We start from the raw sequence: 57,507 nt of genomic DNA on the forward strand, positions 1-57,507 counted from the left end.
TGGGATATAACCTCTATAAGGTTCTGAGTGTTGAGAACTCATAAGACTAATCGCTTCATCGTGAGAAGTGTATTCCTCTTGGGGAGAAGATTTGGTATGAGAAGATTTTTCAGCAGCCCATTTACGAATTTCAGTGCGAAACCACTCATCCGCTTTTGTGGTAAATTGAAAATTCTCACGGACATATTCTATCGTTTTCTTTTCGATATCAGTATAAGTATTGTTATCCTTTACGGCGTTGAGAAGTTTCTTTGCATCCGCGATTGAAATACGACCATCTTTTTTACCTGATGTAGCCTTCTCGGCTAATTCAATTAGGCCTCGGTCATATTTTTTGCCTTTTATAGTGACGTAATAATTCTGCTTCTTAGTCATATTCTCCGTCCGCAGTAAAGGCCAGCGATCGTTTCATTCGAAAAACCCTTTCTGGGGTAAATCAAATCTTAAGTTAAATTGATAGACGATCCGTGCAACAAAAGTTTTGCGAGGCCTGTATTCATTATCGAACCATCTATGACGCTTTCTTAATTCTAAATGAAGTCTGAGGAGAATAAAATCCGCAGTTTTCAAATTTCTCGCCAATATGGGCTAATTTCTGAGAGGGAGTTCCTTCCTAAAAGTACCATTAGAAGACGATCCAGTCCGATCGAAATTCCGGAACATTCTGGGATACCTCTCTCTAAAGCCTGAAGGAACTCCTCGTGAATAGGAAATACTTCCTTGCCTAACTTTCTTCGCAGCTCTTGCTCTTTTTCAAAACGAGCTCTCTGTTCTATCGGGTCCAAAAGTTCGTAAAATGCATTAGCTAATTCTATTTTTCCGAAATATAATTCGAATCTTTTTGCTACTCCGTTTTCAATTCTAGAAAGAGCAGCCAATTCCGGAGGATAATCATATACGAATTGAAATTCCGAACTGAAGTTTGGCTCTAATACATTTAAGAATATTAGAAAGAAGCAGTCTTCATATTCCATGGAATCGAAAGGAAGATTCGTTAGAGACAAATCCGCTATTTTTCTCTCCAATGAGTCCCTATCCCAGTCTATATTAGCCCAATTGGAAAGGAGTTCCTTCACTGACTTTCTTTGAAAGGGCTTCTCCGGGAGAGGAAGGCCGAGCATATGAGCGACCCATCGAATTAATTCCTCTAAAAGGTCCATTGCTTGTTGTAAATCAGTACCTATTTGATAAAATTCCAACATGAGGAATTCAGCTGTATGGTAGGAACTCCCCTTCTCTCCTGAACGAAATGTATGTGCAATCTCGTATACCTTTTCAGCTCCTAAAGATAAAGCTTGCTTGAGAGAATATTCAGGGGAAGTGATCAGATATCCCTTTTCCGTCCCAGAAGGAGATCCTACTATAAACGGATCCAAATAAGGCTCCATCCCCGGAATTTTTTTCAAAGACGGCGTATCAATCTCGAGGAATCCTTTTTCATGAAAAAAAGTTCTCGTAGCATGCAAAAATCTGGATCGAAATGACAATACTTCTAAGTTATTCAGCTTCATCTTTGAATACGAAATTGCTCAAAACGGCAAATTAATCCTTTAGAAAGGAAATTATTGTGGAGTACATCCGAAAATACAATCACTTCGAAATAAGAAAAAAGCCAAAAGCTGTAGAGATTGAACCCCTTCTTTCTGAAGTGAATGATCAAGTACTTAATGAATTAAACTCAGTTTTAGCAATGGCCTTTTATGAAACAAATCGCCATGTAAAATTAGAAATATCAAAATTCGAGACTTTACCGTTCCCAGTAATTGAAAAATTGATCAAATATGCCTTAGATCTGCGAGAAAAGAATCGAGTATTAATTCTTTCCAAACCAAGACCTCCGATCCGAAAATACATTAAAACTTTTTCTTTAGAAGAATTAATTCTGATCCTCTGACCTTCTCCTTTTTTCCGGAACATTCCAAGCATGAAAAGACAATTTCAACCCAAGATTTCCTATGAGCAAGAGTGTTCGAGAACTTAGGGAAGTTTCTTCCAAGCTACCATTATTAAATTCAACAGAACAATAAAGTACGACATTATGTTTTTCGCAAAAACTTTGAAATTCTTTCCGATGAGGGGCTATTTTTTCCAGTAGCTCTTGGATATGATCTTCTAACGGTGAACTCGCATCTCTTTTTGAGTGAATTTGCCATAAGGAAGAAGTAATCGATTTTCCAGAAATGGCAGGAACTCCCTTATTCACTGATAAATCTGGTCGGATACCCAGGGTTCTGGTTACTTCATGAACATCCAAACCAGGTTCCGAAACTGCGATAAGAGCCCAGCTCCGAGGGAAGGAAGGATTACTATATTTCATAAACTGTTAGAAACCAGACTTTTTACATTAAGAAATAAGAATTCTCCAGAAATGCCACTAAAGATAAACAGCAAACCCTTCAAAAACGCTAAACATATAGCATTTTTCGAATTTTTGTTTTTCAATCAATACATTTAAAATCTCATTTTTTGCTATGTTACAATTTTGGTGGGAATAATATGTTGTAATGAGGTTAAATTTAACATCCAATACACCTGAGGCGCTTATGAAGAATATTCTGGTAATTGAAGATGATCCGGACATCGGGAATTTAATACGAAAGTCATTAGATTCAGCTCATTACCGGACCACTATTCAAACTTCTGGCGAAGAGGGCCTTAAATATTATAAGGCCAACCACCCTGACCTCTTGATTTTAGATCTTTCCTTACCTGATATTGACGGAATGGATGTATGTCGGACCGTCCGAAGATCTGATGAGAACACTCCCATTTTTATTGTTACTGCCAGAAATGAAGAAATAGATAGAATAATGGGGCTCGAATTAGGTGCAGATGATTATATCACAAAGCCTTTCTCTGTGAGAGAATTAAAAACCAGAGTAGATGTATTCTTCCGTCGATGGGACAAAAAAGCCGGTATTAAACCCAATATTGGAAGTGGCGGAGAAATTATCAGAGGATCTTTGAAAATTGACCCTGTTCGACGCAGGGTTACATTAAAAGACCAAGTGATAAACATCTCTAGAAAAGAATTTGATATTTTGCAACTAATGGCAACTTCACCAGGCAAAGTTTTTTCGAGAGAAATGATTCTAGAAGCTGTTTGGGGAATGGAATGGGATGGGTTTGAAAGAATGATCGACTCTCACATCAAGAGAATTCGGTCCAAGTTGGAAAAAAATTCCGCACAACCTGAATGGATAGAGACAATTTGGGGAATTGGTTATAGATTTACCGATAATTACGAAGGTATTGTAATTGTAGATTAGATCTTTAATCTTCAGATAGCTGAGAATCCGTTCTTAGAAAAATTTAAGAACGGATTTGAAAGGAGTTCCTTCCCAAAGAAAATCCCTAAATTTCCTATAGTTCATAATTTTTATAAAAAAATTCACTCTCTTTGATCAATTAAAGACCTGTTTCCGATATGGAAACATCAAAAAATACCCTTCACCGTTTCTTCTCTCAGAATATATCTTTAGAAAATGTAATTAGGAAGAAACGTAAAGTCTCTACACTTCTTATACCTCCACACCTCGAGAAATATGTTCGTAAGCAAGGAATCAACCATCTACTAAGAAATGCACTTGCAAACCAACGAAGAAGTTTTCATTCGAATAAACGTATTAATTCTAATTCTATAAATACCAAATATCAGAATATCCGAGGAAGATCAAAAGAAAGGAGATATATAAAATTCAACTTCAGACCAAGACCAGAAGATTGGACTCAACTTAGAAGTCTCGCCATCAGCCACGGAGTCTCTATGTGTTATTTATTTGTGGCACTACTAGAAGAATATAAATTGAAAGGCATTTCAAAAGCAGAAAAGATTATTTGGCAAGTAAAAGCTGCAATACATGCAAACTTTGATTCGAAGGTCTTTTTCAGAGAGCTATGGATCTTTGAATGTCAATCAGCAAATTCCAACTTTAGATTTCTCGGCAAAGATGTCTCCGCGAACCAAAAATCACTTAAAAATATAGAATAGTTGCAACCAAATCAAAGACTACTTAAAAGATTTTCAGCAGTTGTCGCAAATCGCAAATCAAAGCTGGACAATCCATTTAAACTATGAGTGTATAATTCGACTCGAACAGAATTATATGAAAAAAGCAATTCCGGATGGTGGTCCATATCATTGGCAAGATTTGCTAAAATTGTTAAGACTTTAATTCCATCCAGATATTGAGGTAATTTGTATATTCTAATAATCCTTGGAACTGAATCTAACGTAGACACTTCCCAGGTTGTTGGGAGTTCCTTCCGAATTTGATCAATTGACAGCGAAACTGGAGAATTGCTCACGAAATTCTATAATTAAAGCACTTTTTTCAAGGCTTGCTTAATCTTCTCTGCATCATCAATCGCTCCGTTTGAAAGAGATCCCGCGCGGGCCATTAAATTAACAGCACCATCCATTCTCGCTTTTAGCTCTTCGATTTTGTGTAGTTGATCGTTCAAAAAGGCAAGCTTTGATTCTATTTCCATTTCCTTTCTTTCAAGAAGAAGTTTATAATTTTCTAACTCTTGAATTTTCTTACGGGTCTTTTTCGCTTCACTATCTACATCTTTTCGATAATATTTCTCTAATTCTTTCTCTGCTTGAGCATGACGATCGGCTTCCGCCTTAAATTCTCGCTTCAAATGTTTTAGAGCTTGGCGATATGCTCTATTGTATATCCTCTGTCTTTGAGTTCTTCTTATCTTAGCAATTTTAGATAATAAGTTCATGTGCCATCCCCTTTTTTACTTTGCATCGACCGGAATGGTTTTCGCTTTGATTTTCTATCCGTTTCACGGTTAGACCTAATATATCGACTTAATTATCCCTACGGTCAAATTTAAAGTCCTTAATTTTTACGATTGAATGATTTCAAGATGTAAAATTCTTGAAATTGATCAGCTATACTAACATAAAAGTATCTGGAGGGCGTTCTTATGTCTAAAGGTGATAATCTAAGCGAAGAACTCCAAATCTTAAAGGATAAGGCCAAAAAAATTACAGGTAAGGCCCGGGAGGAATACTTGGAACACGTATCTGATTTAAAGGAAAAGTTAAAGCAAGTCACTGGTGAAACGAGTGAAAAAGCCAAGCAAATCATCGATCAAACAGGAACTTATATTAAAGAAAATCCACAGAAAGCAACTTTGATCGGATTAGGAGTTGGAGTTGGGATAGGCGTTATTGTCGGAATGCTTATCGGTCGAAGAAAATAATACGGAACATCCATTGACCGCTAAAAAAACGGATTCAGAAGAAATTCCTTACGAAAAGAACGAGAAGCAGGATGGAACTTCATTTTCGAGTTTCGAACTGAAGGAACACCTGCTTGCTTTCATCAACTCAATCGCAGAATATTTCGAAACCCTTCTCCTATACGCAAAAAAAGTTGCGGTGGAAAAGATTATATTAGGCATCCAAGCTTATATATTCTTTCGAATTGCCCTTTTCTTCATAAGCTTAAGCGTATTATTCTTTCTTGCAGCCTTTTTCCTCTGTCTACAAAGACAATTTGCAGGAGATCCGTTACCTGCGGCTATGGGAACTGGAGGGCTTTGCCTTTTTATTTCTTTGCTTGGTGTTTTCGCTCTCATTCGGAAACTTAAAGCGTGAAAGTGGAAGGAACTCCCGCCCGTGAGTAAGACCAAAAACAAAGAAAATCGTATCTTCTCCCTGAATCCACTTTCCGGAGAAGACTACACCCCCTGGAAAGATCCCTCAGATATGAGCAAGGAAGAACTCCAGCTTTATTTACAGATCAAAAAACTGCAGGTTCGACTAAGTTTTGAAAGATTACAATCTTCCATTAGCTATACTGGGATGATAATTGAGGCCTTTCAAAGCCTTGGGCTTCAGGATTGGGTCCTAAAATTACTAAACCAAGAGATCGAGGATACATCCGAGTAGACTGGAGTTCCTACCACCTACTTCACCTCTCGGATCTGGATCGTCTCTACCCGGTCCGCACCAGCAATAATATCCGACAAGATTACCACTTGATCTCCATCCTTTACTCGTCCACTTGACTTCAAAGTCTCAATAGCCAGTTTAATAGTCTTCTCAGGGTCACTGGAAAAATCGATCCGATAAGGAATCACACTCCTTGTCAGCCAGAGTTTACGTCTGACCGTGGTCATATTAGTAAAAGCATAGATAAGCGGAAACCTAGGATGGAAGGAAGCTACATTCAGAGCAGTAGTTCCTCTTCTGGTAATTACAATAATTGCAGGAGACTTGATAGAATCGGAAAGCATAGCCGCAGATTTAGCCATCTCTTCCTTCTTGTTGGAAGGAACTCTTTCCAAAACGTAACCTAACCCCGGCGCCTTCTCTACCCTTTCAGAAATCTTATGAAGCATATCCACACAGCGAACTGGAAATTTTCCAGCAGCAGTCTCTCCGGATAACATGATCGCATCTGCTTCTTCAAAAACTGCGTTGGCAACATCAGTCACTTCTGCACGAGTAGGAGAAGGATTATTGATCATGGATTCTAAGAGGTGTGTTGCAACAATCACCCTTTTGCCTTTGATCGCACATTCTCGAATAATAGCACGTTGGATCAGAGGAAGCTCCTCGATCGGAAGCTCCACGCCCAGATCCCCCCGAGCAACCATCACACCATCAGCAGCTTCCACGATCTCTACCATGTTTTTCACTGCTTCTTGGTCTTCTATCTTAGCGATGATATCCGTATGACCATTATTTTCTTCTATGATCTTACGAAGCTGATGAATATCTTCAGCGGAACGAACGAATGATAGTGCGATAAAATCCACATCTTCTTCCAAACCAAAAAGAATATCCTTTTGGTCTTTCTGAGTAATAGAAGGTAAGTTTACGCGGATCCCTGGAAGATTGATATGTTTACGAGAACCTAATTTACCACCATCAACTACTTTACATTTTAAAGCAGTTTCTTGGATCTCTTCTACCACAAGGTTGATGAGGCCATTATCTACAGTGACCCTATCCCCTATCTTAAGATCTTTTACGATATCACGATAATTAACGAAAACAGATTGTTCCTCGGATTCTTCCCCAGGAATAATGTGGAATGTAAAAGATTCTCCCACTTTCAGATCCAAATGATCCACTTGCAGATCTCCAGTGCGGATCTCTGGACCTTGGGTATCCAATAAAATTGCAATTGGATGTTTTAATACATCCTTGTTCAAAGACTTAATAGCCCGGATCACTGATCTATGAAAGTCGTGATTCCCATGGGACATGTTCAATCTTGCGATATTCATCCCAGCTTCTGCAAGGGACTGGATCATTTTTTTGTCGGCGGTTGCGGGCCCGATCGTGCAGATAATTTTAGTTTTTCTGAAATTAACTAATTCATTCTTCATGTATATTCGGTTTTATTAAAATTGCTCTAATGATCCGAGCTCAGATTTTGGGAAGGGTTCTGTTTAGAAAATCTTCGAAAGAAATATAAAAATCGAACTTTTCCTGTTCAGGCATGCCCGCATTTTTCTGCTCGTCTACGATCCTCTTTGCCTTATCCAGCAATGCTTTTCCGTTCTTTTTCATGAACCTTCTGCTAATAAGGATCGGAAAAGAATACTGCTCTTCCTGATTTCTAACCATAAAGGAATGGATTTCCTTTTTTGCATTCTTTTTCAGGAAGTTGATGAGAGTATTTTCGTCCATATCTCCGCCTAAAGCCTGCAAAAGATATTCTCTATCCGGAAGTTCATCCTGACTCCATGCGTGATCTATAACATCTAGAATCGCAGAAAGATTTCTTTTTATTTCTGCCTCTTGCTCCGAGCTGAGTCCGGAACTTCTTGCAGGAGCACCCGACTCTGAATTGGCGACTACCGCTGCCGCTCTCGCCTTTGCAGTAGCCTCTGCGGTTTCTCTGTCTTTTACCCTTCTTTCTGCGAGTTTTACTTTTTCTTCCTGGGCTGCTTTCGTTCGAGCCTCTAACACTTTTTTATTCTGCTCTGAAGCAAGCCTTGCTCTGATCTCTTCCGCTTCGAATCTATGAACGACATTGTTCCCGAAAAGAGATCTGAAAAATCTGGTGATAAATGGAAGATATTTAAATAGAGAAGAATATTCCAATTTCTCAAATTGAGAACTCGCCTCTCGAGACTCCATCATGTCTCGGATATTCATTTTAGCTAAAACACGGATTTCACTGTCATTCCCCGTGGCGGCAAAAACCCTTTTTGCAGTCTCGACCGCACCATTAATACAGTCTTTATGAAGTGCAAAAACATAAAGACCCTTCTTATCTGCAAAATCAGCGCTCAGGATCATATCATGATTGACGATTAAATTTCTAACTTCTTCTTCAATTGGCTCCCCACGAAAACGAAGATAATTCAGATCCACCAATCGATTTGCTGATTTAATGTAGTCGAGTAATTCGGAAAGTTTCGCTTTCTTCTCTTCTTTTTCTTTTTTCTCCTTCTCCTCTTCTTCGAAATGGATCAGAGAGAGAAGTTCCTCAACTGCGGTCTTTTGATCGCCATAAGCTGGACTTAAAAAAGGAAGCACTTGCCCTGCAATTGAGCGAGTGTTCTGAAGATCTTGCTCCGAAAAATTGCCAAGCACCCCAATCCTTTGGAGTTCCGGAATAATTCTTTCAGTCAGATATTTTTTATAAATATCTAATCTTGCGATGATCTCGTCTTGGACATTATAATAAAAAACCGAACGATTCCCCGGACTTAAAGCATTTTCGTTTCTATAAAAGTATAGAATGCGCGAATCCACTAGTTTTTTGAGAACTGGCTTTAAATGGATATTAATCGTGGTTTGCTTCAAAACAGGAGTAACATCAAAATTATCCTGAAACAAATTCCCAATCTCGGAAGAGGCATAGGTCTCGCTTAATTTATTATTATCGATACAATCATAGATCCATTTCTGGAAACCCTCCTTTCCAGGGAACTGCCTCTTCTCCTTTACCCATCTTTGAATAGAACTGTAAGAAGTCTGATTTACTCCGTCCACATATCTGTGGCTAGAGCCTGCATCCGTTTGAGAAGGTCTGGCAAATACTGTGATCAATCTTAGAAAAGAAGCTATCCTTCCGTCAGATGAATCTCCGGTAGGATTATAATCTACCATACAGATCTTTTTTACTATAGGAGGATTATGGCGAGCACTCATCTCTTTTAGATAAGCGCTTACCCTTTCCTTGTCCAAGGTTAACTCCCTGGAAAGCTGTTCTATGCTAGGAAGAATTTTATTCGCAACGAACTTTTCAGTCCAATCGCCAATGATGAGTACAAGTTTATGAATTCCCTTATACTGGAAATCCCCTCTCGCCTCTAAAGCTTGGGTTAACTGTAAGGCCGAGTTATAATCCGCTACCTTGAGTTCCGGAGATTGGGGATCCAGCATGAGTCATCCTCTTCGACTAGAGTAGGTTTTTCCGATACATCAATTCCGCGTTTAAAATCGCGGCACCGGCAGCCCCACGGACCGTATTATGACTTAGGACAACATATTTCCAATCTAAAATCGGATCCGGTCTGAGTCTTCCTACTACGGTGGTCATTCCTCTACCTGTTTCCAGATCTAGGCGAGGCTGAGGCCTGTCTTCTTCTTGACGATAAAGAATCGGAAAATCCGGAGCGAGAGGCAACTTTAATTCTTGAGGCTCGCCTTTAAAAGAAGACCAGGCTTCTAAAATTTCGGATTCACTAGGCTTCTTCTTGAATTTGACGGAAACACAAACTGTATGCCCATCAAAAACAGGAACTCGATTGCAATGAGCGGAAATTTTAAAATCCGCATTCACAATTTTTCCACCTTCAGTCCTTCCAAGGCATTTCAGAGGTTCTATCTCTGCCTTATCTTCTTCTCCGCCGATAAAAGGTACTACGTTCCCCAGAATGTCCATGGTAGGAACTCCTGGATAACCTGCCCCAGAGATTGCCTGCATAGAGAATAACATAACGGACTCTATACCGAACTTTTCGTAGAGAGGTTTAAGAGAGATGGTTACTCCCATGATCGTACAATTTGAGTTAGTCACGATCTTACCTGGAGTTTTTTGGCCTGAGAGCACATCCAAATGGTTTGCATTCACTTCCGCAGAGAGAAGAGGAACATTCTCCACCATTCTATGATTTTTAGAATTCGAAATAATATGGATACCAGATTCAGCAAAAGAAGTTTCCACCTCTCCTGCAACGGAAGCATCCAAACCGGAAAACGCAAGCTTCACGCCTGGCGTGACCTTAGGATCCGGTAATGTGATAATTATGTCACGAGCGTATTTAGGAATATCGCCGGAAATTTTCCAACGCTTCTTCATAACATCCGCATATGTTTTGCCTGCGCTATTTTCAGATGCACATAAATGTGTTACCTGAAAATAAGGATGGTTTTCCAAAAGTTGGATGAACCTTTGCCCGACAGAGCCAGTGGCTCCCAAAACAGCTACGTTAATTTTGCTCATAGAACTTATTTACCGCTCTCAGACTGAAAGTCTGCATTTCATTGTTTTTCTCTATTTTTTTCTAAGACCATGGACTGTCATTCGACAAATTTAGATATGAGCGAAGCATACTTAGAATTCATCTTATGAGTACCTTCAAACGTAAGATGGTGGAAATCCCAAAAATCGGTCGAAGGCAGTTCCCTGCTTAGATCCACAAAATTATCCCCACCGCCGCTAATCTCTTTCAGATAAGACAGATGCTCTTTGTACCATTCCGAATCTCCATACCAAGAAAGACTGATTGGATTTTCCGGATTGTTTATTAAGAGAAATGGCAAATCCTTCTCTTTAAAAAAAGAAAGTAACTTCTTCATATAACGAAAATGAAGAATAGGTCGGAACTTTTCTTTTGCGATCTTCTTCTTAGAGTCCGCCAACACCTGAATGTACTGTAATCCGGGTCTTTTTTTTAGATCTGTAAGTAGTCGAAAGTAAAAATATTCTTCGTATTCCTTATCGGACATCCCTAGAAAGCGTAGGTCTTCGGTCCTTTCCTCACGCACCGGCCTTTTGTCCAAAAGAGAAAGATCATCTTCTTTTCCGAAAATCTGCTGGAGCCGTATTCCGAGAACATCCCGAGCCCAATCTTTATGCTCGGGTCCCGCAAAATAAGGGATCCAAGTATTAGAAACTTCTGCGCGGATCCAGTTCTCCTTCTCTGCTTGTTCCAAAAATTTAGGATCTAAAATAATTTTTTTCCAACCGGGGCTCGTAAACTCTATAGTTTGTTTAATTGAATGAGAAGAATTTTCAAAGTTAAGGATCAGTTTTCCATCCGTAAGAACTTCTTCCACTACCTGGATATAAAAACCTTTTCGAGCCATATAAGGTTTAGGCTGAAACGAAAATACTTTTCCAGTCCATCCTCTAAATGTCACCTTCTCAGGAATGTCCACACCGTTATACTCTCTGAAGCTAGTGTTCCTACCAAATCGATGTTCATAAAGAGAAGAAGAAATTTTCCAATAAATTTCCTTATAACGATAAGAGGCAAAGATAGAAGCAGCTAAATATTCTGCACTTTTCTCCAATCCGATCAAATCCCAAAACTCTAAGAGGCTTTCCCATGGAAAAATGATCTTAGATTGAGGAGCGTCCCTAAAATCCAGAGCATCTAGGATCAGTTTGGATTCTTCTGCAGTTTCGTTCTTACCGTTCTTAGGATCCAAAACATAGGTCCTATACAATCTCCAATCTACGAAGTTCACAGGATATACAACAAGATCCGGAGACAAACTTAAGAATTGGTCCTTCATCAAATACGCATCCATAGGAGGCATACCCGCATAAGACAAAAAGATCACATCCAAATCTTTCCCAGTGATCTTACGAAGCTTTTCTTCTAAGTCTTTAGGATTAATAGAATAACCCGTAACGCTGGAACCAATAACTAAAACGCGGAATTTCTGCTTCGAAACTTTTTCGAAAGTTTTAAACTCATGTAAAAAATTATAAAAATAATCCGCTCCCCAGGAAGATTCGTTAGGCAAGAGCCAAAACGAATATCGGAACAAGAAGAAGTCCAAAAAAAATACTGAGATAACAACTGAAAATAAAATCGTTAACTTGGAACGGGACACAGCTCCATAAACTGAAAGTAATTGTCTCTTTGTCCAGAAATTGTTTCGTTTTCTACTTTACCTAGGATGAGGCATTAGCCAGGATTCCTAAGTGGTTTGGCTCTGGACTTCTATAATTATTTTCCTGGCCTCACTTATATTCTCCCTATTTACTGCTCCTAAAGAAATTTTCTGGAACGTGGAAGCTCTGTATCTTCCTTCCGTGCTAATCGACGTGCTGCGGGATGGGGGTTCACTAAGGACTTGGTCATTCGCTCCCACACCTTATTTTTTTCCGGACCTGCCGATCATTTTTATATTCGGATATCTCACGGAGAATGTTTTCAAGACCTTAACGCTCTACGCGATCTTTCAAAACTCTCTACTCGCATATCTTCTAGGAAAATTTATCCGCGCAATGGAGCCAAAAATGCCCAGGCCCCAAAGTTACGTATTCGGACTACTCACACTTTCTTTCCTATTTCTAATTTCTGAAAAATTTCCATTATTGTACTTTTTATATTTTCCTTCCGTGCACATCAGTGCCTTCCTCACAAGTCTTTGGATCTGGCCTTATTTAAAAAGAGAGAAGGTCCCGAAATATTCAATCTTCCCACTGCTTTCCTTACTCACAGTTTCGGATAGGATCTTAATTCTAGAATTATATCTGCCCACTTTGCTTGCTTGGGCGAGAAGATACGGTCGTTGGGGAATTTCTTTCCCTCTAATCTCCATCCGATTTTTTGCCACAGGCTTAATCGGGCTCGGACTTCATTCATTCATAAAAATATTTTTGGCGATCAACTCACCCAATAAACTTTCCACACTCGAATCGATCTCTCATTGGTGGACAGATTTTCTCACTGCAATATTAACCCTAAATCTTTCAGGGATCTTTCTCGCATTGGCGATCTTGGGCGGAATTTTATGCCTAAGAAAAGGAAAAGAATCCGGGCATAGTTACGGATTTTTAGGATATTTTCAACTTAGTCTTTGTATATTACCGCCCTTACTCGGGCTGTACTCGGGCCAAAATTCACTAAAATACAGCCTACCTGCAATCGTGATGGTTCCTGTATTATTTGGGATTTTACCATCTGTCAAAAATCAAAAATATCTAAGTCATTCTAGAAATTTCGCATTTTTAGGGCTCATACTTGGACTTGGGATATTTGCGACATTTGGAGAAGGAGGGGCACAGTTCAGAGATCCGAGAGAATCCATAAGGCCACCCGAAACCATCTGCGTAGACGAATGGAAAGAAAGAGATTCATTCGTATTCGTACTGTCAGAACCACGCAAAGCCAGACGAATACTCACATATTCCGAAAAAAGAATCCTGGCTTACCCGATAGATTTCAGCACATTAGAGGGATCATATTCAGTTTCCAATAAAGAATGGTTCCTATTCCCGCCAGAAGGCCCGATCGCAATATTGCCGGAAGGACTAGGAGAATCCAGAATCAAATCGTTCTATGGAGAACCATCCAGAGTTTTAGAATGCGGATCAGGAAATGGAAAAATTTGGGTCTACGACGAAACTGAAAAGATAAGAGACTATCTGCAAAGACCGGTTCAAAAAACAAAATAAATAAACGGTTGAGACTCGGAAGAGAGCACCGCACCTAATAAAAGCCCAATACCTACCAAAACTCCGAAGACTACAGGATGTAAGCCTTCATAAAATTTACGAAAAAACCCATCTTTTTCATCACGATTTCCAATCCAGGTTGCTACAAAAAATAGAAAGAATGCGATAAAGAGGATACGCAAAGAAGAAAGCGCGGGATCCGCGCCGTTCGAAAACATAAAAAGTTTTTCGAAAACAATCCCTGTAGTCTTCCAATTCGGAGATCTAAAAAATACCCAACAAAGAACCACGCATAAGATCACAAAGATCCTATAAGAAAACCTTCCTAAAATACCGGATTTTCTTTCCGAGGAGAAGAAACCAGGCCAGAATTTTTTCCCCATTCTCTCCAATCCTAAGAAAATACCGTGAAATCCGCCCCAGACTACGAAATTCCAACTGGCCCCATGCCATAAACCACCCAGAAGCATGGTTAAAAATAAATTCACGTAAGTCCTTAGTTCTGATTTACGATTACCGCCCAAAGGAATGTATAAATAGTTCCTAAGCCAGGAAGAAAGAGAGATATGCCATCTTCTCCAAAAATCGGAAAACCCGGAAGCGAGGTAAGGCATCCTAAAGTTCTCAGTCAGTTTGAAACCTAAAAGAAGAGCACACCCCAAAGCAATATCAGTATAACCGCTAAAATCGCAATAGATCTGAATAGAATATGCAAAAACTGCTGCCCAGGCATAGGCACTCGAAAACTCTAATGGAGAGCGATAAAAAGAATCCGGCAAAATCGAAAGTTGATCCGCAATCACTGCCTTCTTCCATATACCAGTCAGAACAAAAACAAGGCCCTCCCTAAGAGGGAGTTCCTTCCATACAACCCATGTCTTAAGTTGGGGTAAAAAAGTCTTTGCTGGCACGATGGGCCCAGCAACCAGCTGTGGAAAAAAAGAGAGGAAGAGTGCATAGTTCCAAAAATTTTTCTCCGGCAAAATTTCCTTTCGGAACACATCGATTGTATAACTAAGCGACTGAAAAGTGTAAAAAGAGATACCAACAGGGAGCACAATGCGCCATACAGGAAGACTTAAATTTAGCCCAAATGCCGCAAATACGGCATTTCCAGACTGCATAAAGAAAATGAAATATTTGAAAAAAGCCAAAACTCCCAGATTCAAAACAAGAGAGATAGAAAGTAAGATCGCCCGAGATCTACCTTCCTTTTTGTCCATGATTCTACCAATCCAATAATCCAGGATAGTAGTGCCAAAAAGAAGAATCCCAAATTTCGGATTCCAAGACATATAGAAGAAATAGCTTCCAATCAGCAGAAAAGGCCTTGGAATCCATTCAGGAAGGAATTTCAGTCTAGGAAGAACCCATCTCAGCCCAAATATAATCAAAAAAAAGAGAAGAAATAAAGGAGTAGTAAAATTCATTTACCTAATTTTAAGCATAAATAGAAATCAAGAGGGGAGAGTTTATTTATAATCTCTTTTTAGATTATTTTTAATCATTTCTATGAACAATTATAAGCTCTTCAAATAGTCCACTTACAGCGAACCCCGCAATTTGGGCAATCAGCGGTAATTTCCGCCTTAACACGCTTCCCTTTGGGGGTTTCCACCTTCCCGATAGCCACAAATTCGAAGTTCACTCCCTCTGGAACATAGTGTCCGCCACCATATTTCGCGGAACCTTCGATTAAATTTGAGCAGGCATGGCATTTTACCCTTAATTTGATTACTTCGGCCATTGGAAGAGCATCTATGAACCTGCTTCCTTTCGCAAGAATAAAGCAATATACGCCTGCCAAAACCTCATGGGGATGTAAATTTGATACACATGACTTTATGACATATATTTAGCTGCTTTTTAATTCATTCCGATCGTCGAAGGGCGCCCCGTTAGCCCCGTCCTATCAGGCCTCCACTTGTAAGGAAGAATGGCAGGAACTCCTTGGCTATTGCCCAGTGACGGTCATTTTAGCCAAAAGGGGCCACATGCGCGCTCTATGGGAATGCCCCGCCGCTTGTGACTTAATGGAAGTTGGCGAATATTTGACCAAAAATGTAAATCTGCGACCTTTTTAGAGCGGAAGCCCGCGAGATTTCTATACAAACAGGCCCCCAACCCTTACACATTCAGCCCTTCGCTTCCATAATAATTGGACTTAAACGCTCATTTTTGGGCATCATTATCCATGATCGATTGAGCGAACAGGCGCCTATCCAGCAATAAACTGGCGACCATCCGACACCTCTAAAACTGTATTTCGCAGGCAAATCGGACGTTTTCCATAAACAGACTCCTGCCCTGTTTTACGCAATTTCGCCCATGCCGAACGGCGCAAAGGATCCAAATCCTCACCGGCAAATCCAGATTCTTGCTGCTTATGATTAGGCACTTATGTAAAAGCCAAAGAACGGGCGCTGAACGTCGATTTTTGGGCAGAGATCGCCCATTTCCATATGCATGCGCCGGCATTCGGGCATTTAATAGCAAATACTGCCCTTTTATGGAATATGGATTTTGACCCTGTGCTACGCACAGGGAGATTTTTAAAATTTAGGCTCTTTTGCGAGCGGGGGCTTGTTTTTTGGCAGGAGTAGATTTTTTGGGGGCTAGTAACTTCTTCTTATCCTTTTTTGATTCGATAGCACTCGAATCGAAGTTCACATCCAATCCCATTTTCTTATTTCGTTTCACCATATATACGAAATGTCTAACATACTGAGCGTAAGGCTCAGGCACAGATTTAGGATCGAAGTCTAAAGGATTTTCTAGAAGAGAGCGAACGACCGCTTGGTTTAGATCTTCTTTGCTAGTGACCATGAGAGTTTCTAATCTGCGAAGAATTTCGTGATCGTTCACCTCGCTAGTGACTTTCTTCATCGCATTCAGAAGCCTCTGAAAAGAGGTTCGTTTGATCTTCACGGCCATATTTGTTAAGTTAGAATTTCTGGGGTCGGACGACCAGAAGAAAATTTATGCGAGTCTTGTCCGGCCTTAGATGATACCTTTTTGAGTGATGATTGCATTTCTTGGTTTAGGCTCCAGGCTTCCAGTTTCACTGCAGAGAATCCCCCTGCTACCTGATACCCAACACTCGGTCCAGACTTCCCTATTTCTTCCCCTTGGCTTAGGTTAGCTCTGGAGAAGAGCGAGTTTTCATAGAATTTCCCATAAGCCTGGACAAGACCCTGTATTTGGTCGAATTCAGAGCTAAATCCCCCTCTTGCTGCATTCTCAGTAGTTTTCCCTAAAATCCAGCCAATCATGGAAGGAACACCTGCCCCTAAGAGCAGATTTCTTTGATTTTCAGCGGAACAGGCCAACTCTGTAACGGCCCCTTCCCCATTTAAATAGAGAGAAAATACAGGCGCACATACAGTTGAAAAACTAGCGTAAACGACTCCTCTGATCAGAAGGGAATCCTGGCCCCAAGTCTGACTCTTGGTTTCAGCCCTTGGTAGGAACTCCTGACGAATCCCTTGTTCGGTTTTTAAATTCGGTAAAAGAACATTTAGCCCAAGAGGACAGTTTTGTGAGAAGATTGGAGATACTGAAAAAATTCCAGAAGTCGATTTTTGATTTTGGACTCCAAGTTCGGAATTAGAGTCTTTTCTTTTTTCTGCTTTTTGGTCTGCAGAAATTTTTGCAACCCTGGTAGGAATAATATCATCTGTTAGAAGAGAATCTAGATCCGGAAAGTCGGATAATCTTTCTTCCTCGGAATAAGAAATCCCCTCAGCGAGAACTTGATCTACCTCTTCTTGGTAGATTGATTTTAGTTCTTCCGAAATTGACTCTTCTGCCTCGGACATATTTTGAGAAGAAGGATCCAGATCGGAAACCTCTCCTGCAATTGCAGAGCTCGAGCCCAAAGCCAGAGAGGCGATAAGCAAAAACTGTGCCAAAATATTATGTCTCATTCGAAAAAACATGACAGTATAGCCCATTTTTAACCATTTTTGAAGGAAATGGAAGCTTTTTTTACCATTTTTCTAGGAAATTAGGCGGTCTTTCTGAACAGTCTCTTGGCTCGGAGCTTCCATTCCCAAAGCACAATTTCTTGCTCTTTGTTCTCTGCTCGGTCCTGTTCTTTTTCCAAAAGTGCGTAGACCATGCTCGCGATATCTTTTGAGAAACCTTTGTCTAATTCTGCTTCGAATTCTTTTTCTTTTGTTTCTAAAATTAAGCCGGCGAGTCGGAAGCCTTCATCTAAATTTTTTAATTTAGGCGCCCAGCCTTTTAGCTCTTCTTTATTATCATCATTTCGAATCATCACATCTAAGAAGGTTCGGATGAATGCGACCTCTTCAGACTTTAATGTGAATTCCAAAAGTAGCTGTTTTACTTTTTCCAATTCCATTTTTCGGAGATGTATCCTGGCCAAGAAAACTGGGTTCTTGGAGTGCATGTTTAAGTTGCCCTTCTCCAATAAATCCGTGGCTCGGACCTTATTAAAATCCACGACCTTGGATTCTTCTCTTAAACTTTTTTCCAGCTCTTCTTTTCCAGGAGATGGCTTTTCCCCCACTGCCCCGATTTTTTGGGCTACCTTTCTTTTGATGATTAGCATGTTTAAGGATGGGAATCTGATTTTCAGAGCTACCAATTCCTGGCGAGGAAACTCTTCGTCCAAAACCAGATGGTGCATTTCCACTCCCTCTTCTCTCGCCCTGAGCAAGCTGTCGACTCGGTCATAATGATAGATAATTACTGGTAAAATATCGCACTCGCTTCCGCTGTTTAAGAAGATAGTTCGAACTTCATTTCCGGAAGTAGAATGCTGGTAAGGGATCACAAGTTTTCCTTGTTTTACGTTTACGAAACTCAACTCCCCTAGCCTAAAATGGGATAGGTCAAAATCCTCCCCCAAAAATGCGATCCTCGGAACCGGAACCACGATCGATTGGTTTCTGGCTCCTTTCGGGACCTCTGGCCCCCTGGAGGTAAAAACTACATATGACATTTTTCCTAGGCGGACTTTTACCAAATATCCTGCCGGAGTTTTTCTTTCTTCGTATAAGGAATCTAATTCCAAAATTCTAACCCAAACCCAGGTTTTTTAATTTATATTGCAATGAGCCCCTGGAAATTCCCAGTGCCTTTGCCATTCGTATTTGGTTGCCGCCGAACAATTTATCTGCCAAAAGAATTTTTTGGCGTTCCACGGCTTCCACAGCTTTTCGCAAATCAAGATCCTCAGGATCCGGAAGAGAAATCCCTTTTGAAACTTCTTTTTTGAGGTCTGAATTTCGGATCTCTCCCGAGCCGGAATTTAAAACTGCTTCTTCGATCGCATTCCGAAGGTCCTCTAAATTTTGGCAGGAATTTCCTCCTACCAAAGACTCGATCGCTTCCTCAGAAAGCGCCAAATCTGGACGACCATGCAACACGCAGACCTCTTGGAAAATCGGCCGGATAGCCGCTATTTTATCCAATTTTGTCCAGTCTTTCCAGGCAGGTAATTCTAACTTATTTTCGGCCAAAAGAGAACGAAAATATAAAAACTCTTCTATTGATTTTTTGCCTGAGTTTTCTAAAAAAATAAGACGGGATTTTCCTGACTTTCGCTGAGAATATTCGAACAAGATTCTTTGCTGAGCCATAGAATAGTTTTCAGAATTTTCTAAAATTAGAGTCCCAGATTCGGCCATTTTCTCCCAATCAATTAAGGCCTTTTCTAACTTGGACGCTTGTTCTGGGAGGATCGAAACAGTTAAGATTGGCCTGCCAGGGAACTCCCTTTTTTGGATCCATTTTGCTAAGGTTTTTTTCCCGGAAGAAGCTGGACCTGAAATACAAATGTTTCCAGAATCTTTGAATTTTTCGAGCTGGGAATTTTTACCATTTCCCAATCTGAAAATCAATTCCCCCAAGGGATCTGGGCTCACGTCCTCGGAAAGTTTATAAATTAGAGAAGGTTCCGATTCTTTTTTCAAAAGTCGGGCCACTTTCTGGCAGAGCAAATGTAAGATTAAAATTTGTCTTTCTTCCGCTTCGTCTGGAAGTTCTATCAGGAAAAATCCAAACATTTTTCCATCCAACAAAACCGGAGATAATAAGCATCCCCGGGAATCATCTCGGAAAAGCTCCACTTCTTCTGATCTATGCAAAAAGAACGGAGATTTACTTCCTTCCAAACGAGTTCTGATTTGGGAGCCCCTGGTTAAGAAAGGATAGAAGAACCCATCTTCTCCATATCCCCAGGAACCAACCTCTTCCAAAGAAGAAGGGTCCGATTCGGAAATTAAAGTAGCCAGTCCCGCCAAGCCATCGATTAATCTTAAACATTCCGGAAATGCAAGAGGCAATAAAATCCTAAGTTCTTTAGGATTTGGATTCCCCCAAATAAATTCTTCCGGAGCGGATAGCATAGAAGGGAAAATGTTTAAAATTAAGCATGGTGTCAACCATGTACCCGTACTTTGTTTGCAATGTCGGACGTCCGACATTCGAGTCTGATTTTTCTGCAATTTTTTGGAAATTTAAGAATTAGTTTGAATGCATCTCCCCTTCTTCTTACATGGAAATATAGTGTTGGCTTCGGTCCCGAAGTTGACTTTTTAATTTTTATTTTTGTTTAAATTCCCCTCTTTATTCTCTCGATTTCTGACAGAAGATATAAGGACGGGATGTCGGACATCCGACAATTGAGATACAAGGGAACAGAATGATTGTAGTATCCATCGCAAACCAAAAGGGAGGAGAAGGTAAAACCACTACCTCCCTGAATTTAGCTTGGGGTCTCGCCAGGAGAGGTAAAAAAACTCTACTGATCGATATAGATCCTCAGGCAAATTCTACAGGGATTTTTTTGAATCCGGAAGGGTTAGAAAAATCCATGCATAATATTTTCCAATCCAAAGCGAAAATTAGAGAAGTTATGGTTAAGACAGAAGTGGAGAATTTAAACATTGCTCCTTCTCGATTGACCCTCGCAGAAGCGGAAACAATTGCAGCAATTGTGGACGCACCTTATATCTTGAGAGATGCTCTTGCCGATCTAGAAAAGGAAATAGATTTTTGTGTAATCGATTGCCCTCCGAGTCTTTCCATTTTCACAATCAACGCGCTTGTTGCTTCCAACTATGTAATCATTCCTTTGCAGGCGGAAAAATTTTCCGTGGATGGAATCCTTGGTCTTCAGCAAACAATCACTAGCATTAAAAAAAGGATTAACCCTAGCTTGGAAATCATGGGGGCATTGGTTACACAACTAAAGCCTCAGACACTTCTAACTAAAACGATCATCCCTGTTTTAACTAAATATTTCAAAATTTTTGATAATAGCATCTCAGACGGAGTGGCGGTGGGAGAGTCCCACCTGGCAAGAAAGTCCGTCTACGAATATAATAAATCCAGCCGCCAAGCCCAGGAATACGAAGGCTTTATTGAGGAATTTTTGAATGAGCTCAAAAAGTAAAAGACTAGGCTCTCTCGCAGATGTTTTTCAGGCGGAAAAATTAGAAGGCACGATCCGTAAAATTCGCCTAGATAAGATCCGTCCTTCTGAAAGCCAACCCCGACAAGAGAGAAAAAAAGGCGTAGAAGAACTTGCCCAGAGTTTGGACAAAGACGGGCTTCTTCAGCCCATCCTGGTTACCAAAAAAGCGGATGAAGAATTTTATACGATCATCGCCGGAGAGAGAAGATTCCACGCGGCTAGCCTTCTCAAATGGCCAGAAGTTGAGTGTAAAATTTTAGACAAGGACGCAAAAGAAACTTTCCGCCTAGCAATCATAGAGAACCTACAAAGAGAAAATTTATCCCCCTACGAAGAGATAGAGGCAATGACTCATCTCAAATCCTCCTTCTCTTATACTGACTTGGAGTTAGGAAACTTATTCGGGAAAAGTAGAAGTTATATGACCGAACTTTTGGGAATTTCTTCTCTCTCTAAAGAAGACCTGAAGGTATGCAAAGACGCAGGAATAGAATCCAAAAACCTTTTGGTGCAAGCAGCATCTGCAGCTAAAAAAGGGACTCTGAAAGATTTTCTAGAAAAATTCAATTCAGGCGAATTGAAAACAGTAAAAGACGCAAAAACTTTTAACAGAGCAGAAGAAGGCGGATTATTTTCCCCTGCTCAGATTGGAACTAAGGTTGGATCCGAAAAACCTGTAATTTCCCCCTCCCCTTATAAGATCGTAAAAAAAGGGACAAGCGTTATCATCTCCACCGAAGACGAAGATTTTCTTTCGGAGCTTCACAAATTCGTCAAAAAAGAAATTTCCAAAAAATTCGGAAAATAAAACCCCAAGGCCAAACAAAATCAATTAACATCTGTTGTTAAGCGAAATGATGTAGTACAAACATGTACTTAGCAAAAGATTTTATAAGACTTGGGCTGAAAAAAACGGGAATGAGTTGACGGAGCAGAAAAAAGCCCCAATATGTGACATAATATTCTAAACGGAAATGTAGTACTTTCTCCCAACCCGGAAGAGAGAAGGAAGAAACATTGCCGTCGGTCTGAGATAAAAAAACTCCCCTGGTTTGCCCAGGGGCCGGACCTTCCCGAAGGAATGTTGTTGGATGAGACATAAGTAACCTTATGTCGGATAAATGTCAACTACCTTCGAACCTTTTTGCTTAAAATTAATTTTTTTGCCTCCGGGGCAAAAGAGGATCCAAGGTATGGGCGAGCATTTTCCATATATAAAATTCCTCTCGGACATCATCGATTCCGGGGTTTGGGCCACTTTATCCCCAGCCGCCAAGACTCTATATCTCGTCCTGCTTAAATTTAGTGACCAGACCTTTAAGCCAGTCTGGCCTAGCAACGAAAGCTTGATTCGACTCACCGGCTTAAAGACTAAAAAATCTATCAACGAAGGAAAGAAAGACCTAGTAAGAGCGGGTCTTCTACAATTTGTCCCAGGGACCGGGCATAAGAACTCTACTTATTATTTTTGCTTCAACTATCCCGGTTCCAGAATTCCACCCCAGGGGGTTATTTTTGGAAACCCCAGAGGGGTGCCGGAATCGACCCCAGGGGTGTTGGCGGGTAGCCCGGAGGGGGGTCAATCTGGAAACCCAAACAATATAAATATAACCATCCATAATACCCAAAACCAAAAACCTAGTTCTGAAAAGAAAGAATTGAGTTTAGATTCTTTAAGAGAACGCTACGGAGATAGCATTTTGTCCGAATCGATGGAAATTGCGAAGGCACAAGGGTTAGGAGATAATTTAAATTATATTCGAGGAATTTGCAAAAATCTGTCCGGAAACAGACGGCCGAATTTTGAGCATACCTCCCCCGTCCAGTCTCAATCCACAAACCATTCTTTAGGAAAAGAAGCTTCCTGGATTGGATTTCTAGAATGGTGCAAGGGGAATCTTTCTAGAAGCAGCGTTGAAGTATTGGAGAAAATTCAGGTGGAACCGGATGGTAAGACTCTTTTAGTAAAGGATCCGCTTCCTGAGACACTTAGGATGATCATTACAAAGTACTTCACAGACAAAATCCACCCCTCGATACTGGTTATATTTTCTGCCAAAGCCGAAGAAAACCGGGTACATGTTTAAAAGGATCACGTTAAAGCTCTTATGAATGAAGAATCCATCCGGATCAGCCATCCTCGACAAGTTAAAGTAAACGAAATTAAGACCAAAGGTACGTTCGAATTTAAGGAAGGAGGACTTCGTTCTTATTCCGAACAATTGGACCATCCTGGTGTTGGGGTTTTAACCTTAGTTTTAAATCCAGGTTCTAGTTTTAATCAGATCAAATTACATCAGTCGGAACAATCCGGCACATTCTTTCCTGACTCTTTTAAATTCGAAATTTCTCTAGATGGAAAAGTTTGGGAGCCGATTCTGCAAGAAACTGGTTTCAGAAGATTGAATAAAAAAGTGGGACAGTGGAACTTTTCGTTGGTCCGCGCTAACTTTCTAAAATTGGTCAGTAAGGTTTCTGAAAAAGAAGGAGCCAAATTTAAAGTTTCTATCGGTGCCTTAGAAGTTGGTATTTCCGGAGTCACTAAATTGGAAGTGAGTTCCGAAAAAGATAGATTTTGGGTAAAAGAAAATCTAATCGATGAAAGACCTGATTACGGCTGGTCTTCTGTGGAATCCAATCAGCCGAAGGAAGAATTTTTCCTAATGGATCTTGGCTCTATAAGTAGAGTGAATGAGCTAAGAGTTCTTTCGCCGAAGGACGGTCACTTACCTTTCCCGGAAACTTTTACAGTATATTATAGCGAAGATGATCTGACTTGGAACCAGCTTTTAGAAGAGAACCAATTCTTATCCGAATTGGGGACTTGGTACCAATGGAGATTTTTACCTACGAATATTCGCTTTTTGAAATTCGTCTCTCGTCCTCGTAAGATCCAAAATAAAGAAAAATATTCTACGAGCATTGTAGAGGTGGAATTATATGCGGCTCCATACTTGAGCGAGCTGACTCATAAACCTACCGCGGAGCCTCTCCCCTACGCTACTGTTCTTAGATCCGGCTTGGTTCGGCTCGCAATTGACGGAGAAACTTCTGAAGGTGCCGCAGTTCAGGCAAATGATAGAAGGTTGAGGGATGGATCTACCGAATACAAAGGTATCGTAGAGCTTGCTTCCGATGGAGAAGAGAAAGAAGGTGTTGTTGTTCAAGGGAATGACAGAAGATTAAAACATTCTACTGAGGCCTCTTATGGCTTGGTGCGCTTAGCTGCGAACGGCGAAAATCGGGCAGATAGGGTCGTGCAAGGAAATGATGATCGTTTAAAACCTTCTTCTACCCAAAGTTTTGGTATCGTAGAACTTGCGGAGAACGGTGAAACCAAAGAAGGCACTGTTGTTCAAGGAAATGACGATCGTTTGAAACATGCAACGAACCAAAAATTTGGTTTGGTGCAATTGGCTCCACCTGGAGATGCAAGTCCTGGAAAAGTGGTTACTTCCGATGATCCAAGACTTAGGCATGCTACTACAGAGAGTACGGGTATTTTAAGATTTGCTTCCAATGGAGAAGAGTCTGCAGATGCTGCGGTCCAGGGGAATGATAAAAGATTAAAAATTTCTACTCCTCAGTCTTATGGGATCGTGAAGCTTGCTCGTTCAGGAGAAGCAAAAGAAGGCGCAGTTGTCCAGGGTGATGACGAAAGGCTGCGTAACGCTAGCACGGAGTATCCTGGTATCGTAACTGTTGCGCCAAAAGGAAAATCCATCCCTGGCCATGTGGTTTCTTCTGATGATCCTAGATTGTCGGATGCAAGACAACCTCTTCCCCATACTCATGATTACGCTCCTAAAGAGCATGATTTCAGTTCTCATACTGGATATTTAAGATTGAAAGGTTCTGTAGAAGCGCCTTATGCAAACATCTCCCCTCCTCCTGAAAATGCAGGACTTGCGTATGCAAGGAATGAGAGTGAAAAAGGAGCGGGTATCGTAGGATCCGGTAGATTCTCCGGGATCTTAGGCTTCGGAGAAAAATTCGGAGTTCGTGGCGATAGCGCTTCCGGAGAAAAAGAATCCGCAGGTATTTTAGGTCTTGCTAAAAGAGGATTTGGTGGATGGTTCCATTCTAGATCCGGCCATGCTTTGTATGCGAGTGGAAAAGGGATCCCAAGTCTGAACGAAACAGGTTCTGGTAAAGCGATCTTGGCAGAAGGTGATTCTGATTTTCATGGAACAGTATATCTCCAAACCGGAAAAGGTACAGATTGTATCGCTAAATTTTTCCAGGTTCAGTCTTCCGATGTGATTGCGGAAGGAGATCTTCTCGCAATGGGAGAAGATGGAAAACTTCATAAATCCAGACAGCCGAATGCTACGAATATCGTAGGTGTCGCTGTGAAATCAGCGGCTTTAGTTTTGGGAGACAAACCTCAGGCAGAAGGACAATGGCTGGTTGCAATTGCGGGAGTGGTCCTTGCAAATGTAGAAGCTCAATCTTATCCTGTACAACCCGGAGACCTATTATGTTCTGGTCTTACCGGAGGCCATGCGGTCAGAGTTGCTCCTGAAAATTTAAAACCTGGAGCACTCGTAGCGAAATCTCTGGGCTTACAAAGAAACGGCAGAGGACCAATCCAAGTCCTACTCTGCTGTAGTTGAAAGATTCCCTGCATTGTTGCGGGGAAAGGTTAGAATGAAAAAGATATTAGAAATTTATAAAACGGCAAAAACGCCGGTGTACTCTTTCGAGTTTTTCCCTCCAAAAACTCCGGAAGGAGAAGTGAAATTATTCGAAGCTGTGGAAGAATTGTCCAAAGTGGACCCAGGTTATATAACTGTAACCTATGGAGCTGGGGGTTCTACTCGGGACAAGACGATCCGCATTACTTCTGAGTTGGCCAAAAAATTTTCACTTCCTGCGGCAGCTCATTTTACCTGCGTTGGCGGAAATAAAGATGAGATCAAAGTTATTCTAAAGCAGATCCGAGATTCTGGTATTGAAAATCTAATGGCGCTTCGAGGAGATCCCCCGAAGGGAGAAGAGGCTTTTAAAAAGGTAGAAGGTGGATTCGGTTATGCAAGCGAACTGATCTCTTTTATCAAACAAGAAGGTTTCGATTTTTGTATGGGAGCTGCTTGTTATCCTGAAAAACATCCGGAAGCTGCAAGTTTAGAATCTGATGTGGATAATCTGAAACGCAAAGTGGATTCAGGAGCTTCTTATTTGGTTTCTCAATTATTCTTTAAAAATTCAAATTTCGAATCTTTCTTAAATCTGATCCGTAAAAAAGGGATTAATGTACCTGTGATCCCGGGGATCATGCCGATCACTTCTTTCACTCAGATTGAAAGATTTAAGGCAATGGCTGCCTGTGAATTTCCGGAAAAACTAGTTTCCGATTTAGAGGAAGTGAAAGATAATCCGGAAGAATTTTACAAAAGAAGTATCAATTTCTCAGTAAACCAAAGCCGTGAACTGGTCAAAATGGGCGCTCCAGGAATCCATCTTTATACTCTAAACCAATCTCCTGCGAGTTTGGATATAGTTAGAGAACTGAAAAATTAAAGGAATAGATCCTTTTCTTTTTCTGGAGGAAGTAATCCTGTTTCGAGGGCTTTTTGCTGTAATAAGCGGATGGCCCTTTCTCCTTCTTTCCCTAAACTTTTAGAAAATTCATTCACGTACAGATCTATATGTGCATCCGCCACTTCTCTCGTTGTAGTTTGAGAATGTTTTAAAATATAATCGTACATACTTTCTCTATTTTGATAAGCGAGAGAAAGACTTTCCTTAATCGCCGAATCTAAGTCATGTTTTACTTGGGAAGAAAGATCTCTGCGTATCGCGATACATCCGAGTGGAATATGTGCTCCAGTTGTACCTTCCCACCATTCTCCTAAGTCTTCTACCTTTGCAAGACCTCTTGCTTCGTAAGTGAATCTTTCTTCGTGGATGACGATCCCGAAGTCAGCTTCTCCGTTTTTTACTTTGTCCAGGATGAGGTCGTATCTTGTGGGAACTGGAGTAAAATCCCCTTTTAAGTATAGATGTGTAAGTAAGTTGGCAGTGGTCCAAAGCCCTGGCACCAAAATTTTTTTTCCGTTCGGAGTTCCTACCGAGGAGCCTGCTTTTTTTACGATAATTGGGCCGCAGTTCCTGCCAAGTGCGGATCCGCTGTCCAAAAGAGAATATTTGTCTGCCACATGGAATAAAGCTGCGAATGAAATTTTCGTGGCTTGGAATTTTCCTTTGTCTGCGAATTGGTTCAGTTGTTCCACATCGTACAGTTCTTCTTTGATGGAAAATGGTGCTTTGGTTTTTCCTGAGATTAGATGATAGAAGATGAATGTGTCGTTTGGGCAGGGAGAATATGCCAGACTGAGTTCCATTCTTCCAGGCAATCAGTTTTGATTCTTTTGAAAACGAAAAAAGGAGGTGGAAGGAACATCCTCACTTAGTTCTATTGGAAAAGAATCGTAGGCGAACTTGGATATTATTTCTAATTCACACAAATTTCCCAAATTGGACGGGCTTTTGCCCTTTCATACAATTGCTATGGATCTGGATGGAACACTTCTGGATTCCCGCGCTTCTATTTCGAGTTTGAATCATTATGTTTTGCAATCTGCATTGGATCAGGGAGTCGGGCTGATTATTGCTACCGGAAGAAGGTTTTCTTCTGCGCTCCCATATGCTCGGGAATTTCGGGGGAATGTTGCGGTGGTGGCCAATAATGGGCAGGTGCTCCGAAGTTCGCCCGATGGAGAAAGAATTTCGGAAACATATATTTCTGAAAAAGCTACATTTGCAGTTATATCTTTAGGAAAGAAGAAGGGGCACTCTCCCCTTCTCCATGTGGACCGCTTCGAAGAAGGGATTGATATCTTGTTAGAGTCTCCGATCACAGAGGATAAGTATCATAATTATTCGGGCGGAGATATTGCTAGAACCAAGGTAGTGTTGGACCTTCTGGAACATTCTTCCGATCGTGCGCTTGTAGTATGTTATCTTTCTTTAATAAAGGAAGAATTGATTGAATTAGAAAAGGAACTTCTATCCTTACCTGAATCTTCTGAATATAGAACTGTGATCACTAAAATCCCAGGAGTTTCCTATTGTTTGGAAGTTTTGGAGAAGGGAGTCTCCAAGTGGACTGCCATCCAGTCGTATTTAAAAAATTCCGATTTGGATGAAGCGGGAGTTATCTCTTTTGGTGACGAGTTGAATGATAGGGAAATGCTTTTTTCTTCAGGATACGGATTTGCGATGAAGAATGCAGTGCAGAGTCTGAAAGAAGACGCTTCTTATATTACTAAATATTCAAATAATGAAGATGGGATCGCGATGACTCTTTTGGAATTATCCGTGCTTTCGTTTAGATAAGACTTTTTGATTTTTATCAATCTTCACTTCGCAGGACGAGCAAGCAGTCTCGTAACAACCGAAACTTGTCTCTTTGATTTGGGTTTTGCTAAATAAACTTTTAATGGAAGAAGCGAGCGGAAAGCCCAAATAAACCGCTGCAGAGCATACTACGAGATAAACAATTTTATCTTGGAAGGCTATGTCCCAAACCATAAGGTCATTTTGAAATTCGTTCTCAACACATGCAAGAGGAATATTTTTCGGATCTCTCTGACAGTATTTTGACAAATAAGGCCCTGAATTAGGTATGATCGAAGATAGATGTGGTCCACATTACAAGTTTTTCACTCTGAATCTTCCGACAGGGATTTATTAGCTCTGCCTGACGCGTTTTCTTGGAAGACTTGTATGCGCACTGTTCTTGTCTCAGATTCAAGGATCCATCCTCATCCGGAAAATCTTCCTTCTCATTGGGAAAGTAAATCCGGTTATGAAGCGTATAGACTTCTGCTCGAAATTATCTCAGGCCTAAAATCCAAATTATTCGGAGAAACAGAAGTTCTCTCTCAGTTCAAACAAAGATTCCAAGAATTACCTGATCTTGCTTTCGGAGATTATCTGGCAAAACTTAGAGACAATCTGATCGAAGACTGCAGAACTCTTCGCTCCGGATATTTGCAAAATTTAGGTGAACAATCTTACGGCGGTTTGGCTGATAAATATTTATCTGAAGCCTTAAATCCTCCTAAGGAAATTGTACTTTTTGGAACAGGTCAGCTTGCTGAAAAAATCCTACCTTGGCTTTCTCATTCTAATAGAAAAACTAAGATCGTAGGACGTAATCCAAATCGTTTGGAATTTTTATCTTCTGTTTCCGGCGCTTCTTCTCATCTGATGGAAGACTGGACTCCAAATGGAGAGGCTTGGGTGATCGCTGCACCTATGGACTGCTCTGCTTGGATGGACAAATTGGCTCCGGGAAATCTGGTCTTAGATTTTAGAGAAGATCCTTTAGAAGAATCTTGGCCTTCAGATATCGTATATATTTCCTTTGCAGAAATGCTTTCTTCCTTGAAAGAAACAGAAGAGAGAACTAGAAAAGTAAAGGAAGAATTAAAATCCGTTTTAGATGAACTTTTGGAAGAAAGAGAACTGGAAGCTCATCAATTTGTATTCGGTTGGGATGACCTACCTTGTCCGACGTTTTAAGAATCGGTTCCCGAAAAAGTTCCCTCGCAAAATTACAGACCTGCCTCGTACAAGATCGATTGCGTAAATTGTATCCTGAGTTGGAGCTCCAACTTTTTTTCAAGGAAGCAAGCGGCGATCAAGATCTGACTACCCCACTTTGGAAAATGGGGAGTAGAGGTGTATTCACTCAAGACTTAACAAAGGAACTTGTCCAAGGAAATGTGGATGTAGTTGTTCACTCCTTTAAGGATTTGGATATAGAAGGTCATGACGGCACTGAAATTTTAATGGTGCTTCCTCGTGCAGACCAAAGGGATGTTTTACTATTTAAAAGATCTTCTTACGAAAATCCTCCTAAAGAAATCAAGATCCATTCTTCTAGTCCAAGAAGAGAATATAATCTTTCTGCATTTCTTCCGAGCGCACTCCCCTCTCGTCTTCAAAATTTACCGATCAGTTTTCATCCTGTAAGAGGAAATGTGCAGACCAGACTTCGTAAATGGAAGTCCGATCCAGAAGTTTCCGGACTCGTAGTTGCAAAAGCTGCGATAGATCGACTCCTTGCGGAAAACTTTTCTTTTTCTTCGGATGAAGAATATTCAGAAGTTAGAAAAGAAATTAGATCAGCAATTTCGAATGAACTGTTTATGGTCCTTCCTTTATCAAAAAATCCGAATGCTCCAGCACAAGGTGCACTAGCTGCGGAGATCCGAAAAGGTGATGAGAAGACAAAAAAACTTTTGCTTCCACTTGTGAATCAAAAGGAGGAAGCAGCAGTTTTGGAAGAGAGGAAAATTCTCTCTTACTTTGGCGGAGGTTGTCACCAAAAGATCGGAGTTTCCGTGATTCTTGGTGGGCCTGCTGATTTTCTGTTTGTCCGAGGTAAAACTGACTCAGGTTCAGAGTTGGATGCTTTCGACCGTTGGAATGGAGAAGAATTGCCAATCCCTTCTTCTTTAGATCTTATATTCCCAAAACCAAGACAAGGTTTCAGAATGCAACGTTCTTCCGTGCAGGCTTCTGTTCCTAAGGAAAAGTTTTGGTTTGTATCTCGTGCAGATTCTTTGCCAAAGGATTGGGAATTACCGGGACCTGAAACAATCTATATCGTAGCAGGTGCAAAGACCTGGGAAAAATTAGCGTCCAGAGATATTTGGGTGAATGGTTCCACTGACGGCTTGGGCGAAGAAGACGCAAAAGAAATCGTAAGTTTTTATGAATCCAACCCAGACTTTATCAAACTCACTCATGAAGAAAGCGATATCATAGAAGGTGTTTGGAAAAGATTCGTGACCTACAAAGTGGATTTTGATTCAGAACAGCCTGATCTTTCTGAATATTCCCACTTCTTCTGGATGAGTGCTTCACAATTTGATAGAGCTTATAAAAAAAATCCGGAAATAGGATCTCGCATCCATTCTTGCGGGACCGGAGCTACGTATAAATATATTAGAAAAACATTAGGTGATTCTGCAAAAATTTTTGCATTCCCTAATTTTGAATCCTGGGAAAGAGCCTGCAAGGGCGAAGCTCCGGATTTTCTTACAAAAAGAGGTGCTTTATGAGTTCCGAGAGTTTGTTGGGCCTGAGGAGAAATCGACTCAATGCTCCGCTCAGAAATTTGGTGTCTTCGGAGAGTTTGAATCCTAAAAAACTGGTCCAGCCGATCTTTGTGACCGAAAGCCTGAAATCTCCAGAAAAAATGTCTTCCTTACCTGGAGTTTTTCGTGATAGCCAGGATTCCATTTTATCTCAGATCGAATCGGATCTGAAGGATGGGGTGGAACATTTTCTTTTGTTTCTGGTGCCTGAGAAAAAGTCGGATGATTCTATTCCGAGATCATTTTATAAAAACGTAATTGGTAATATTAAATCCAAATTTCCTGAGGCTTTTCTTTGGGTGGATACTTGTCTTTGTTCTTTGACGACTCATGGCCATTGTGGACTTTTGGATCCGAAAGGTAGAATAGATAATATAAGTTCTGTCAAAAGACTTTCGGAGCTAGCTCTTTGTTATGCAGAGTCAGGTGCGGACGGTATCTCTCCTTCTGATATGATGGATGGAAGAATAAGGAGTCACAGAAATATTTTGGACTCTAATGGTTTCCAACATGTTCCGATCATGAGTTATTCTACAAAATTCAAGAGTCATTTTTACGGTCCATTTAGAGAAGCAGCAGAATCTGCCCCAGGTCATGGGGACCGCTCTTCTTACCAAATCGATGTAAGAAACAGAGAGGATTCTATTCTTTCTTCTGTCAGAGACACGGAAGAAGGAGCTGACCTTTTAATGGTCAAGCCGGGTATGACTTCTATTGATCTGATCTTACCAATCAAAGAACAAACTGGATTGCCTGTGGGTGCTTACCAAGTAAGTGGAGAATATGCATCTATTGCAATGCTCGCAGAAAATGGATTTTGCAAATTTGAGGATGCACTTAGGGAAACCTGGCAGGTGTTCTCTAGAGCGGGTGCTTCTTATCTGATCACTTATGCTGCAAGACGAGGAAAGGAGATTTTAGGCTGATGTTTCCAAGTTCTAAGGAACTTTTTGAAAGAGCAAAAAAAGTAGCACCGGGTGGCGTACATTCGCCCGTTAGATCCTTTCGTTCTGTAGGAGGAGATCCTGTATTCTTCCAATCCGGAAAAGGTGCAACACTTACGGATGTTTCCGGAAAAGACTATATAGATTATTGTTTAAGTTTTGGTCCCTTGATCTTGGGTCATAGAGACGAAGATGTCCAAAAAATCGTGAACGAAACTGCAGAACTTGCTTGGAGTTTCGGAGCGGCAGAACCTTATTCATTGGAACTTGCAGAATGGGTTGTGTCAAAAATCCCTTGGGTGGAAAAGATCAGATTCGTGAATAGCGGGACCGAGGCAGTAATGAGCGCATTACGTGTGGCTCGTGCTGCTACAGGCAGGGATAAGATCCTGAAATTCGACGGATGTTATCATGGTCATTTGGATGCATTGCTTGTAAAAGCTGGTTCAGGGCTTGCAGGTGAATCTTCTTCTGATAGCGCCGGAATTGGTTCAGAACTAATTAAGAATACTTTAGTTCTTCCTTTGGATGACGAGAAGGCGGTCGAAGAACTTTTTGCAAAGGAAGGTAAAAATATCGCTGCATTAGTTATAGAACCTTTGCCTGCGAATTACGGTTTATTAATACAAAGAAAAGAATATTTATCCAAGATCGTAGAGATCGCCAGAAAGTACGGAAGCCTTGTGCTCTTTGATGAGGTGATCAGCGGATTTAGAGTCGGATTAACAGGAATGAGCGGAGAGTTAGGAATATCGCCTGATCTTGTTACTTACGGAAAGATTATCGGCGGTGGATTCCCAGTTGGTGCTTATGCCGGGAAAGCTGAACTTTTAGATTTGGTTGCTCCTCAGGGACCTGTTTACCAGGCAGGTACATTAAGCGCTAGTCCTTTTGGAATGAGAGCCGGTCTTGCTACATTAAGAAAATGTGAAAAAGATAATGTGTGGAATGTTTTGGAAAACCGCACCAAGTCTTTTGTTTCCGGAATGGTCTCTATTTTAAGGGAAAGGGATCCGGCTGGAGATTGGGATTCCAGCGTTCATTCCTCTTTGTTTTGGTTCCATAAGAAATCCCCCTCCCCTATTCGCACTGTGGACAAAATTCCAGCGGGCCATAAGGAGGGATTTGCAAAGGTTTTCCATGCTCTTCTTGATGAAGGAATTTATCTGGCCCCTTCCGGTTACGAGGTTGGTTTTTTAAGCTATGCTCATTCAGATAAAATACTTTCTGAAACATTGGAGAAAGCGGATTCCGCATTAAAAAAATTGAAAGTATGAAGGTCTTCGATTCTAAAAAGATTGTTTTATCAGTAATCTGGGTTTTGACCACGGTGTCTCTCGGTGTCTGGTGGCTTTTTTTGGGATTAAGGCAAAATAGAATGGCGACTGAACTTGCTTCTCGCCTTGGATCTCAGATCGATATTGATTTTTTAGAAAAATTAGAAAGACAAAGTTCCATGATTAAGATGGAAGGAACCTTCTTCTTGTTTTTATTGGTGAGCGGTGGAGCAACCTTGATTTTGCTTACCTTACGAGAAGAAAAAAGGAACAAACTCATTCACGATTTTTTCTCCACAGTTACTCACGAAATGAAAACACCTTTAGCAAGTCTTAGATTACAAGCGGAGAGCTTGCTTGAAGAGGGTGTGGATGCGGGAAAAGACAAGCTTCTTCACAGATTGCTCAAGGACTCAGATAGAATAGAATCTCAGATGAACAAGGCTCTGTATCTTGCGAGTCTTATGAGAGCGGAAGGATTATATTTAGAAGAGTTGGATCTCCAGGATTGGGAAGAAAGTCTAAGAGAAGAATGGTCCGAGTTGGACATTCAGACAGAATGGAAAGAAACCAAAGTGTTGGCGGACAGAAGAGCACTCGAAAGTATTTTTAGAAATCTTTTGGAAAACTCCGTACAACATGGAAGGGCTACAAAGGTAAAAATTCTTTCAGAGCCTGTTTCCGGAAATAAGATTAAGTTCAAATTCGAAGACAATGGAAAAGGTTTTTCTGGTGATTTTAAATTATTGGGAAGATTATTCTTAAGACATACAAGCACAAGCGGAACGGGCGTTGGATTGTATATTGCGGAAAAATTGGCTGGGATGATGGGAGGAAATTTTTCCGTCCAAAATTCTGAGTCTGGAGGATTTTTAGCAGAGCTTATTCTACCCTCCTATTCCTCTCAACGGAGGAACAGCGTATGAAAGCAAAATTATTATTGGTAGAAGATGATCGCTCTTTAGGTGAAACTTTAAAGGAACGTTTGGAAAAAGAAGGGTACGAAATGGTTTGGACCGTTTCTGCTCAATCCGCAAAAGTTTTAGCCGCAGAATCTAAGCCTGATCTTATTCTTTTAGATGTTCGTCTACCCGACGGAGACGGATTTGAGTTAGCTGAAGAATTGAAATCTAGAAAAGATTGCCCTCCATTTTTATTTTTAACTGCACATTCTGGAGCGCCAGAACGTTTGAGAGGGTTTGAGTTAGGTGCAGAAGAATTTATACCTAAACCATTTCACTTAAAGGAATTGTTGATTAGGGTAAAACACGTATTAGAATCTCATAAACATTCCATAAAACAGGCTAAATATTCTTATGAAGGTTATCTTCTGGATTTTTACGGATATTGTATTCTTACACCATCCAAAGAAGAAATCCATCTTTCCAAGAGAGACTGTGCTCTCTTAAACTTTTTAGTAGAAGAAAGAGGGAGAACAATTAGCCGAGATGAGATCTTAGACCGCCTTTGGGGAGAGGAAAAATTCCCTACAAATAGAACTATAGATAATTCCATTGTTAGATTACGCCAAGCCTTCGGAGATAGAGGCGACGATGCGATCCGTTCCGTAAGAGGAGTCGGCTACCAATGGATCGGAGACTTAAAAAATGTCTAATGCTAGATTCCAAGCAGCACTTAAATTAGAACCTCAGGCAACTCCTCCGATCTGGATGATGCGCCAGGCGGGCCGTTATCATTGGCATTATCAAAATTTAAGAAAAAAACATTCTTTCGAAGAATTATGTAAGGTCCCCGAACTTGCAGCAGAGGTTGCTTTTGGGCCTGTGGATGACTTTGATTTTGATACTGCGATTTTATTTTCTGATATTCTTTTTCCATTAGAAGCATTTGGGATGGGATTACGTTTCGGAGATGAAGGTCCAAAACTAGGCTGGCATCTTTCCACATTGGAAGATCTGAATAAGTTTTACCCATTGGAACAAGCAGTAGAATTTATGGGATTTCAGAGAGAGGCTGTGATTCGCACCAGAAAGAGGATTTCAAAAGATAAGTCTTTAATAGGTTTCGTGGGCGGGCCATGGACTCTGTTCTGTTATGCAACTCAGGGAAAACATGATGGAAATCTAATACTTCCTAAGATTTCTCCAAAGTTAAGAGAAGGTTTTTACGAGAAGATTCTTGCGTTATTGAAAGAAAATATCCGCTTACAATTGGAAGGTGGTGCGGAGATTGTAATGATTTTTGATACTGCTGCCGGAGACGCTTCCCCTGCATTCTTCCAAGAAGCGATATTACCTACCATCAAAGTTTTAGTAGAGGCTTTTCCCGGTAAGATAGGTTATTATGCTAAAAATCTTGCCCCAGGTTCTTTGAAATCGCTTAGGGGAATTTCCGGTCTGACTGGATTCGGGATGGACCATAGAACGGATATCGTGGAATTTTTAGGGAATGGTTCTCATTTTGTGCAGGGAAATTTTGATCAGGCATTATTATTTATGGAACCTGGAGAATTTAAGGAATATTTAAATCGTTGGATCCGTCCGTTTTTGGATCTGGCTCCTGAAAAAAGAGCAGGATGGGTTTGCGGTTTAGGGCACGGGGTTCTGCCTAAAACTCCGGAAGCGAATATTAGAACTTTCGTCAGTAAGATACGTGAGGCATTCGTATGAGCTTCAAATCTGATTTAATTAGAAAATACGATGTCCCGGCACCTAGATACACTAGTTATCCAACTGTGCCCTATTGGGAAGACAATCCAACTAGAGAAGAATGGATAGATGCGCTTCGTAGAAGATTGGTTCCGGATGATTCTTCTGTAGCATTGTACCTTCATATTCCATTTTGTGAGACTCTTTGTTCTTTCTGCGGATGTAATACTTCTATTACTAAGAACCATTCTGTAGAAGATCCTTATGTAGAAACAGTTCTGCAAGAATTCAAAAAATATCAGGAAGAACTTCCCGAGCTCACTAAGCGTGAACTGAGAGAATTGCATTTAGGCGGTGGCTCCCCTACTTACCTTTCTGAAGCCAATTTAGAAAGTCTTTTAAAGCCTATTTTAGATTCTTGGAATGTGTCTGATTCTCCGGAATTCTCCTTAGAAGTAGACCCAAGGAGGACTAGACTTACTCAACTAGAAGTATTAGCAAAATACGGATTTAGAAGGATCAGTTTAGGCGTCCAGGACTTCGATCCTGAAGTACAAAGATTAGTAAATCGTATCCAGCCTTACGAATTGACTGAAGCGATTACGCAAGGGTCTCGCAAATTAGGATATGATTCGGTAAACTTCGATTTGATCTATGGACTTCCAAAACAAACCAAAGAGAGTATGAAGGAAACAATCCGGAAAACTTTGGAACTTAGACCGGATCGTATCGCATTCTACAGTTATGCTCATGTTCCTTGGATCAAAGCTGCACAAAGATTATTCACTGAAGATGATCTTCCAAAGGGAGAAGAGAAAAGAGAACTCTATGAGATTGGAAGAGAGCTTTTCTTAAGGGCAGGATATAAAGAAATTGGAATGGACCATTTTGCGTTAGAGTCCGATTCCTTATACACTGCTTACCAGAATGGGAATCTTCATCGAAATTTTATGGGTTATACAACCAAGTCCACTGACCTACTTTTAGGTTTAGGTGTGTCTGCAATTTCAGATAGTTGGGATTGTTTCTATCAGAACGAAAAGATATTGAAAAAGTACCAAAGAAGAATTTCGGAAAATGGGCAGGCTATACTCAGGGGACATAAATTGAATTCTGAAGATCTGCTCCAAAGAGAACTCATTCTAAAACTTTCTACTCTTGGAAAAGTAGAGGTTCCTGATCCGATTTTTGAAGAGGTTCGCCTCTATTTGGCCAGTATGGAAGACGATAATTTAATAGAATGGAAAGGAAAAACCCTTGTCTTAACTGAACTAGGAAAACCTTTCTTAAGGAATGCATGCACAGGTCTGGACATGCGTTTGAGAAGAAAAAGTCCTGAAACCAAGGTATTTTCTCAGTCTATTTGACTCTCTTTCTGAAATATTTGGGTCCAATAGCTGTTTCTTCCCTTGGGGGACGCATCTGGAAATTAATTTCTTTTCGTCCAATATTTTGGGGACTTTAGTGGTGTAACACTTTTTCGTTTTGAAATGTTATCTTTGCATTTAAAAAAAATTATTCCGATCCTATTGATCGTTTTTGCCCCTGTCGGCATCTTTCCTGTTACTGTTCTGTTGAGAGAAGGTGGAAAAGTAAAAGGGGATATCATAACTCAAAACCAACATTCTGTTCTTCTCCAAACAGAATCAGGAAAACGTAAAGTAGATAAAGACCTAATCCTTAAAATACTTTTCCAAGATGTAAACGACGACGAAGAGGAAAAGATCCGTAAAGAGGAAGAAGATAAGCTTGCTTCAGAAAAAAAGGAACAAGAAGACAAAGAAGCTGCCGAGAGACATCTGGAAGAAGAAAAACAAAAAGAAGAAGATCTGAAAAAACAAGCAGCAGCGGAAGAAGAAGCCCGCCGTTTGGAAGAACTTCGTAAACAAGAGGCAAAACGTCCGCTAAATGCACTCATGAGATCTGCAGTCGTGCCAGGCTGGGGTCAATATTATACTGATAGAAAGTTCCAGTCACTTCTCTACCCTACCCTATTTGCAGCAGCGGCATTTGTCGCTTACGATAAGTTTAGGGTGTATAGAACTTCCGTAAAAGAATATGGAGATCTCGGAAATCCGTATACAAGAGAAAGCCTTACTCTTGCAGCGATTGGTCAGGCTCAAGCTGCTGCTACTCCGTCTTTATCTCCAATTGATGCTTATTTAGCGAATCAATCTAGTCAGGTTCAGTTAAAAAGAGAAGAAGCAGATAAAAACTTCAATGAATACCAAGGCGCCTTATATGTGTTAGGCGGGATTTATCTTTTAAACCTAATTGATTCTTATATTTTTGCAAATTCTGTCAAATCGGTCGTTCAGTTCTCAGACGGCCAAAGCAAGGGAATGGTAATATCTGCAATGCCATCTAGTGTTGGAGCAGGAAGTGGGTTTTCCAGCAACGGAACCTTCTCTGGGATGGAAACAAAATACACAATGGGTTACAGATTAGATTTCTGATCTTGATAAAAACTTTTCTCCCTTTTAAAAGAAAATCTAGGATTTTATTGCCAATAGTTTCCATTCCATTACTTTGTATCTGTGGCGAAATGGGTTCCTGATCATATAATAATCGGCGCAGGCTTTACTGGCCTTCTGCATGCATTCCTTTCTTTAGAGAAAGGTGAGTCCGTACTAATATTAGAAAAAAAGGAAAGTTCAGGAGGCCTGATCCGCTCTGTGCGAACCGAATACGGGATTGTAGAACGAGCGGCTAATGGAATCTTAAATTGTTGGGAGTTAGAAAGTCTTGCTTCTCGTTTAGGGTTGGATATCCTACTTTCAAACCCTGCATCTAAAAAACGTTATATTTTTTCAGACGGAAAGATGAGAAGAATGCCTCTTTCTATTCCGGAAATAGCCTCTCTTGCATTTTCGGTTTTAACTGTACCTGCTCAACCCCTTCCTGGTGAATCCATTTATAAATGGGGCAAAAGAGTATTGGGGGAAAAAACTCTAAGTAAAATTTTAGAACCTGCATTAGGCGGAATTTATGCAGGTGATTTAGATGCTATGTCTGCAGAGCTTGTGCTTGGAAAATTTTTACCGGAACAGGCTCCTCTTTGGAAAAATATTCTGCATCTTAGAAATTTAAAAAAGGGAAAACCAAAACTTCTTCCAGGAAGAAGAGGAACCGTAAGTTTTAGAGGCGGTATCGGGACTTTACTCGGAGCTTTAGAAGCGAGAGTTTCTTCTCAGGGAAAAATCAAATATAATCAGGACATTTCTAGCTTAAAAGAGTTAAGAGCGACTTATCCGAAATCGAAGATCACTATAGCGACTAATCTTGGAACCGCATTAAAACTTTTAAAATCCGAATATAAGGAATTCAAGTCCTACCAAGGAATGTTGGACACCTTGCCTATAGTAAGTGTCACCCGATTTGGAAAAGATTCTATTCTAAATGGAAAAAAGGGATTTGGAGTATTATTCCCCAAAGATCATAAAAGTTTTTCTTCCGAATTAGGAATCAGATCCAGAGGAATTTTATTTAACGATTTTATTTTCTCCGGTAGAACTTCTGAGGGAATACATTCGGAAACTTTTATTATGGGCGGCGCAGGCGATCGGGAAATTTCTTCCAAAACGGAAGAGGATATCATTTCAGTAGTGGAAGAGGATCGCAAAAAACTATTTCCCGAAAGTGGGATCCCATTGAATCACTATGTGACTGTTTGGAAAGATGCACTTCCTGTGTATGGGCCGCAACTTTACGCATTCAATCGGGACTTGGATCGGATTCTTCCTCCTGAAGTAAGGGTAGAAGGCAATTTTAGAAACGGGATCGGTTTAAAATCCATCCTGGAGCGGGCCTTCTATTTGTATAATCCTGATGTTTCAACCTGATTAGCTGGCAAATTTTTTCATTAAAATTTCTTTTAGCTCTTCCAAATCTTTTTTGATCCAATTGGAATCCTCTTCGAATTTTTCGGAGGTCATTCCTTCAGTTTGGAATAATGTAAAAATTAGTTCACTCCCCTCTCCATTTTCTATGATTCTTAGAGGGTTATAAGATATATTTTCTGGGTTAAAAATTACATAATGATCCAAGATGCCATATTGGTTTTTATCTGTGAATCTTGCAGTCAATTTGCCCATTGGAGAGTCAATGGACCAATCTCCATTTTTTAATGGGGAGATAGATTTGCATAAGCCAGATGCCCATTCTGGAAAATTTTTAGGTTCTGAAAGATATTCGTAAGCTGTCTTTTGAGTAACGGGGATCGTAATGCTAATATGTTTTGTATTTTTTGTCTTTAACATTTGTTTACTTCGAGAATTGATCGATTTTTTTCTGGATACTTATCTTGTCGTGAGAAGTTTTTGCAAGTGAAAGAGCTTTGCGAAAATGAGATTCTGACTTAGATCTATTTATATCAAAATACAACTCTCCTAAAAGAGCAAAGTAAAAATGATTTTCTTTTAGATCTAATTTTTCTGCTTCGAGGATTGCTTCTTCTTTTCCATTTGCCTTAGAAAGGGCGTATGTTCTGTTTAAAGCAGTGATGGGAGAATATTGTAATTGAAGTAGACGATTGTATAACTGCAAAATATTTTCCCATTTTTCTTTCGTATCTTCCTTCTGTGTATGCCAATAAGCAATTCCTGCTTCCAAATGGTATTTTGTAAGCTTGGTCCCACTCGCTGCTTTGTTTAGAAAAATTTCTCCCTTAGAGATCAGATCATAATTCCAAAAATTTGTGTCCTGATCTTGGTATAAGATTTGTTCTCCATTAGCATCTTGCCTCGCTTCAAATCTAGATATGTGAAAGCACATCAAGGACAACAGCGCATATACTTGCGGTGTATTTGTGAGCTGATTTTCGACAAGCATACTGCAAAGACGGATTGCTTCTAAGCAAAGATCTTTTCGTAAAGTTTTGTTTTGGCTGATGGAATAGTATCCTTCATTAAATAGAAGATAGATCGTTGAGAGCACTGGTTCCAATCTATCTTCTAATTCTTCCTGTGTCGGATATTGTATGAGTATCTTTTCTTCCCTTAATTTTTCTTTGGCTCTAAACAGTCTTTTATTGATCGTCTCTTTATTTGTTAAGAAGGCATCGGCTATTTCCTGTATCCCGAAGCCGCATAATATCCTAAGTGAAAGCCCTATTTGTGCCTCCGCAGAGATTGAAGGGTGACATACTGCAAACATCATGCTGAGTTGGCTATCGTATATATTTTCTGGGGAAAGGTCTATCTCAGGATTTAATGATTCAGATTGAGGCTTCGTGAGTTCCGGAAGGATCTTATTTTGGAAGATCGAATTTCTTTGCAGATAATTTTTAGCCTTATTTTTAGCGACTGCATACAGCCAGGTGGTCGGGTTTTCTGGATTTCCCTTAATTCCCCAGGTCTCAGTTGCCGTTAAGAAAGTTTCACTTGCGATCTCTTCGGCGATTTCTAATCTTTCGAAACCAATATGTTTGCAAAGAACGGAAACAATTTTAGTGTATTCAGTTCTGAATAAATGAGGCAATATCTCCGAACTTTGCATAAAATTTACACAAGAAGATATTTCGGTTAACGTGTATTATCTACGTCTGCAATTTTTCTCACTTCTACGCTATTCCCCTCGCCTTTTAAAATGGGGCATTCTTTTGCGATACTTACAGCGTCTTCAAAATTTTCGGCTTTAATGGTAATGAAGCCTGCTATGGATTCTTTTGTCTCCGCAAATGGTCCGTCTGTGATGATTTGCCCGGACTTGATAACTTTTCCTTCGGTCGATAGTCCTGTGCCGCCTACGAATTTATTTTGAGCGGCTATCCCTCCCACCCAGTCCTGATACATTTTCATGTATACTTGCATTTGTTCTGGAGAAGGTTGTGCGTCCTTGGTGATGAGGTCCAATCGCATTAAGATTAAGTATTCGTCCATATTTCTCTCCTATGGAAGATGATTTTATCTCTAGATCAATTGAGTTTTTAGAAATTGGACAGAAGATTCAGGAAAAACAATCGCAGGCTACTTTTTCTTTCTTGGGATCCCATCCGCCTGCCGTTTTGCAGATACAACTAGAAAGTCCGCCTTTTTGTGCAGAATACTTGGCTTCAAATACAAACTTTGCCAAAGCTTCTAAGAAGGCAGGATAAGTTCCAGGTGCCGGAATTCTATAATATTCGGAGACCCCATTTTGGAACGCATGGTCTCTGATCTGAACTCCGATCTCTTCTAATGTTTCTAGGTGATCACTTATGAAGCTGATCGGATAAACAGCGATTCTTTTAGTTCCCTTTTGTCCTAATTCTTGGATCTTATCTAAGGTGTTTGGAGTGGTCCACTTACTTGGGCCTACCCTACTCTGGTATGATAAATGTATTTGTCCTTTATAACCTTTTTCTCTCAGAAGTGAAGTGAGACCTTTTACATTCTCTTCGATTTCTTTTGTATATATATCGCCCTTTTTAATTAAGCGAAGTGGAATCCCATGTGCGCTGAAAACTATATCTAGATTTTGCCAATCTGGGATCGGTTTTTGTTTGATATGAAGAAAATCTTTTTCAGAAAGTTTACCTTGGAAAAAATCTAGGATCAAGTCTCGGATAGAATCTAAATATTCTTTTCTGCCTGAGAATGGTCTCACCCAAAGCGGATTAGATGCGGGGCAATAGCCGATCTGTTTTTCCAGGAGCATTGCTGTAGAAAGAACTGTTGATCTGGAAAAATGAGGGAATAGAGGAAGTAGCACAACTCCTTCTTTAGGATCTGTCCATTCAGAAGGAAGCTCTCTGATGTCCGGATATCCGCAGCACATTGCAGTCTTGACTTCCCATTTTTCTCCGGACTCCTCTAAAAGTTTTTTTAAACCTTCAGCTTGTTTTTCAGTTTCCGAGACAAGAGGGGAGCCTCCTCCAAATCCCATGGATGCATATGTTTCTTCTACTTTTTTGGCTCTAGTCTCTGCGATTTTTCTGGCGAGTCTGATCCGTAGGAATTCGGGAAGAGGAAGATCGAATACTAATGGGTCTTCGAATAGGTCCTTTAAAAATTTTGGGATTTCTTCGGTGCTTCTTGGCCCGCCCAAGTTGATGAGTAAAAGTTTATTTTTCAAAAATCTCTCTCTTAAGTTCTTATAAAAAATGACTGACCTGAAATTCCAAGGAGAATTGTTTCGTGCTTAGGTAATTTCTATATCTTCCAGAATAATTGGAGATGATATCCTCTCTATTTAAGCCGCCTTGGGTTTGAAAACTTCCTTCTCCGTACAGTCTATGTTCTGTTAATTTTACGAAAAATAGCCAAGAAGGTAGAATATATCCTGCACCTAAATTCGTTTCTACTCCGAAACCGGAAGAATCTCCGATGAAGTTTAAATTTCTTTGGTAATGATAATCCCTGAAATGTGAATACCATATATTTCCGGAAAGGCTTGCTTCTAACATCCAAGTCCCATTGGAATATCTATAGCCGAACCCGAATGGAACTTCCCAAGTTGAAATGGAATAACTGAGTCCGATCCCGATAGGCCCATATGTCACTGGTGAGGTTGCAATCCATTGCATCACATCATATAGATAATATTTGTAGAATGTATAATAAGCGCCGCCTGTAAGGTAGACGCCTGAACCCGGTTTTCTGGGATCTGGATTTGCTCCGCCGAAATATTTTCTGCCAAGGAATCCTATCCGATCATCTTTCATTTTCAGCTTTCCTCTTCCATCCGCAAAGTTTTGTGTGCCTGTGAATGTATAAGGGGTATCGTAAAAACTTGTATTAGCGAAATCGATCTTTGTTCCCTTCTCCCTGCTTACGCTGCCAAGAAGGAAGTCCTCATCTCTCCCCTCTCCTGTCCTTTGGTTCCTAAAATTACTCCTATATTCCAGGTTGATCTCCCAAGTTTCCCACCAGTGTTTTAAGCCGATCCCTCCGTATTCGAATTCTCTGTTATAGGTGATCCTGGAACCTGCTTTTAATCCCGAAAGATTTGGGAACTTAGTGCCGGACTCGAAAATGTGTTGGCCCCCATTCTCTCCAAAGATCCCAGTAATGGAACTTCTTGTCATTAGTTCGGATATATATGTTTGGATTTTGGATTGGGGGGGCGTGAGTCCGGAGAGATTTGTTTCTGGTCTTATCTCCTTGGGAGATTCGGGCTCTTGGGCAAGTATATTGCCAGTGGCAAATAGGCAGAATAGTAAGATTATAGTTCGAATCTGAATTTTCATTTCATCCTAGAATAGGGGTGAAATGATTTCATCCCCTGTGAATTCCTTTTCCGAGAAGAGACCTTAACATTCTCCCCTACCCTATCGTTTCAATTCGGTTTTTTAGCTTATAAACCTATATGAGACATAGGTTTTGTTGACAAATTCGGTCTTAAAGAGGATCTATAATCAGGGTCAAGGTTTGAAGTGAAAGCCAGAGTTTTAAGTGTAGATGAAGTCCTCTCCGAGTATGTTTTAAGCTCGGAAGATGAGTTTCTGGAGAAGGCAAAAAAATGGTCCTTGCCCAAAGACAATAAGGGTAAGTATAAGACTGAAGTTTTAGATAAGTACTTTTCTAAAAAAACAAAACATTCCTATGAATCTGTGATTATCGCTGTCTCAAATCAGAAAGGTGGAGAAGGAAAAACCACAGTTTCTATTTGTCTTGCAGAAGCATTGGCGAAGGCGGGCAAAAAAGTTTTACTTCTAGATTGGGATGCTCAGGCAAATATCACTCAGCTATATGTAGGCCAGGCAGATAAATCAGTATTTCATTCTTTGGGTTATAAAGAAGAATCTAAAGTAGATATTTCAGAAATTATTGTTAACCTTGCGCCGGGATTGGATCTAGTTCCTTCATCTATTCATTTGGCAAATTTTACTACACCGTATGAAAGAGATGATTTTGATCTTTTGAAAGAGGCTTTGTTGCCGATCCGGTCTTCTTACGAATATATTATTATAGATTGTCCTCCTTCTCTGGGTTTGATCTTGGAGAATGCCTTGATCGCAGCTGATCTTGTTTTGGTTCCAATCCAAACTCGTGCTTTTAGTGTGCAAGGTTTGAAAGACCTTCACGGCACAATAGAGAAGATCCGCAAAAAAGCAAATCCTGGGCTTGGTCTTTTGGGTGCGGTTTTAAATCAATATGAGGATTCAAGGGCCCTGTCTGGACTTGCTGAAACTGTTCGGAAATATTTCCCGGTCTTTGATTCCGTAGTGTATAGAAGAGAAGCGATTCCTCAATCGCAAGCGAAACGTAAACTTTTATCTGAATATGATCCAAAAGCGATGCAAATGTTTTCCACCTTGGCGGAAGAAGTAATGAGGAGAGCAAATGGCAAAAAGATCTGATTTTGCGGGGCTAGATTTATTAACAGCTTTCGGCGGAGATGAATCCCTTAAAAAGGAAATTCTTCTTTCTGATATTATCACCAATCCAGAACAACCTAGAGTTTTTGGAAAAGAAGATGTGAGCGATCTTGTGGAATCTATGAAACGTTTGGGTCTGATCGAACCAATCGTTGTTCGTAAATTAGGTAAGAAGTTTCAGATCGTAGCTGGAGAAAGAAGATTCCAGGCTGCTAAACTCATCGGCTGGAAATCGATACCGGTTGTAGAAACTGAAGCTTCAGAAGATAGATGTTATGAGATTGCATTAGCTGAGAACGAAAAACGCAAAAGTTTAAATCCTTGGGAAGTAGGAAGAGCAATACAGTTCCTGCGTAAAGAAAGAAAAAAAACCGCAGAAGAAGTCGGCAAGATCTTAGGTTATACGGAAAGATATGTTAAACAGTTAAGCTCCATTGCAAGGCTAGACCAAAAATCTGTTTCAGAATTGCTCAAAAGCGGAAGTGATCTTTCCGTCAAAAATCTGGAAACCCTGCTAAAAAAGAAAGAAGGACGGGGGGGTGAAACGATTTCACCCCGTAAGCCCGGCGAAAGGGTTACCCTGGATCTTAAACTTCTAACGGTTAAGAATAGAGAATCATTTTTAAGAGAACTTTCTAATCTAAAGAAAAAGTACGGAATGAGCTAATACGATTTTTTTCTCGTTGGAGAAAAGCAGAGGCTTCTGATTCTGTTCTCATGCTACTGTTTAAGCGGATTTTTTGTCCGCACTCGGTTTCTTATAAAGGAATAGAATGAAAATTGGAATCATAGTTGGCTCCCAACAAAAAGTATCTCAATCCTCTAAAGTTGGGGAATTTTTAAATTCTAAATTAAAAGAAATGTCCGTGGACACTTGGACATTGGATCTCGGGAAAAATCCTCTTCCTCTTTATGATTCTACTCAGACAGGAGATAATCAGGTTTGGACTAACATCTGGAAGCCTGTTGATGAAAACCTGAAAAGTTCGGAAGGTTTTATTATTATTACTCCTGAGTATGGTGGTATGGCAAGTCCTGCTATTAAAAATTTCTTCCTTCATGCTGGATTAGTTCAGTTGGGTCATAAGCCAGGTCTTCTTGTTTCTGTTTCTTCTGGCAGAGGCGGCGCTTTTCCGATAAACGAAATGAGAGCGAGCAGCTATAAGAATACCAAGATTTGTTATATCCCTGAACAATTGATCTTTCGGGATGTGGAACATTTGATCAACGGAGGAGAGCCTGTTTCTCCGGAAGATAGTTTTATCAGAGAGAGAAGTGCGTTTGCTCTTAAGATCTTAGTTGCTTACGCAGATGCTCTTTCTGAGATCCGAGAATCAGGTGTTGTTCAGGATCCTAGATTTAAGAACGGGATGTCTTAAGGGTTCGCACAGAGACCACTGAGGTCACAGAGATACTAAGCGGCAGCGATGCGTAGATCTTTATAGTCCGGGCGAAGCCCGGATGAGCGATAGCGAAATCGAAGCAGCGCGACCCGAGCGATAGCGAGTGGGGCCGCCCCCCATACTCCAAGTTATCTTTTTTTAATGAGACATAATCCCACCGAGGCCCAGCGCCAATTTGTACTGAATCTAGCAAGTCCCTCTTGCAGAATTGAGTGGGGGAGGGGAGTTCCTTCACCCCGGAATTGGCTCAAAGATTGTCTTTTCTGACCCGATGATATACTCTGAGGGCTGTCGGATCCCTGATCCGTCAGTTAGGAAACGCAAAGTTTCGAAGTCAGATAAGACGGACCGGATCTTTAGATGTTTCGGTTTAAATCGAAAGTTAGGAATTCATGAATAAAATTAATATCCAGGCCGGCCAAATTATTTTCAGAGAAGGCGAGTTGAATAACTCGATGTATATCATCACCTCTGGGACTGTTGAAATATTTTTTACTCATAAAAACTCAGCCACTCGTTTAGCCTTGATGAAGAAGGGAGATTTTTTCGGTGAGATGGCTTTGTTTAGGGCCAAGCCAAGAACTGCGACTGCGAGAGCGGTTATGGATACCGAAATGGTTGCGGTGGAATCCAAACAACAATTGGAAAGATACCTTCTTGCGAACCCTGAGTTTGCTGCTAAGATGGTGAGGATTTTGGCAGATCGTTTGGCGAATACGAATGAACTATTGATCTCTAAACTGAACGAAATTACTACGAAAGAGATCGAATATCAGATAGAAGATAACTGATCAGGTATAGGTAATACGATCCTTGCCGGCTGCTTTTGCTTCGTAAAGTTTTGCGTCTGCAAGTGAGTATAATCTGTTACTTTCATCTTCGTCTGTCGGATATTCTGCAACTCCTCCGGATACTGTAACTTCTATCCCGAAGTCGTTTTTGGAGGAGTTTCTTAGATAGGTCCTGAATCTTTCGATAGCAACTCGAGCGTTTTCTTTGCCGGTTTCCGGAAGAATAACAGCAAATTCTTCTCCTCCGACTCGGCAGCTAATATCTTCCGTTCTGAATGCATACATTAGAGTTCCTGCCACCAGTTTTAAGATATCGTCCCCGAAAGAGTGCCCTTTAGCATCATTGATCTTTTTAAAATTGTCCAAGTCGAATAGGAATAGGCAGAAACTTCTTTTATATCTTTTACTTCTTGTTATCTCTTTGTTTAGGACCAGATTAAAATATCTTCTATTATAGATCCCCGTACCTTCGTCTATGACCGCGTTTAGAATAATCTCTTCGAAGGAATATATATCCACGATCTTAGGGTTTTCGATGAGTCGGTTTTTTAAATAAATATAATCGAGTAGGGCGACTACGAAGTTCATACTTCTGCCCAATTGTTTGCTTAAACCCTCTGCATGCGCATAGATCTCTTTCCAAAGGGACCTTGCTTCGGATTCAGGGAGGTCTAGGTTTGCGATGATCCTGAAGAAGTCGGAGTAGAAATAATCGTCCTTCTTTCCCATCTCTTCGAATTTATGAGCGAGGCTAGGAAGTGGAGCTTCCTTATCGTTTACGATTTCTAAGATTGCTGTTTTTCTTTCTGAGTTGACCTGGCCCAATCCCTTGAACCTGTCCCTCATTTCAATGAGTTCGTTTCTGGCTAGATTGGCAGTAGTTTCGTGGGCGTTAAGGGTTTGTTCTGCAGTGAGTAATTCTACTTCACCCAGCTTGGAAACTCTTTCGTAGAGTTCCAGTAGTTCCTTGAGTTTTTGGATTTCCTCGTTTTTTTCTTTTAGTTCTTCTTGTAGATTTCGCATTTTGGTTCGGGGGTTAATAGTCCAAGGTCCTTGATAGGAACTCTTAACTTTCAAGTTTGTTATGGAATACTGGTAAAATAATTCTTTTCCCGCCTAGGGGTAAACCAATTTAATGAATTACTTGGCGGTTTCATTTATGTCCAAAGGTCCTCATAAGAAAAAAGTTATTATCACTGGAGCTAGCTCAGGTATCGGCAGAGAGCTTGCTCTATTATACGGAAAGGCGGGTCACGACCTAGCGATTACCTCCAGAAGGAAGAATGTTTTAGAAGATCTAGCGAAAGAGATCCGTTCCTTCAATAAAGGAGGCAAAGTTATCTTAGCTTCCTTAGATGTTTCCGAATCAGCAGATAACTTTAAAATTCTTCCTAAACTTGCGAAGGAGCTTGGAGGAGTAGATCTGTTCATTGCGAACGCTGGGATTTCTACCAATTCTTCTTTCGGCCAAAAAAGTTTTGAAGCGGACAAGAAGGTTATCGATACAAATTTGATCGGGCTTATGGCGGGCATCTCTGCTTTACAACCGACCTTTAGAGAACAGAAAGGAGGCCAGATCGTAGGAATTTCTTCCGTCGCTTCTTTTAGAGGACTTCCGGGTTCAGCAAGTTATTCTACTTCTAAGGCAGCAGTTTCTACTTATCTAGAAGCGTTAAGGGGAGAAGTTAGAAAATTCGGCATAAAGGTAACAGTCATTCATCCAGGATTTATAGATACTCCAATCAATCAAAAGTTGGAAACCCGTCCTTTTCTTGTTTCCGTAGAAAAAGGTGCTAAAAAAATTTACAATAGGATAGAGTCAGGAGTTCGATCTGCTACTGTTCCTTGGTTCCCTTGGGCATTGATCGGAGTTCTGATGAGATCACTTCCGGAATTTTTGTGGGAGAAGATCGGACCTAGATAAAGGTTTTTTGATATGGAAGGAACTCCAGACTCTTCAAATTTCTACAAGGTTCTCTTCGTATGTTTGGGGAATATTTGCAGATCTCCTGCTGCTGAAGGCGCATTCGTGGATCTACTGGAGAAGAAAGGGCTTTCTTCTCTCTTCGAGGTGGATTCCTGCGGAACTTCTCGTTATCATATAGGCGAATTGGCCGATCCGAGGGCAAGACAGACCGCTCGCAAAAAGGGAATAGAGCTCACTCATAAGGCGAGACAATTTAAAAAGTCCGATTTTGAATATTACGATTTTATTTTAGCCATGGACAGATCCAATAATAAGGATCTGGGAATACTCGCCTCGAATGAAGAAGAAAGAAAAAAAATTCATTTGTTCAGAAAGTTCCAAAAGGGACAGGGAAAAGAATCCGAAGTTCCCGATCCATATTATGGAACTTTAAAGGACTTCGAGGAAGTCCACCAGATCGTTTCGGAAGCTTCGGAAGGATTTCTGGAGTACGTCTTAAGTAAAAATGGAGTAAAGAATGCCTAAGGGTGAAAAAAAGAAAGTAGTAGTAATCGGAGTAGGTTTCGGCGGATTACAGGCGATAAAAAAATTATCCAAAGAAGAAGATTTGGAAATTATCGCAATCGATAAAAAAAATCACCATTTGTTCCAACCGCTATTATATCAAGTAGCCACTGCAGTACTAAGCCCTGCGGACATCGCAATCCCCACCAGGTCTCTAATCGGCGATAAAAAGAACGTAACAGTTTATCTGGGAGAAGTAGAGAAGGTGGACATTCAGGCTAAAAAAGTCACCTTCCAGGGCCATTCAGAAGATTATGATTATCTAATATTGGCTGCCGGTGCTAAATCAGGCTATTTTGGAAACGATCATTGGAAAAAATATTCAATAGGATTAAAGTCCTTAAAGGATGCACTTTCAATTCGCACTAAAATCCTCACTTCTTTCGAGCAGGCAGAACTTGCAGGAGATCCTGAAGTTGCCAAAAAACATTTGAATTATGTGATCATCGGTGGAGGTCCCACAGGAGTGGAACTTGCGGGCTCCATTGCGGAACTTTCTCATGAGATTGTTCGAAACGAATTCCATACGATAGACCCTGCTTTAGCAAAGATCACTTTGATAGAAGCTTCTCCGCGACTTCTCGCTGCATTTGCTCCTAAGTTGAGTGAATTTGCTAAGATCCGTTTAGAGAAAAGGGGAGTGGAAGTTTTAACAGGCACCAAAGTCCTAGAAATAGATCAGAACGGAGTAAAGTTAGAAGGAAGAACGATCCCTTCTTCTACCGTGATCTGGGCCGCTGGTGTTCAGGCAAATTCTATCGGAGCCACTTTAGGAGTTCCTACAGATAGAATGGGAAGAGTTATGGTGGACGAGTTCTGTAATGTAGAAGGTCATCCTGAGGTTTTTGTGATTGGTGATATTGCAAATTATTCCAAAGGTTTAGAAAAGCCGTTGCCTGGTGTTTCTCCTGTCGCGATGCAACAAGGTAGATACGTTGCTGCTCTTATCAGAGGCGATCTAAAATCCAAAAAAAGAAAACCTTTCCATTATTTGGACAAGGGAAGTATGGCGACTATCGGAAGACAAGATGCAGTTGCTCAGGTTGGAAATTTCAGGCTGAGAGGATTTTTCGGATGGGTAGTTTGGCTATTCATCCACATTTTCTATCAGGTGGGATTTAAGAATAAGATCTCTATCTTTATTACTTGGGTTTGGTCTTATATTACATTTCGCGCAGAAGCAAGGTTGATTCAGGACGAAATTGATTCCAGCTCCAACGGGTCTTCTTCCACGAATTAATGCTGAAAATAATCCTTGAATAGGTCGTACATAATAAAAGAATAAGCTCGATGCGGACTGATCTTTGGAAAGGCAAAACAATCGTAATTACTGGAGGCTCTTCCGGGATAGGAGAAGCTTTATTAGAAAGTTTTTCCCGGATTCCTTGTAAGATTATCAATCTTTCTAGATCTGAACCGGAGCTTATTCGTAAAATTTCTAAGAAGAAGGAAAAGCGGCCTGCGGAAATATTTCATATTCAGGCAGATCTTTCTTCGGAAAAAGAAATCAACAAAGCGGTTTCTAAGCTGGCGAAACTTGTCGATGGCATTGACGTTCTTTTTAATAACGCAGGCATAACAGCGCATTCTAGATTTGATCAAACCCAGATAGAGGCTTTCCGAAAGGCGTTTGATGTGAACTTTTTCGGTCCTGTATTTCTAACAATGAGACTTCTCCCTTTTTTGAAAAAGAATAAAGGAGCAGTCATGGTTACATCCACCGTGAGCGGTTTGTATGGAGTTCCTGCGAGAAGCGCTTATTCTTCTTCCAAATCTGCGTTACATGCTGTTATGGAATCTGCCCGTATTGAACTTTCGGAAGAAGGTCTTAGATTCATTATATTCTGCCCACCATATACCAAAACCAAACTAAGAGCGAATGGTATAGATGGGGACGGTCAGATATTGGGAGAATCCCATTATTCAGGCAAAAGTAAAACTCCGGAAGAAGTTGCCGAAAAAATGATTCGTTCTATCGAAGATCCAAACTCAAGACTTGTGGTAATGGATAAGAGCGGCTTCTTTATGAAATGGATGAGAAATATCTCTCCTTCTTTTTTGGAAAAGGTATTATATAAAAAACTTTATAAGGACTTTCATTAAAGGACTAAAGTCTATATGGAAACTAGAAGCATTATTAAAGAATTCAAATATGATTTTCCTTTGGAAAAAGTTTGGAGCGCTGTAACTGTCAATGAGGAGTTGATCCATTGGTTGGCAGATAAGGTAACTGGGCGCCCCAAACTAGGCGGAACTTTTTCTTGGACTTGGAACTTAGGTCCCGAGGGAGAACTTACTTCTACAGGTATTTATAAAAAGATTGTTCCTTTTCAGGAATTGATACTGCAATGGCAAGACCATCCTGCCGGTGATATAGAACTTAAACTAGAGTTCGAGAAAGATGGAGATGATACCACTTTACTGAAGCTTACCAACTCAGGATATCCCATGGGAGAAAAATTCGATCATTGGGTCGAAGCCGCTTCTGAAGGTTGGGACGAAGAAAGTATGCATTTACTGCAATATCTAAGGAAGAACTAAAGTATCTCTTTAGTGTCGGATTATGTTTTTACTTTCCGCTTGAACTCTCGGGTCCTTAAAAAAAGATGACATTAGAGCCCCAATTATAGGGTGTTCGCGGTCTTTTCTCCATAAGAGACCAAAGGCTGCGAGCTGCTTTTCAAGGCGGTATACAGTGAATTTTCCAGAACTAGACCCTTATTTTCAAAGTCTTACTGACATCACAGATACGATTTCGATCTTAAACTCTCCATACGAGTCCGAATTCGATTCCGATATCTCTAAGATGGAAGACTTCTTAAATGAAATCCAATCCAAAGATTGGCTTTCCACAGATAAAGAATACTTTAACTTATTCACCAGCCACTTTTCCTTTCATATTAAAATTGTACAAGAGATAGTCCGCGAAGCTAGGGAGATCTTGGATCCGGAGCGTCGTATACATGTAAAACGTTTGGTAGGATATTGCAAAACAACCGAAGAATGGTTGGCAGATCTTCAAAAACGTCGCAGAGCCACCGAAACTCTCGCAACTGCTTGATATAATCTATTGACATCCCCGGTCAGCCGGGGAGTCTTGAGTTCGTGTCCGAGAACGAACTCCAATCAAAAGAAAAAATTAATTTTTTCACACATCCTTTTCTCTTCTATCCCGTACTTCTTTTTATATTCATATTCGCTCTAGATAAAATTTTCTTTTTGGATAAGGTAAGAGACTACGTAAAAGTGGAATTGACCTATATCTACTACGACGTTAAGCAAGATCTTTTAAAAGAGATGATCTCCAAGTTTGGTAAAAACGCGGAGAAGAAGTCCGGCAAAAAATTAGTACTTTTGATGGGATCTTCTCGAATGTTGTACTTCAAAAACGAAGAGATCCTAGACTTCTATCCTGACTGGGAAGTGTATAATCTTTCTTCTGCAGTGACCACTCCTGCATATTATCTCTACTTTTTAGAAAGATTATTCGAGGCAGGTGTTAAGCCTGACTTTTTAGTTTTAGAAGCCGATCCTTTTCAATTCAATGCAAACAGCACTACATTCAAAAAATCGAATTTAGCAAATAGTTTCGATCTTAGATTTGTTCTTTCCAATGCTTGGGATCTGGGCAAGGAGAATGTGAACTATTATCTGGGAAATTATTTCTTCGGAGTTAGTAAGAACAAACCATATATCACTAACGTTTATGCTCACCTTACCAATAAAAAATTCGAGCAAGCCGACCTGATTAAAAAACTTACTATAGAATCTCTGCAAAGAGACAAAGGGAATGCCATTTCTCCTGCTGGTGGTTTTATGGAGAAGGACTTCGGTAGACTGGAAGCAAGTTCTATCCGCACTATAGGTTGGATCTATCCTAAGTATTCTCCTTCGGAAATGCAATTTTCATTTTATGAAAAGATCTTGGATAGAGTTAAGGCCGAGGGAGTTCCTACCCTGGTTGTTCGCCCTGAAGTCTCTCTTCCTTTGGAAAATCTTCTAAAAGAACTGAATATCCCAGCCCCTTGGTGGGAGAGGGTTCGTCCGATCAACCAAAAGTTCGGTGTTCCCATTATAGACATGGCGGAAGCAACCGACTACGATTGTAATACTTTTGCGGATAGCGGTCATATGGCTGTGGACTGTTACCGCCCGTTCTTACGTTTTTTAAGAATGAGATATCCGGGGGAGTAATCCCTTTCTTTCTAGATATTTTGCCTGGGAAAGGAGGTTGACGAGAAGAATTGTCTGCCTTAATTTTGCTTCGTTAGATTTTCCCCAAAAGGCGAACCCATGAAAAAAATTATATCCACAGCGGTTTCAATTTCTCTTTTGATCGGTTGTTCTTCAGTAAGTGTTGTTGAGAACAAGGGCAAGAATGTAGAGTTCCAAATTATAGAGCCGAATATCAGAGTAGAAAAATTCAAAGAGACATTCAATTTAAAGGCAGAAGGTCCGGTTAACTTAGATTGCTCCGGAAAACCTTGTACCCCGGATCAAGCAAGTGCGTTGACACCTGATCAGATCAAAAAACTAAAACGTAACGGTTCTTGGAAAGAATATGTAGAGAAGGAAGATCTTCAAAAAAATAAATTCTCCGTCCTGACCCGAGTAGGTGATTACAAGGACGATAAAAGAGAAGGGATCTGGAAAACATTATATGAAACGGGAGAAACTTTAAGAGAAACTCCTTATGTGGCCGGCTTAAAAGAAGGTGAAGAGAAAAAGCTCGCAAAAGATGGGACCCAACTTGAAAGCACAATTTACAAAGCTGACAAGAAGAATGGACCGTATTGGTCTAAAACAGACAAAGGGATCTTAAGCGATGAGGGAACTTACGCGGATGATAAAAAAGTAGGGACTTGGAAGGACTTCTATAATGAGGACGGAGCTAAAAAATCCGTAATCGAATTCAAAGACGGCAAAAAAAGCGGTAAAGAAACGAATTATCATAAAGATGGGAACACTGTCTCTTCCGAAGGAAACAATTCGGATGATCTAAAAACTGGCTATTGGAAAAACTATTACGAGAATGGCTCCCCTCAATCTGAAGGTAATTACGCTCCAAAAGGTGCCGGCGCGGACAGAAAATCTCTCAGGATAGGCGCTTGGAAAGAATATTATAAAAACGGAAAGGTATTTGCAGAAGGGCAAAGGGATCATACTCGTAAGGGAGATTGGACTTTCTATTGGAGTACCGGAAATCCTGCGTATAAAGGAACCATGATGAACGAAATGATGATGAGTTCCGCAGAAGTATACGACAAAGACGGAACAATTGTTGGAAAAGGAAAACTGCTTTTCGACCTTCTACTCATGGATGAAAAAACGGATGAACTGAAGGCAAAATATAAGCCTGATTTCCCGTTTGCATATTATAAAAACGGCAAGAAGTCTTTTGAAATTGCTGCAAACGGAACTGCGGTCGAGTATGACGAGTCCGGGGCAAAGATTGGACAGGGGCCGATTATGCCTGGGACAAACCAAAAAAACGATTGTTGGACGACACCTCAGGGTAAAAAATATTACGTGAACGGTAGGGAAAATCCTAAAATGGGAGAGCTACAGGGCTGTAAGTAATCTTAAGCTATATGTAACTCAATCTTGAGTATAGAAGCTCGGAGTAACAAACTTCGGGCTTTCAGCTTTTAAAAAGGCTTTTCTCAATCATTTAAATTCTTCTCTGTTTGATGTTGGAATTCCAACATGGATACAAGATGGAAAAAGGGAATCCTTGCCTTGGAAAAAATTATCACAAATAACGATCTTAAAAAAATCAGCCTAGGAATTCTGGTCGCCGCACCTCTATTCTTCCTGCTTGGATATTTCGTCCGAGGATGTAGTTCGGTGAATCGACAGGCAAAGGTAACCTATAGTGGATCCTTTACGGAAGGGACTTTGGTTTCCTTAAATTCTAAAAATGTAATATTGCAAGATCCTGATTTTTCTATTCCTCTTGAAACTGTAGAGAAAATAGAATTTTTAGAAGACGCCCAAAGTTTAAACCCGAACCAGGTGCCTTTGAGTGATTCAGAAAAGTCATTTGTAGGAACTTATAAAATACAGATCGGGATCCATAAAGGTGTGCTAAGTATTTTTCCTCGCAAAACCGGCGGGATAGGAGCAACTTTACGTTTTACGAATTGGGGAAAAGGTTCAAATGAGATCCTCACGGGCATTCGGGTTACCGGGAAGTCGATTCGGTTTGTGAGATCTTGTGCAGGAGCAAGATGTTCTGAAATAGGAAGTAATGTTCCTTTTACGCAAACTTATACCGGAGACTTGGACGGTAAAAAAATCCAAGGGGCATACCAAGGCACAAATAGTTCTGGCCGTTGGCTTGCAGAACGTTAATAGGAAATACTATGGAATCCATCGCTAAAGATCGTGAGAATATTCCTTTATCTGAATCTGATATTCATTTTGCAAAAGATACATTAGATAGAATTCGCCAAGAGTTAACTGGAGAGATCACCGGCCAAGAGGCAGTGGTTAAAAATCTGCTTATTTCTTTGGCTTGTCAGGGTCATGTTCTTTTAGAAGGAATGCCAGGGCTTGCAAAAACACTCCTTGCAAAATCTTTATCTTCCGCATTGGATCTAGATTTTAAAAGAGTACAGTTCACACCTGATCTTCTTCCTGCGGACTTAATTGGTACAGTCGTATTTAATCCTAAAAACGGAGAATTCACGACACGTAAAGGACCGATCTTTACCGGAGTTTTACTGGCAGACGAGATCAATAGGGCACCAGCAAAAGTACAATCTGCTCTTTTGGAATGTATGGAAGAAAGAACGGTTACCATCGGAGAGAATACTTTCCCTTTAGAGAGACCTTTTTTAGTATTAGCTACTGAAAATCCGATCGACCAAGATGGAACTTATCCATTGCCGGAAGCGCAGATGGATCGCTTTTTTATGAAAGTTCTTGTGGATTATCCTGATATCGATGAAGAACTCGCAATTTTAGAACAACATGGTAAACTTGCGGCCGGTCCAAAACGTATTAAGAAAACAGCAACTGCTAAAGATGTTCTGAAGATCTCTTCACTTGTGGATAGAGTTCATGTGGAGCCTAAATTAAAAAGTTATATAGTTCGTTTAGTAAGGAATACTCGCCCGGAAGAGAAGACTGTACCGGATCTTCTTCCTTATGTAAAACACGGAGCTTCTCCTAGGGCTAGTTTAAGTTTGCTAAAAGCATCTAAAGCAAAGGCTTTATGGGAAGGAAGGGATTATGTGGCTCCGGAGGATGTGAAAGCAGTTCTTCCTGAAATTCTTCGTCATAGAATTTTACTCACTTTCGAAGCAATCTCTGAGGACGTGGGGATTGAGTCAGTGGTTCGGATCGTGTCAGATGCAACTCAGGTACTTTGATCTAATCAACTAAGATGTTCCGTAAAGAATACCAAAACCTGATCCAACTTCTGGATTTTAAGGAGAGAGGATACTCTCTTCGGAGTAGACAAGGCACTGCTACGAGTTCTAGAAAGGGCAGGGGGGTCGAT

The 57,507-nt window shown here is 40.5% G+C and carries 60 protein-coding genes (2 of these 60 running past the window's edge); 38 read left to right on the forward strand and 22 right to left on the reverse strand.

The window, feature by feature from the left end; genetic code table 11:
* Both B1C82_RS00655 and epmA read right to left on the reverse strand, forming a co-directional pair.
* Positions 1-375, reverse strand: partial view of an OmpA family protein gene (locus tag B1C82_RS00655; RefSeq protein WP_086445690.1) — the beginning only. It extends 615 nt beyond the left edge of the window; 375 of the gene's 990 nt are visible here — the first part of the coding sequence; it begins with the start codon at positions 373-375; the stop codon falls past the left edge of the window.
* A 191-nt stretch (positions 376-566) separates the two neighbouring features.
* Positions 567-1,511, reverse strand: coding sequence for an EF-P lysine aminoacylase EpmA (gene epmA / locus B1C82_RS00660; protein WP_086445691.1), 945 nt, complete (start codon positions 1,509-1,511; stop codon positions 567-569).
* A 56-nt stretch (positions 1,512-1,567) separates the two neighbouring features.
* Between epmA and B1C82_RS00665 the strand changes: the two genes are divergently transcribed.
* Complete coding sequence (locus B1C82_RS00665) at positions 1,568-1,894, forward strand: STAS domain protein (RefSeq protein ID WP_199775836.1); 327 nt, start codon at positions 1,568-1,570, stop codon at positions 1,892-1,894.
* Here the strand turns inward: B1C82_RS00665 and B1C82_RS00670 are convergent.
* Positions 1,877-2,317 (reverse strand): DUF4279 domain-containing protein, encoded by a 441-nt coding sequence (locus tag B1C82_RS00670; RefSeq protein WP_086445693.1) that lies wholly within the window; start codon positions 2,315-2,317, stop codon positions 1,877-1,879. The genes B1C82_RS00665 and B1C82_RS00670 overlap by 18 nt on opposite strands.
* Before the next feature lie 226 nt (positions 2,318-2,543).
* Between B1C82_RS00670 and B1C82_RS00680 the strand changes: the two genes are divergently transcribed.
* Positions 2,544-3,269, forward strand: coding sequence for a response regulator transcription factor (locus tag B1C82_RS00680; RefSeq protein WP_086445695.1), 726 nt, complete (start codon positions 2,544-2,546; stop codon positions 3,267-3,269).
* Between the two features lie 158 nt (positions 3,270-3,427).
* A complete protein-coding gene (locus B1C82_RS00685) occupies positions 3,428-3,991 on the forward strand; it encodes a DUF1564 family protein (protein ID WP_086445696.1) in 564 nt (187 codons plus the stop codon).
* Positions 3,992-4,002: 11 nt separating this feature from the next.
* On the opposite strand, the gene B1C82_RS00690 is transcribed toward B1C82_RS00685, so the two are convergent.
* Both B1C82_RS00690 and B1C82_RS00695 read right to left on the reverse strand, forming a co-directional pair.
* The gene (locus B1C82_RS00690; RefSeq protein ID WP_086445697.1) at positions 4,003-4,308 is read right to left on the reverse strand and encodes a 4a-hydroxytetrahydrobiopterin dehydratase; all 306 of its coding nucleotides are present in this window, start codon (positions 4,306-4,308) and stop codon (positions 4,003-4,005) included.
* Positions 4,309-4,320: 12 nt separating this feature from the next.
* Positions 4,321-4,734 (reverse strand): TraB/GumN family protein, encoded by a 414-nt coding sequence (locus tag B1C82_RS00695; RefSeq protein WP_086445698.1) that lies wholly within the window; start codon positions 4,732-4,734, stop codon positions 4,321-4,323.
* A 207-nt stretch (positions 4,735-4,941) separates the two neighbouring features.
* Here B1C82_RS00695 and B1C82_RS00700 point away from each other — a divergent pair, with 207 nt between their 5' ends.
* From B1C82_RS00700 to B1C82_RS00710, 3 genes are read left to right on the forward strand one after another with little or no spacing between them, the layout of a single operon-like run.
* On the forward strand, positions 4,942-5,220 hold the full coding sequence (locus B1C82_RS00700; protein WP_086445699.1) for a DUF883 family protein: 279 nt from the start codon (positions 4,942-4,944) through the stop codon (positions 5,218-5,220).
* Between the two features lie 13 nt (positions 5,221-5,233).
* Positions 5,234-5,617: an LBF_4227 family protein gene (locus B1C82_RS00705; protein WP_086445700.1), complete on the forward strand. Its 384-nt coding sequence runs from the start codon at positions 5,234-5,236 to the stop codon at positions 5,615-5,617.
* Between the two features lie 21 nt (positions 5,618-5,638).
* The gene (locus B1C82_RS00710; RefSeq protein WP_086445701.1) at positions 5,639-5,911 is read left to right on the forward strand and encodes a hypothetical protein; all 273 of its coding nucleotides are present in this window, start codon (positions 5,639-5,641) and stop codon (positions 5,909-5,911) included.
* Between the two features lie 17 nt (positions 5,912-5,928).
* Here the strand turns inward: B1C82_RS00710 and pyk are convergent, their stop codons facing one another.
* The 4 genes from pyk to B1C82_RS00730 all read right to left on the reverse strand — a co-directional run bounded on the left by pyk (position 5,929) and on the right by B1C82_RS00730 (position 12,055).
* Complete coding sequence (gene pyk / locus B1C82_RS00715; protein WP_086445702.1) at positions 5,929-7,359, reverse strand: pyruvate kinase; 1,431 nt, start codon at positions 7,357-7,359, stop codon at positions 5,929-5,931.
* 40 nt (positions 7,360-7,399) lie between these two features.
* A complete protein-coding gene (locus B1C82_RS00720; protein WP_086445703.1) occupies positions 7,400-9,370 on the reverse strand; it encodes a hypothetical protein in 1,971 nt (656 codons plus the stop codon).
* Between the two features lie 16 nt (positions 9,371-9,386).
* Positions 9,387-10,433 (reverse strand): aspartate-semialdehyde dehydrogenase, encoded by a 1,047-nt coding sequence (gene asd, locus B1C82_RS00725; protein ID WP_086445704.1) that lies wholly within the window; start codon positions 10,431-10,433, stop codon positions 9,387-9,389.
* Positions 10,434-10,510: 77 nt separating this feature from the next.
* Positions 10,511-12,055 (reverse strand): hypothetical protein, encoded by a 1,545-nt coding sequence (locus B1C82_RS00730; protein ID WP_086445705.1) that lies wholly within the window; start codon positions 12,053-12,055, stop codon positions 10,511-10,513.
* A 91-nt stretch (positions 12,056-12,146) separates the two neighbouring features.
* Between B1C82_RS00730 and B1C82_RS00735 the strand changes: the two genes are divergently transcribed.
* Positions 12,147-13,625, forward strand: a complete 1,479-nt coding sequence (locus B1C82_RS00735; protein ID WP_199775835.1) for a hypothetical protein — start codon at positions 12,147-12,149, stop codon at positions 13,623-13,625.
* On the opposite strand, the gene B1C82_RS00740 is transcribed toward B1C82_RS00735, so the two are convergent.
* The 6 genes from B1C82_RS00740 to B1C82_RS00765 form a co-directional block, all read right to left on the reverse strand.
* Entirely contained in the window at positions 13,610-15,055 is a 1,446-nt protein-coding gene (locus B1C82_RS00740) for an MBOAT family O-acyltransferase (protein WP_086445706.1), read from the reverse strand. The genes B1C82_RS00735 and B1C82_RS00740 overlap by 16 nt on opposite strands.
* A 101-nt stretch (positions 15,056-15,156) precedes the next feature.
* Positions 15,157-15,372 carry a hypothetical protein gene (locus B1C82_RS00745; protein ID WP_086445707.1) on the reverse strand — a complete coding sequence of 72 codons (216 nt, stop codon included), beginning with the start codon at positions 15,370-15,372 and terminating at the stop codon, positions 15,157-15,159.
* An 812-nt stretch (positions 15,373-16,184) separates the two neighbouring features.
* The gene (locus B1C82_RS00750; RefSeq protein WP_167373739.1) at positions 16,185-16,559 is read right to left on the reverse strand and encodes a phosphatidylinositol phospholipase; all 375 of its coding nucleotides are present in this window, start codon (positions 16,557-16,559) and stop codon (positions 16,185-16,187) included.
* A 5-nt stretch (positions 16,560-16,564) separates the two neighbouring features.
* A complete protein-coding gene (locus tag B1C82_RS00755) occupies positions 16,565-17,536 on the reverse strand; it encodes a hypothetical protein (protein ID WP_234008482.1) in 972 nt (323 codons plus the stop codon).
* A gap of 95 nt (positions 17,537-17,631) precedes the next feature.
* Entirely contained in the window at positions 17,632-18,666 is a 1,035-nt protein-coding gene (locus B1C82_RS00760) for a hypothetical protein (RefSeq protein WP_086445709.1), read from the reverse strand.
* A 4-nt stretch (positions 18,667-18,670) separates the two neighbouring features.
* A complete protein-coding gene (locus B1C82_RS00765; RefSeq protein WP_234008481.1) occupies positions 18,671-20,038 on the reverse strand; it encodes a helix-turn-helix domain-containing protein in 1,368 nt (455 codons plus the stop codon).
* Positions 20,039-20,298: 260 nt separating this feature from the next.
* Between B1C82_RS00765 and B1C82_RS00770 the strand changes: the two genes are divergently transcribed.
* The 5 genes from B1C82_RS00770 (at position 20,299) to metF (ending at position 26,595) form a co-directional block, all read left to right on the forward strand.
* A complete protein-coding gene (locus tag B1C82_RS00770) occupies positions 20,299-21,051 on the forward strand; it encodes a ParA family protein (protein ID WP_086445710.1) in 753 nt (250 codons plus the stop codon).
* Positions 21,035-21,880, forward strand: a complete 846-nt coding sequence (locus B1C82_RS00775; protein WP_086445711.1) for a ParB/RepB/Spo0J family partition protein — start codon at positions 21,035-21,037, stop codon at positions 21,878-21,880. Before B1C82_RS00770 ends, B1C82_RS00775 begins: the two co-directional genes overlap by 17 nt.
* A 385-nt stretch (positions 21,881-22,265) precedes the next feature.
* Entirely contained in the window at positions 22,266-23,159 is an 894-nt protein-coding gene (locus B1C82_RS00790) for a helix-turn-helix domain-containing protein (protein WP_086445945.1), read from the forward strand.
* 21 nt (positions 23,160-23,180) lie between these two features.
* The gene (locus B1C82_RS00795) at positions 23,181-25,688 is read left to right on the forward strand and encodes a discoidin domain-containing protein (RefSeq protein WP_086445713.1); all 2,508 of its coding nucleotides are present in this window, start codon (positions 23,181-23,183) and stop codon (positions 25,686-25,688) included.
* 34 nt (positions 25,689-25,722) lie between these two features.
* The gene (metF, locus tag B1C82_RS00800; protein ID WP_086445714.1) at positions 25,723-26,595 is read left to right on the forward strand and encodes a methylenetetrahydrofolate reductase [NAD(P)H]; all 873 of its coding nucleotides are present in this window, start codon (positions 25,723-25,725) and stop codon (positions 26,593-26,595) included.
* Here metF and B1C82_RS00805 read toward each other — a convergent pair.
* Complete coding sequence (locus tag B1C82_RS00805; protein WP_167373740.1) at positions 26,592-27,419, reverse strand: 1,4-dihydroxy-6-naphtoate synthase; 828 nt, start codon at positions 27,417-27,419, stop codon at positions 26,592-26,594. The genes metF and B1C82_RS00805 overlap by 4 nt on opposite strands.
* A gap of 166 nt (positions 27,420-27,585) precedes the next feature.
* Here B1C82_RS00805 and B1C82_RS00810 point away from each other — a divergent pair, with 166 nt between their 5' ends.
* From B1C82_RS00810 to hemG, 11 genes are all read left to right on the forward strand, one after another.
* A complete protein-coding gene (locus B1C82_RS00810) occupies positions 27,586-28,413 on the forward strand; it encodes a Cof-type HAD-IIB family hydrolase (protein WP_199775840.1) in 828 nt (275 codons plus the stop codon).
* Positions 28,414-28,716: 303 nt separating this feature from the next.
* Positions 28,717-29,604, forward strand: coding sequence for a glutamyl-tRNA reductase (locus B1C82_RS00820; RefSeq protein ID WP_086445717.1), 888 nt, complete (start codon positions 28,717-28,719; stop codon positions 29,602-29,604).
* Complete coding sequence (locus B1C82_RS00825; protein ID WP_086445718.1) at positions 29,589-31,151, forward strand: hydroxymethylbilane synthase; 1,563 nt, start codon at positions 29,589-29,591, stop codon at positions 31,149-31,151. The genes B1C82_RS00820 and B1C82_RS00825 overlap by 16 nt, the downstream gene beginning before the upstream one ends.
* The gene (gene hemB / locus B1C82_RS00830) at positions 31,148-32,113 is read left to right on the forward strand and encodes a porphobilinogen synthase (protein WP_086445719.1); all 966 of its coding nucleotides are present in this window, start codon (positions 31,148-31,150) and stop codon (positions 32,111-32,113) included. Before B1C82_RS00825 ends, hemB begins: the two co-directional genes overlap by 4 nt.
* On the forward strand, positions 32,113-33,408 hold the full coding sequence (hemL, locus tag B1C82_RS00835; protein ID WP_086445720.1) for a glutamate-1-semialdehyde 2,1-aminomutase: 1,296 nt from the start codon (positions 32,113-32,115) through the stop codon (positions 33,406-33,408). The genes hemB and hemL overlap by 1 nt, the downstream gene beginning before the upstream one ends.
* Positions 33,405-34,334 (forward strand): sensor histidine kinase, encoded by a 930-nt coding sequence (locus B1C82_RS00840; protein ID WP_086445721.1) that lies wholly within the window; start codon positions 33,405-33,407, stop codon positions 34,332-34,334. Before hemL ends, B1C82_RS00840 begins: the two co-directional genes overlap by 4 nt.
* Entirely contained in the window at positions 34,331-35,023 is a 693-nt protein-coding gene (locus tag B1C82_RS00845; RefSeq protein WP_086445722.1) for a response regulator transcription factor, read from the forward strand. Before B1C82_RS00840 ends, B1C82_RS00845 begins: the two co-directional genes overlap by 4 nt.
* Positions 35,016-36,038: a uroporphyrinogen decarboxylase family protein gene (locus B1C82_RS00850; protein WP_086445723.1), complete on the forward strand. Its 1,023-nt coding sequence runs from the start codon at positions 35,016-35,018 to the stop codon at positions 36,036-36,038. The genes B1C82_RS00845 and B1C82_RS00850 overlap by 8 nt, the downstream gene beginning before the upstream one ends.
* Positions 36,035-37,384, forward strand: a complete 1,350-nt coding sequence (gene hemN / locus B1C82_RS00855; protein ID WP_086445724.1) for an oxygen-independent coproporphyrinogen III oxidase — start codon at positions 36,035-36,037, stop codon at positions 37,382-37,384. Before B1C82_RS00850 ends, hemN begins: the two co-directional genes overlap by 4 nt.
* 123 nt (positions 37,385-37,507) lie before the next feature.
* Entirely contained in the window at positions 37,508-38,473 is a 966-nt protein-coding gene (locus B1C82_RS00860) for an LA_0442/LA_0875 N-terminal domain-containing protein (protein WP_086445725.1), read from the forward strand.
* A gap of 81 nt (positions 38,474-38,554) precedes the next feature.
* On the forward strand, positions 38,555-39,859 hold the full coding sequence (gene hemG / locus B1C82_RS00865) for a protoporphyrinogen oxidase (protein ID WP_086445726.1): 1,305 nt from the start codon (positions 38,555-38,557) through the stop codon (positions 39,857-39,859).
* Here the strand turns inward: hemG and B1C82_RS00870 are convergent, their stop codons facing one another.
* The 5 genes from B1C82_RS00870 to B1C82_RS00890 form a co-directional block, all read right to left on the reverse strand.
* Positions 39,860-40,276: an SRPBCC family protein gene (locus B1C82_RS00870; protein WP_086445727.1), complete on the reverse strand. Its 417-nt coding sequence runs from the start codon at positions 40,274-40,276 to the stop codon at positions 39,860-39,862.
* A 4-nt stretch (positions 40,277-40,280) separates the two neighbouring features.
* A complete protein-coding gene (locus tag B1C82_RS00875) occupies positions 40,281-41,513 on the reverse strand; it encodes an RNA polymerase sigma factor (RefSeq protein ID WP_086445728.1) in 1,233 nt (410 codons plus the stop codon).
* Between the two features lie 26 nt (positions 41,514-41,539).
* Positions 41,540-41,896: a YciI family protein gene (locus B1C82_RS00880; RefSeq protein WP_086445729.1), complete on the reverse strand. Its 357-nt coding sequence runs from the start codon at positions 41,894-41,896 to the stop codon at positions 41,540-41,542.
* A 67-nt stretch (positions 41,897-41,963) separates the two neighbouring features.
* Positions 41,964-43,070 (reverse strand): ferrochelatase, encoded by a 1,107-nt coding sequence (gene hemH / locus B1C82_RS00885; protein ID WP_086445730.1) that lies wholly within the window; start codon positions 43,068-43,070, stop codon positions 41,964-41,966.
* 19 nt (positions 43,071-43,089) lie between these two features.
* On the reverse strand, positions 43,090-44,184 hold the full coding sequence (locus tag B1C82_RS00890) for a putative porin (protein WP_086445731.1): 1,095 nt from the start codon (positions 44,182-44,184) through the stop codon (positions 43,090-43,092).
* 186 nt (positions 44,185-44,370) lie between these two features.
* Here B1C82_RS00890 and B1C82_RS00895 point away from each other — a divergent pair, with 186 nt between their 5' ends.
* The 4 genes from B1C82_RS00895 to B1C82_RS00910 all read left to right on the forward strand — a co-directional run bounded on the left by B1C82_RS00895 (position 44,371) and on the right by B1C82_RS00910 (position 47,509).
* Positions 44,371-45,297, forward strand: a complete 927-nt coding sequence (locus B1C82_RS00895) for a ParA family protein (protein WP_086445732.1) — start codon at positions 44,371-44,373, stop codon at positions 45,295-45,297.
* On the forward strand, positions 45,281-45,982 hold the full coding sequence (locus tag B1C82_RS00900) for a ParB/RepB/Spo0J family partition protein (RefSeq protein WP_086445733.1): 702 nt from the start codon (positions 45,281-45,283) through the stop codon (positions 45,980-45,982). The genes B1C82_RS00895 and B1C82_RS00900 overlap by 17 nt, the downstream gene beginning before the upstream one ends.
* 106 nt (positions 45,983-46,088) lie before the next feature.
* Entirely contained in the window at positions 46,089-46,694 is a 606-nt protein-coding gene (locus B1C82_RS00905) for an NADPH-dependent FMN reductase (RefSeq protein ID WP_086445734.1), read from the forward strand.
* Positions 46,695-47,110: 416 nt separating this feature from the next.
* Positions 47,111-47,509: a cyclic nucleotide-binding domain-containing protein gene (locus tag B1C82_RS00910; RefSeq protein ID WP_086445735.1), complete on the forward strand. Its 399-nt coding sequence runs from the start codon at positions 47,111-47,113 to the stop codon at positions 47,507-47,509.
* On the opposite strand, the gene B1C82_RS00915 is transcribed toward B1C82_RS00910, so the two are convergent.
* Positions 47,510-48,532 carry a GGDEF domain-containing protein gene (locus tag B1C82_RS00915; RefSeq protein ID WP_086445736.1) on the reverse strand — a complete coding sequence of 341 codons (1,023 nt, stop codon included), beginning with the start codon at positions 48,530-48,532 and terminating at the stop codon, positions 47,510-47,512.
* A 112-nt stretch (positions 48,533-48,644) separates the two neighbouring features.
* Between B1C82_RS00915 and B1C82_RS00920 the strand changes: the two genes are divergently transcribed.
* The 11 genes from B1C82_RS00920 to B1C82_RS00970 form a co-directional block, all read left to right on the forward strand.
* Complete coding sequence (locus B1C82_RS00920) at positions 48,645-49,433, forward strand: SDR family NAD(P)-dependent oxidoreductase (RefSeq protein WP_086445737.1); 789 nt, start codon at positions 48,645-48,647, stop codon at positions 49,431-49,433.
* 12 nt (positions 49,434-49,445) lie between these two features.
* Positions 49,446-49,961 carry a low molecular weight protein-tyrosine-phosphatase gene (locus tag B1C82_RS00925; protein WP_086445738.1) on the forward strand — a complete coding sequence of 172 codons (516 nt, stop codon included), beginning with the start codon at positions 49,446-49,448 and terminating at the stop codon, positions 49,959-49,961.
* Positions 49,954-51,240, forward strand: a complete 1,287-nt coding sequence (locus tag B1C82_RS00930) for an NAD(P)/FAD-dependent oxidoreductase (RefSeq protein ID WP_086445739.1) — start codon at positions 49,954-49,956, stop codon at positions 51,238-51,240. The genes B1C82_RS00925 and B1C82_RS00930 overlap by 8 nt, the downstream gene beginning before the upstream one ends.
* A gap of 50 nt (positions 51,241-51,290) precedes the next feature.
* Complete coding sequence (locus B1C82_RS00935; protein ID WP_086445740.1) at positions 51,291-52,103, forward strand: SDR family oxidoreductase; 813 nt, start codon at positions 51,291-51,293, stop codon at positions 52,101-52,103.
* A 15-nt stretch (positions 52,104-52,118) separates the two neighbouring features.
* Positions 52,119-52,541, forward strand: a complete 423-nt coding sequence (locus B1C82_RS00940) for an SRPBCC family protein (RefSeq protein WP_086445741.1) — start codon at positions 52,119-52,121, stop codon at positions 52,539-52,541.
* A 154-nt stretch (positions 52,542-52,695) separates the two neighbouring features.
* Positions 52,696-53,061, forward strand: coding sequence for a PLU-1-like domain protein (locus B1C82_RS00945; RefSeq protein ID WP_086445742.1), 366 nt, complete (start codon positions 52,696-52,698; stop codon positions 53,059-53,061).
* A 44-nt stretch (positions 53,062-53,105) separates the two neighbouring features.
* On the forward strand, positions 53,106-54,194 hold the full coding sequence (locus B1C82_RS00950; protein ID WP_086445743.1) for a DUF1574 domain-containing protein: 1,089 nt from the start codon (positions 53,106-53,108) through the stop codon (positions 54,192-54,194).
* Positions 54,195-54,293: 99 nt separating this feature from the next.
* A complete protein-coding gene (locus B1C82_RS00955) occupies positions 54,294-55,580 on the forward strand; it encodes an LIC20035 family adhesin (RefSeq protein ID WP_086445744.1) in 1,287 nt (428 codons plus the stop codon).
* Between the two features lie 126 nt (positions 55,581-55,706).
* Entirely contained in the window at positions 55,707-56,354 is a 648-nt protein-coding gene (locus tag B1C82_RS00960) for an LIC20036 family protein (RefSeq protein ID WP_086445745.1), read from the forward strand.
* Between the two features lie 11 nt (positions 56,355-56,365).
* Positions 56,366-57,376, forward strand: a complete 1,011-nt coding sequence (locus tag B1C82_RS00965; protein ID WP_086445746.1) for an AAA family ATPase — start codon at positions 56,366-56,368, stop codon at positions 57,374-57,376.
* A 14-nt stretch (positions 57,377-57,390) separates the two neighbouring features.
* On the forward strand, positions 57,391-57,507 hold the beginning of the coding sequence (locus B1C82_RS00970; RefSeq protein WP_086445747.1) for a DUF58 domain-containing protein. The gene runs 708 nt beyond the window's last position; the window shows 117 of its 825 coding nt (coding positions 1-117); the start codon lies at positions 57,391-57,393; the stop codon falls past the right edge of the window.

It is taken from the genome of Leptospira venezuelensis, from assembly GCF_002150035.1.
In the GTDB taxonomy this organism is placed as follows: Bacteria; Spirochaetota; Leptospiria; order Leptospirales; family Leptospiraceae; genus Leptospira_B; species Leptospira_B venezuelensis.

Excerpts from the sequence above, each read along its gene's own strand:
- B1C82_RS00930 (WP_086445739.1), top strand. The coding sequence starts at position 49,954 with ATGCCTAAGGGTGAAAAAAAGAAAGTAGTAGTAATCGGAGTAGGTTTC.
- B1C82_RS00960 (WP_086445745.1), top strand. The coding sequence starts at position 55,707 with ATGGATACAAGATGGAAAAAGGGAATCCTTGCCTTGGAAAAAATTATC.
- B1C82_RS00845 (WP_086445722.1), top strand. The coding sequence starts at position 34,331 with ATGAAAGCAAAATTATTATTGGTAGAAGATGATCGCTCTTTAGGTGAA.
- B1C82_RS00695 (WP_086445698.1), bottom strand. The coding sequence starts at position 4,734 with ATGAACTTATTATCTAAAATTGCTAAGATAAGAAGAACTCAAAGACAG.
- B1C82_RS00700 (WP_086445699.1), top strand. The coding sequence starts at position 4,942 with ATGTCTAAAGGTGATAATCTAAGCGAAGAACTCCAAATCTTAAAGGAT.
- pyk (WP_086445702.1), bottom strand. The coding sequence starts at position 7,359 with ATGAAGAATGAATTAGTTAATTTCAGAAAAACTAAAATTATCTGCACG.
- B1C82_RS00795 (WP_086445713.1), top strand. The coding sequence starts at position 23,181 with ATGAATGAAGAATCCATCCGGATCAGCCATCCTCGACAAGTTAAAGTA.
- B1C82_RS00820 (WP_086445717.1), top strand. The coding sequence starts at position 28,717 with ATGTGGTCCACATTACAAGTTTTTCACTCTGAATCTTCCGACAGGGAT.
- B1C82_RS00810 (WP_199775840.1), top strand. The coding sequence starts at position 27,586 with ATGGATCTGGATGGAACACTTCTGGATTCCCGCGCTTCTATTTCGAGT.
- B1C82_RS00680 (WP_086445695.1), top strand. The coding sequence starts at position 2,544 with ATGAAGAATATTCTGGTAATTGAAGATGATCCGGACATCGGGAATTTA.
- epmA (WP_086445691.1), bottom strand. The coding sequence starts at position 1,511 with ATGAAGCTGAATAACTTAGAAGTATTGTCATTTCGATCCAGATTTTTG.
- hemB (WP_086445719.1), top strand. The coding sequence starts at position 31,148 with ATGAGTTCCGAGAGTTTGTTGGGCCTGAGGAGAAATCGACTCAATGCT.
- B1C82_RS00775 (WP_086445711.1), top strand. The coding sequence starts at position 21,035 with ATGAGCTCAAAAAGTAAAAGACTAGGCTCTCTCGCAGATGTTTTTCAG.
- metF (WP_086445714.1), top strand. The coding sequence starts at position 25,723 with ATGAAAAAGATATTAGAAATTTATAAAACGGCAAAAACGCCGGTGTAC.
- B1C82_RS00870 (WP_086445727.1), bottom strand. The coding sequence starts at position 40,276 with ATGTTAAAGACAAAAAATACAAAACATATTAGCATTACGATCCCCGTT.
- hemN (WP_086445724.1), top strand. The coding sequence starts at position 36,035 with ATGAGCTTCAAATCTGATTTAATTAGAAAATACGATGTCCCGGCACCT.
- B1C82_RS00875 (WP_086445728.1), bottom strand. The coding sequence starts at position 41,513 with ATGCAAAGTTCGGAGATATTGCCTCATTTATTCAGAACTGAATACACT.
- B1C82_RS00965 (WP_086445746.1), top strand. The coding sequence starts at position 56,366 with ATGGAATCCATCGCTAAAGATCGTGAGAATATTCCTTTATCTGAATCT.
- B1C82_RS00955 (WP_086445744.1), top strand. The coding sequence starts at position 54,294 with ATGAAAAAAATTATATCCACAGCGGTTTCAATTTCTCTTTTGATCGGT.
- B1C82_RS00685 (WP_086445696.1), top strand. The coding sequence starts at position 3,428 with ATGGAAACATCAAAAAATACCCTTCACCGTTTCTTCTCTCAGAATATA.
- asd (WP_086445704.1), bottom strand. The coding sequence starts at position 10,433 with ATGAGCAAAATTAACGTAGCTGTTTTGGGAGCCACTGGCTCTGTCGGG.
- B1C82_RS00740 (WP_086445706.1), bottom strand. The coding sequence starts at position 15,055 with ATGAATTTTACTACTCCTTTATTTCTTCTCTTTTTTTTGATTATATTT.
- B1C82_RS00910 (WP_086445735.1), top strand. The coding sequence starts at position 47,111 with ATGAATAAAATTAATATCCAGGCCGGCCAAATTATTTTCAGAGAAGGC.
- B1C82_RS00935 (WP_086445740.1), top strand. The coding sequence starts at position 51,291 with ATGCGGACTGATCTTTGGAAAGGCAAAACAATCGTAATTACTGGAGGC.
- B1C82_RS00900 (WP_086445733.1), top strand. The coding sequence starts at position 45,281 with ATGGCAAAAAGATCTGATTTTGCGGGGCTAGATTTATTAACAGCTTTC.
- B1C82_RS00805 (WP_167373740.1), bottom strand. The coding sequence starts at position 27,419 with ATGGAACTCAGTCTGGCATATTCTCCCTGCCCAAACGACACATTCATC.
- B1C82_RS00890 (WP_086445731.1), bottom strand. The coding sequence starts at position 44,184 with ATGAAAATTCAGATTCGAACTATAATCTTACTATTCTGCCTATTTGCC.
- B1C82_RS00720 (WP_086445703.1), bottom strand. The coding sequence starts at position 9,370 with ATGCTGGATCCCCAATCTCCGGAACTCAAGGTAGCGGATTATAACTCG.
- B1C82_RS00925 (WP_086445738.1), top strand. The coding sequence starts at position 49,446 with ATGGAAGGAACTCCAGACTCTTCAAATTTCTACAAGGTTCTCTTCGTA.
- B1C82_RS00940 (WP_086445741.1), top strand. The coding sequence starts at position 52,119 with ATGGAAACTAGAAGCATTATTAAAGAATTCAAATATGATTTTCCTTTG.
- B1C82_RS00850 (WP_086445723.1), top strand. The coding sequence starts at position 35,016 with ATGTCTAATGCTAGATTCCAAGCAGCACTTAAATTAGAACCTCAGGCA.
- B1C82_RS00840 (WP_086445721.1), top strand. The coding sequence starts at position 33,405 with ATGAAGGTCTTCGATTCTAAAAAGATTGTTTTATCAGTAATCTGGGTT.
- B1C82_RS00750 (WP_167373739.1), bottom strand. The coding sequence starts at position 16,559 with ATGGCCGTGAAGATCAAACGAACCTCTTTTCAGAGGCTTCTGAATGCG.
- B1C82_RS00770 (WP_086445710.1), top strand. The coding sequence starts at position 20,299 with ATGATTGTAGTATCCATCGCAAACCAAAAGGGAGGAGAAGGTAAAACC.
- B1C82_RS00920 (WP_086445737.1), top strand. The coding sequence starts at position 48,645 with ATGAATTACTTGGCGGTTTCATTTATGTCCAAAGGTCCTCATAAGAAA.
- B1C82_RS00790 (WP_086445945.1), top strand. The coding sequence starts at position 22,266 with ATGGGCGAGCATTTTCCATATATAAAATTCCTCTCGGACATCATCGAT.
- B1C82_RS00745 (WP_086445707.1), bottom strand. The coding sequence starts at position 15,372 with ATGGCCGAAGTAATCAAATTAAGGGTAAAATGCCATGCCTGCTCAAAT.
- B1C82_RS00905 (WP_086445734.1), top strand. The coding sequence starts at position 46,089 with ATGAAAATTGGAATCATAGTTGGCTCCCAACAAAAAGTATCTCAATCC.
- B1C82_RS00860 (WP_086445725.1), top strand. The coding sequence starts at position 37,508 with ATGTTATCTTTGCATTTAAAAAAAATTATTCCGATCCTATTGATCGTT.
- B1C82_RS00915 (WP_086445736.1), bottom strand. The coding sequence starts at position 48,532 with ATGCGAAATCTACAAGAAGAACTAAAAGAAAAAAACGAGGAAATCCAA.
- hemL (WP_086445720.1), top strand. The coding sequence starts at position 32,113 with ATGTTTCCAAGTTCTAAGGAACTTTTTGAAAGAGCAAAAAAAGTAGCA.
- B1C82_RS00880 (WP_086445729.1), bottom strand. The coding sequence starts at position 41,896 with ATGGACGAATACTTAATCTTAATGCGATTGGACCTCATCACCAAGGAC.
- B1C82_RS00670 (WP_086445693.1), bottom strand. The coding sequence starts at position 2,317 with ATGAAATATAGTAATCCTTCCTTCCCTCGGAGCTGGGCTCTTATCGCA.